Source organism: Paenibacillus sp. LC231 (assembly GCF_001860525.1).
Classification (GTDB): domain Bacteria; phylum Bacillota; class Bacilli; order Paenibacillales; family Paenibacillaceae; genus Paenibacillus_AQ.
Map to the genome: position 1 here is coordinate 1 of NZ_JFOM01000028.1, position 51,450 is coordinate 51,450.

The 51,450-nt window shown below is 47.2% G+C and carries 46 protein-coding genes and 1 pseudogene; 25 read left to right on the forward strand and 22 right to left on the reverse strand.

What is annotated here, in order from left to right:
* The first annotated feature begins 125 nt into the window (after positions 1 to 125).
* From AK95_RS34915 to AK95_RS19950, 4 genes are all read left to right on the forward strand, one after another.
* Positions 126 to 2,162, forward strand: a complete 2,037-nt coding sequence (locus AK95_RS34915; protein WP_235613171.1) for a cobaltochelatase CobT-related protein — start codon at positions 126 to 128, stop codon at positions 2,160 to 2,162.
* 241 nt (positions 2,163 to 2,403) lie between these two features.
* Positions 2,404 to 3,558, forward strand: a complete 1,155-nt coding sequence (locus AK95_RS19940; protein ID WP_071221663.1) for an AI-2E family transporter — start codon at positions 2,404 to 2,406, stop codon at positions 3,556 to 3,558.
* A 203-nt stretch (positions 3,559 to 3,761) separates the two neighbouring features.
* Positions 3,762 to 4,247 carry an RrF2 family transcriptional regulator gene (locus tag AK95_RS19945; RefSeq protein ID WP_071221702.1) on the forward strand — a complete coding sequence of 162 codons (486 nt, stop codon included), beginning with the start codon at positions 3,762 to 3,764 and terminating at the stop codon, positions 4,245 to 4,247.
* Positions 4,248 to 4,615: 368 nt separating this feature from the next.
* Entirely contained in the window at positions 4,616 to 5,371 is a 756-nt protein-coding gene (locus tag AK95_RS19950) for an alpha/beta fold hydrolase (protein WP_071221664.1), read from the forward strand.
* A 215-nt stretch (positions 5,372 to 5,586) separates the two neighbouring features.
* Here AK95_RS19950 and AK95_RS19955 read toward each other — a convergent pair whose 3' ends face one another.
* The 4 genes from AK95_RS19955 to AK95_RS19970 all read right to left on the reverse strand — a co-directional run bounded on the left by AK95_RS19955 (position 5,587) and on the right by AK95_RS19970 (position 8,446).
* Positions 5,587 to 6,300, reverse strand: a complete 714-nt coding sequence (locus AK95_RS19955) for a DJ-1/PfpI family protein (protein ID WP_235613172.1) — start codon at positions 6,298 to 6,300, stop codon at positions 5,587 to 5,589.
* 107 nt (positions 6,301 to 6,407) lie between these two features.
* The gene (locus AK95_RS19960) at positions 6,408 to 7,046 is read right to left on the reverse strand and encodes a DUF2306 domain-containing protein (protein WP_071221666.1); all 639 of its coding nucleotides are present in this window, start codon (positions 7,044 to 7,046) and stop codon (positions 6,408 to 6,410) included.
* Between the two features lie 121 nt (positions 7,047 to 7,167).
* Positions 7,168 to 8,208 carry a DJ-1/PfpI family protein gene (locus AK95_RS19965; RefSeq protein WP_071221667.1) on the reverse strand — a complete coding sequence of 347 codons (1,041 nt, stop codon included), beginning with the start codon at positions 8,206 to 8,208 and terminating at the stop codon, positions 7,168 to 7,170.
* A gap of 19 nt (positions 8,209 to 8,227) precedes the next feature.
* Positions 8,228 to 8,446, reverse strand: coding sequence for an SHOCT domain-containing protein (locus AK95_RS19970; RefSeq protein ID WP_071221668.1), 219 nt, complete (start codon positions 8,444 to 8,446; stop codon positions 8,228 to 8,230).
* A 205-nt stretch (positions 8,447 to 8,651) separates the two neighbouring features.
* On the opposite strand from AK95_RS19970, the gene AK95_RS19975 reads away from it, so the two are divergent.
* Both AK95_RS19975 and AK95_RS19980 read left to right on the forward strand, forming a co-directional pair.
* A complete protein-coding gene (locus AK95_RS19975; RefSeq protein WP_071221669.1) occupies positions 8,652 to 9,338 on the forward strand; it encodes a response regulator transcription factor in 687 nt (228 codons plus the stop codon).
* A gap of 1 nt (position 9,339) precedes the next feature.
* Positions 9,340 to 10,692: a sensor histidine kinase gene (locus AK95_RS19980; protein WP_071221670.1), complete on the forward strand. Its 1,353-nt coding sequence runs from the start codon at positions 9,340 to 9,342 to the stop codon at positions 10,690 to 10,692.
* A gap of 152 nt (positions 10,693 to 10,844) precedes the next feature.
* Here AK95_RS19980 and AK95_RS19985 read toward each other — a convergent pair whose 3' ends face one another.
* The 3 genes from AK95_RS19985 to AK95_RS19995 are packed head-to-tail and all read right to left on the reverse strand — an operon-like array spanning position 10,845 to position 14,821.
* Positions 10,845 to 11,936, reverse strand: a complete 1,092-nt coding sequence (locus AK95_RS19985) for a GerAB/ArcD/ProY family transporter (RefSeq protein WP_071221671.1) — start codon at positions 11,934 to 11,936, stop codon at positions 10,845 to 10,847.
* Positions 11,937 to 11,970: 34 nt separating this feature from the next.
* Positions 11,971 to 13,188, reverse strand: a complete 1,218-nt coding sequence (locus AK95_RS19990; RefSeq protein WP_071221672.1) for a Ger(x)C family spore germination protein — start codon at positions 13,186 to 13,188, stop codon at positions 11,971 to 11,973.
* Positions 13,189 to 13,222: 34 nt separating this feature from the next.
* Complete coding sequence (locus AK95_RS19995; RefSeq protein ID WP_071221673.1) at positions 13,223 to 14,821, reverse strand: spore germination protein; 1,599 nt, start codon at positions 14,819 to 14,821, stop codon at positions 13,223 to 13,225.
* 212 nt (positions 14,822 to 15,033) lie between these two features.
* Here AK95_RS19995 and AK95_RS20000 point away from each other — a divergent pair, with 212 nt between their 5' ends.
* Positions 15,034 to 15,585: a GNAT family N-acetyltransferase gene (locus tag AK95_RS20000; RefSeq protein ID WP_071221674.1), complete on the forward strand. Its 552-nt coding sequence runs from the start codon at positions 15,034 to 15,036 to the stop codon at positions 15,583 to 15,585.
* Positions 15,586 to 15,665: 80 nt separating this feature from the next.
* On the opposite strand, the gene AK95_RS34245 is transcribed toward AK95_RS20000, so the two are convergent.
* On the reverse strand, positions 15,666 to 16,109 hold the full coding sequence (locus AK95_RS34245) for a DUF5367 family protein (protein ID WP_071221675.1): 444 nt from the start codon (positions 16,107 to 16,109) through the stop codon (positions 15,666 to 15,668).
* On the reverse strand, positions 16,106 to 16,678 hold the full coding sequence (locus AK95_RS20010) for a TetR/AcrR family transcriptional regulator (RefSeq protein WP_071221676.1): 573 nt from the start codon (positions 16,676 to 16,678) through the stop codon (positions 16,106 to 16,108). Before AK95_RS20010 ends, AK95_RS34245 begins: the two co-directional genes overlap by 4 nt.
* A gap of 385 nt (positions 16,679 to 17,063) precedes the next feature.
* Between AK95_RS20010 and AK95_RS20015 the strand changes: the two genes are divergently transcribed.
* The gene (locus tag AK95_RS20015) at positions 17,064 to 18,119 is read left to right on the forward strand and encodes an AraC family transcriptional regulator (protein WP_071221677.1); all 1,056 of its coding nucleotides are present in this window, start codon (positions 17,064 to 17,066) and stop codon (positions 18,117 to 18,119) included.
* A 144-nt stretch (positions 18,120 to 18,263) separates the two neighbouring features.
* Positions 18,264 to 19,058, forward strand: a complete 795-nt coding sequence (locus tag AK95_RS20020; RefSeq protein ID WP_071221678.1) for an SDR family NAD(P)-dependent oxidoreductase — start codon at positions 18,264 to 18,266, stop codon at positions 19,056 to 19,058.
* A 100-nt stretch (positions 19,059 to 19,158) separates the two neighbouring features.
* Here AK95_RS20020 and tatC read toward each other — a convergent pair whose 3' ends face one another.
* Genes tatC through AK95_RS20035 form a run of 3 tightly spaced genes read right to left on the reverse strand, consistent with a single transcriptional unit; the run spans position 19,159 to position 20,779 of the window.
* Positions 19,159 to 19,896 carry a twin-arginine translocase subunit TatC gene (gene tatC, locus AK95_RS20025; RefSeq protein ID WP_071221679.1) on the reverse strand — a complete coding sequence of 246 codons (738 nt, stop codon included), beginning with the start codon at positions 19,894 to 19,896 and terminating at the stop codon, positions 19,159 to 19,161.
* Positions 19,893 to 20,078 carry a twin-arginine translocase TatA/TatE family subunit gene (tatA, locus tag AK95_RS20030; RefSeq protein WP_071221680.1) on the reverse strand — a complete coding sequence of 62 codons (186 nt, stop codon included), beginning with the start codon at positions 20,076 to 20,078 and terminating at the stop codon, positions 19,893 to 19,895. The genes tatC and tatA overlap by 4 nt, the downstream gene beginning before the upstream one ends.
* Positions 20,079 to 20,095: 17 nt before the next feature.
* The gene (locus AK95_RS20035; RefSeq protein ID WP_071221681.1) at positions 20,096 to 20,779 is read right to left on the reverse strand and encodes a hypothetical protein; all 684 of its coding nucleotides are present in this window, start codon (positions 20,777 to 20,779) and stop codon (positions 20,096 to 20,098) included.
* Between the two features lie 125 nt (positions 20,780 to 20,904).
* Here AK95_RS20035 and AK95_RS20040 point away from each other — a divergent pair, with 125 nt between their 5' ends.
* From AK95_RS20040 to AK95_RS20060, 5 genes are all read left to right on the forward strand, one after another.
* Complete coding sequence (locus AK95_RS20040) at positions 20,905 to 21,666, forward strand: gluconate 2-dehydrogenase subunit 3 family protein (RefSeq protein WP_071221682.1); 762 nt, start codon at positions 20,905 to 20,907, stop codon at positions 21,664 to 21,666.
* Between the two features lie 30 nt (positions 21,667 to 21,696).
* On the forward strand, positions 21,697 to 23,409 hold the full coding sequence (locus AK95_RS20045) for a GMC family oxidoreductase (protein WP_071221683.1): 1,713 nt from the start codon (positions 21,697 to 21,699) through the stop codon (positions 23,407 to 23,409).
* Between the two features lie 32 nt (positions 23,410 to 23,441).
* Positions 23,442 to 23,822, forward strand: coding sequence for a c-type cytochrome (locus AK95_RS20050; protein WP_071221684.1), 381 nt, complete (start codon positions 23,442 to 23,444; stop codon positions 23,820 to 23,822).
* 131 nt (positions 23,823 to 23,953) lie between these two features.
* Positions 23,954 to 24,664: a lipase family protein gene (locus tag AK95_RS20055; RefSeq protein WP_071221685.1), complete on the forward strand. Its 711-nt coding sequence runs from the start codon at positions 23,954 to 23,956 to the stop codon at positions 24,662 to 24,664.
* Positions 24,665 to 24,867: 203 nt separating this feature from the next.
* Positions 24,868 to 25,644 (forward strand): hypothetical protein, encoded by a 777-nt coding sequence (locus AK95_RS20060; protein ID WP_071221686.1) that lies wholly within the window; start codon positions 24,868 to 24,870, stop codon positions 25,642 to 25,644.
* An 87-nt stretch (positions 25,645 to 25,731) separates the two neighbouring features.
* On the opposite strand, the gene AK95_RS33885 is transcribed toward AK95_RS20060, so the two are convergent.
* Together AK95_RS33885 and AK95_RS35370 are read right to left on the reverse strand one after the other, a co-directional pair.
* Positions 25,732 to 26,307 carry a helix-turn-helix domain-containing protein gene (locus AK95_RS33885; RefSeq protein WP_162487614.1) on the reverse strand — a complete coding sequence of 192 codons (576 nt, stop codon included), beginning with the start codon at positions 26,305 to 26,307 and terminating at the stop codon, positions 25,732 to 25,734.
* 22 nt (positions 26,308 to 26,329) lie between these two features.
* Positions 26,330 to 26,578: pseudogene (locus AK95_RS35370) on the reverse strand (cupin domain-containing protein); the annotation flags it as partial.
* A gap of 226 nt (positions 26,579 to 26,804) precedes the next feature.
* Here AK95_RS35370 and AK95_RS20070 point away from each other — a divergent pair.
* The 7 genes from AK95_RS20070 (at position 26,805) to AK95_RS20100 (ending at position 41,002) form a co-directional block, all read left to right on the forward strand.
* Positions 26,805 to 31,259, forward strand: a complete 4,455-nt coding sequence (locus AK95_RS20070) for a glycosyl hydrolase family 8 (protein WP_071221687.1) — start codon at positions 26,805 to 26,807, stop codon at positions 31,257 to 31,259.
* A 277-nt stretch (positions 31,260 to 31,536) separates the two neighbouring features.
* Positions 31,537 to 32,889 (forward strand): amino acid permease, encoded by a 1,353-nt coding sequence (locus tag AK95_RS20075; RefSeq protein WP_071221688.1) that lies wholly within the window; start codon positions 31,537 to 31,539, stop codon positions 32,887 to 32,889.
* A 307-nt stretch (positions 32,890 to 33,196) separates the two neighbouring features.
* On the forward strand, positions 33,197 to 34,279 hold the full coding sequence (locus AK95_RS20080; RefSeq protein ID WP_235613173.1) for a peptidylprolyl isomerase: 1,083 nt from the start codon (positions 33,197 to 33,199) through the stop codon (positions 34,277 to 34,279).
* A gap of 159 nt (positions 34,280 to 34,438) precedes the next feature.
* Positions 34,439 to 37,543, forward strand: coding sequence for a discoidin domain-containing protein (locus AK95_RS20085; protein ID WP_235613174.1), 3,105 nt, complete (start codon positions 34,439 to 34,441; stop codon positions 37,541 to 37,543).
* 207 nt (positions 37,544 to 37,750) lie between these two features.
* Positions 37,751 to 38,425 carry a response regulator transcription factor gene (locus tag AK95_RS20090; protein WP_071221690.1) on the forward strand — a complete coding sequence of 225 codons (675 nt, stop codon included), beginning with the start codon at positions 37,751 to 37,753 and terminating at the stop codon, positions 38,423 to 38,425.
* Positions 38,422 to 39,789 carry a sensor histidine kinase gene (locus tag AK95_RS20095; protein WP_071221691.1) on the forward strand — a complete coding sequence of 456 codons (1,368 nt, stop codon included), beginning with the start codon at positions 38,422 to 38,424 and terminating at the stop codon, positions 39,787 to 39,789. The genes AK95_RS20090 and AK95_RS20095 overlap by 4 nt, the downstream gene beginning before the upstream one ends.
* A gap of 214 nt (positions 39,790 to 40,003) precedes the next feature.
* Positions 40,004 to 41,002, forward strand: coding sequence for an alpha/beta hydrolase (locus tag AK95_RS20100; RefSeq protein WP_071221692.1), 999 nt, complete (start codon positions 40,004 to 40,006; stop codon positions 41,000 to 41,002).
* Between the two features lie 85 nt (positions 41,003 to 41,087).
* Here the strand turns inward: AK95_RS20100 and AK95_RS20105 are convergent, their stop codons facing one another.
* The 7 genes from AK95_RS20105 to AK95_RS20135 all read right to left on the reverse strand — a co-directional run bounded on the left by AK95_RS20105 (position 41,088) and on the right by AK95_RS20135 (position 46,774).
* Entirely contained in the window at positions 41,088 to 42,143 is a 1,056-nt protein-coding gene (locus tag AK95_RS20105) for a hypothetical protein (protein WP_201259413.1), read from the reverse strand.
* On the reverse strand, positions 42,133 to 42,708 hold the full coding sequence (locus AK95_RS20110) for a sigma-70 family RNA polymerase sigma factor (protein ID WP_071221693.1): 576 nt from the start codon (positions 42,706 to 42,708) through the stop codon (positions 42,133 to 42,135). The genes AK95_RS20105 and AK95_RS20110 overlap by 11 nt, the downstream gene beginning before the upstream one ends.
* Positions 42,709 to 43,091: 383 nt before the next feature.
* On the reverse strand, positions 43,092 to 43,274 hold the full coding sequence (locus AK95_RS20115) for a DUF2524 domain-containing protein (protein WP_071221694.1): 183 nt from the start codon (positions 43,272 to 43,274) through the stop codon (positions 43,092 to 43,094).
* 77 nt (positions 43,275 to 43,351) lie between these two features.
* Positions 43,352 to 44,155, reverse strand: a complete 804-nt coding sequence (phnE, locus tag AK95_RS20120; protein ID WP_071221695.1) for a phosphonate ABC transporter, permease protein PhnE — start codon at positions 44,153 to 44,155, stop codon at positions 43,352 to 43,354.
* On the reverse strand, positions 44,152 to 44,976 hold the full coding sequence (phnE, locus tag AK95_RS20125; RefSeq protein WP_071221696.1) for a phosphonate ABC transporter, permease protein PhnE: 825 nt from the start codon (positions 44,974 to 44,976) through the stop codon (positions 44,152 to 44,154). Before phnE (AK95_RS20125) ends, phnE (AK95_RS20120) begins: the two co-directional genes overlap by 4 nt.
* Positions 44,973 to 45,746 carry a phosphonate ABC transporter ATP-binding protein gene (gene phnC / locus AK95_RS20130; RefSeq protein WP_071221697.1) on the reverse strand — a complete coding sequence of 258 codons (774 nt, stop codon included), beginning with the start codon at positions 45,744 to 45,746 and terminating at the stop codon, positions 44,973 to 44,975. The genes phnE (AK95_RS20125) and phnC overlap by 4 nt, the downstream gene beginning before the upstream one ends.
* A gap of 20 nt (positions 45,747 to 45,766) precedes the next feature.
* Complete coding sequence (locus AK95_RS20135) at positions 45,767 to 46,774, reverse strand: phosphate/phosphite/phosphonate ABC transporter substrate-binding protein (protein WP_071221698.1); 1,008 nt, start codon at positions 46,772 to 46,774, stop codon at positions 45,767 to 45,769.
* A 160-nt stretch (positions 46,775 to 46,934) separates the two neighbouring features.
* On the opposite strand from AK95_RS20135, the gene AK95_RS20140 reads away from it, so the two are divergent.
* From AK95_RS20140 to AK95_RS20155, 4 genes are all read left to right on the forward strand, one after another.
* Entirely contained in the window at positions 46,935 to 48,521 is a 1,587-nt protein-coding gene (locus tag AK95_RS20140; protein WP_071221699.1) for a bifunctional metallophosphatase/5'-nucleotidase, read from the forward strand.
* Between the two features lie 168 nt (positions 48,522 to 48,689).
* Entirely contained in the window at positions 48,690 to 49,517 is an 828-nt protein-coding gene (locus AK95_RS20145; RefSeq protein WP_071221700.1) for a MerR family transcriptional regulator, read from the forward strand.
* On the forward strand, positions 49,514 to 50,653 hold the full coding sequence (locus AK95_RS20150; protein ID WP_071221701.1) for an MFS transporter: 1,140 nt from the start codon (positions 49,514 to 49,516) through the stop codon (positions 50,651 to 50,653). The genes AK95_RS20145 and AK95_RS20150 overlap by 4 nt, the downstream gene beginning before the upstream one ends.
* A gap of 119 nt (positions 50,654 to 50,772) precedes the next feature.
* Positions 50,773 to 51,273, forward strand: a complete 501-nt coding sequence (locus AK95_RS20155; protein WP_071221704.1) for a DinB family protein — start codon at positions 50,773 to 50,775, stop codon at positions 51,271 to 51,273.
* Between the two features lie 88 nt (positions 51,274 to 51,361).
* Here AK95_RS20155 and AK95_RS33565 read toward each other — a convergent pair.
* Positions 51,362 to 51,450, reverse strand: an 89-nt coding sequence (locus AK95_RS33565) for an IS3 family transposase (RefSeq protein ID WP_162487591.1), incomplete at its 5' end; no start/stop codon positions are given.

The following is a 51,450-nucleotide window of genomic DNA, read 5'->3' on the forward strand; positions in this document are numbered from 1 at the left end:
AGGCCCCTTAAGGGGTAGCCGAAAAAGTAGTGCGGTTGGCGAACGATTCAATGCCCTTTAGGGCTGGCCAGTAACAAAGGCTTTCAGCCGCAGAGCAAACCACCCGTTCACACGGGTGGTTTTGATTGGAAGGGGATGCCGGTTCCGGAAAAACGCAGCTTGCCAAGGCGTTGTCCGCAAACTTCAGGTTACCCTATACCAAAGTAACTTGTTTTGCCGATATGGATAAATCGGATATCCTCGGAGCCATTTTACCGGTTATTTCATCTGATCAAATGAAGCAGTTGGAATCTGCGGACCAAGCGGCCTTAAAAGCATTATACGAAAGCGACGGCTTTCGAAGCTCGACGGAGATTTTGATGGAGGCGCTGGAGATTACACAAGAGATGGCTTCCGCAAAGATGAAGCAATTATTGAAGCTGGCCGCGAATATGACTCAGGATGGAGCTGTAGAATATCGATTTTACGCTTCCGAGATCGTCCGAGCTTTTCAGAAGGGCTATCTGCTGGAAATCCAGGAACCGAATGTGATTCGGGATGCCGGCGTATTAATGGCATTGAATTCCGCATTGGAGCCGGGCGGCAGTCTTAATCTCCCAACGGAGATCGTGCAGCGGCATCCGGATTTTATAGCGGTGATCACGGCAAATCGTAGTTACGCCGGATCCAGGCCGCTTAACGAGGCATTGCGTGACCGAGTGCAGCATACGGAGAAGATGGACCTCCCGACCAAAGAGATTATGATCGAGCGAGCGATGGCCAAAACCGGCTATCAAAATGATGAAATGCTGGATGTGCTGGCAAGGGTCATTATCCTATTGGATAAAACTGCCCGAGCTAATGCCATTAAAGGCGTGGCTGGCATGCGCTCTTATTTCTATTGGGTGGATGCCGTTGCGCAAGGTGCTTGTGCAACGGCATCCCTTTATCATAAGGTGATTTACAAGATAACAACCGATTCGGAAGAGATCACACTGCTGGAAGAAGCGCTGAAAGGCGAAGGTTTGTTGGATATGCTGGAGGAAGTCCCGGTTGAAATGAATAAAAAACGAAGCGCAGAGGCAGTGGAGATCGGGACATGGGAGAGCGATATAGACCTGGATTCCATTCCTGACGGGCAAGCTGAGGAAGAAGGGCTCCAGTTAAAAAAGTCCGCTGAAAGCGAAGACAGCACATCCATCCTCGCGAATGAATCAGCGGATATGGAAAGCACGGATTCGGGGGAGGACGGATCACCGCAATATCACCAAGCCAATCCTGAACCCATGACAGAGGAGGAGAAACAGAAGGAGCGGGACTTCCGCAAAAAGCTGAATCAAGTTTCCAGAACCATCGTATCCGACTCGATTCATCAGGCTGTTAAGCTTATCGTTCACCGTCCTGATGTTGACCCGATCCAGCAGGAGGAATATCGGAGTCTGCGTAAGGGCATTATGCCCATCGTGCGGGAAATCGCCAGACAGACGATGCCGCTGTTGGAGCACGAGATGACCACGGAATATGCCAAGAACCATTACTATGGTTCTAAGTTTCAGGCAGACAGCGTGGCTTACCGAGATTTCAGGTATTTTGCCAAGAAACGTCCTCCGACGGAATCCCCTGGTCTTGTCGTCGGTTTAAGGGTCGATGAATCCGCATCGATGGCTGCTTTCGGGAGGCTCGAGGCGGCTAAGCGGGCGGTCATCGCGGTCTATGAATTCTGCCAAATTTGCCATATACCTGTTTTAATTTATGGGGATACTGCAGATGTTTCCCGTTTGGAGCAGATGTCCATCTTCGCTTATGCCGATTACGATCAACCGGATGTCCGCGACCGGTTCAGGCTGATGGGAATTCGGGCCAGAAGCAACAATCGGGATGGTATGGCTTTAAGAATTATGGCGGAACGGTTAGCAAATTCATCGAAACAAACGAAGCTGTTGATTAGCATCAGCGACGGGCAGCCTAAAGCCATGGATGACTATACCGGTAGTTTGGCGATTCAAGACATGCGGCAGACACTATCCGAATACGAAAGAAAAGGGGTCAAATTTCTGGCGGCAGCCATTGGCCAAGACAAGGATGTCATTAGTCAGATCTATGGTGCCGAGAGGTTTTTGGATATAACCAACCTGAATGAGCTGCCAGCCAAGCTGGTGCGGATCATTTCTCGATACTTGTAACATCATACCGAGCAGCTACAGCCTGCGTGTCATAGTGACATGCGGGCTTGTTTGCTACTGATGTCTGTGAATACCTAAACATATCTCCCGGTTCGTTCTTGGTAAACTGGACATGTGCCCCGTTCAAACATTATAGTTAAAAGAATGAAGAGCGCGTCGTTTTGTCGGTTTTTTTCGGTGTCGTGAATCGATGCTCAGCTTTACAACTTGAATATGTATACATAAGTAAGGGAGGACATGTATGGAGCAACCCCGTATTTGGCCGGACCGGTTCAAGCGCTTTTTTCTGAACAATAAATTTGTGCTTCTTTTGCTTGTTCTGTTGCTGGTTGGACTCAATGTGTTGGTTTTAAGCAAAATTTCGTTTGTGCTGCATCCGCTCGCCGTGTTAATCAAGACGATCGTTTTGCCGATCATTTTATCAGGAATACTCTATTATTTGCTGAATCCTCTGGTGGATGTGATGGAGAAATGGAAAATCAAGCGTGGATGGTCCATCCTGATCCTCTATCTGGTTATAGCCGGTATTCTAACGATTGTGGTGCTCGCGGTCATTCCGGTGCTGCGCAACCAGATTATGGGGCTGATTGATAACTTTCCGACATATAGCGAAAAGGTTAGACAGCAGTTTGAAGATCTAACGGGCAGCGAGTTGTATAACCAGATTCAAGAAACCATGAACATTAACTCCCAGGAATGGTGGACCACCGTCACGCAGAAGGCAACGGAACTTCTAAACCACACGTGGAGCAGAGTTGGCGGGTTTCTGGGTGCATTCACAGAGGTTGTGTTGTCGATCGTGACGGTACCTTTTGTACTGTTTTATATGCTGAAAGACGGCAAGAAGCTCCCTCTGAAAATATTGTCTTTCCTGCCGACGAAGAGTCGTTCCGGAATTTTGCATGTGCTTCAGGATATCAATCATCAGATCAGCTCGTTTATCCGCGGGCAGATTATTGTGAGCTTCTGTATTGGTATTCTGCTGTATATCGGTTACATGATCATCGGTTTGGATTACGCGTTGATTCTGGCGATTATTGCATCGTTCACCAGCGTGGTGCCTTATCTGGGACCCGCCATTGCGATTACGCCTGCGCTCATCGTGGCTCTGGTTACTTCTCCGGTGATGCTGCTGAAGATGGTGGCGGTATGGACGATCGTGCAATTAATCGAAGGGAAGTTCATCTCACCGCAAATCATGGGTAAAACGCTCAAGATTCACCCCATTACCATTATCTTTGTTATACTCACGGCCGGCAATCTGTTCGGTGTGGTTGGCATTTTGTTAGCCGTTCCCGGCTATGCGGTCCTTAAGGTTTGTGTATCGCATATCTTCGAATGGTTCAAGGACACGTCGGGATTATATGATCCTCGGAATAGCAACACGCCGAAATAGTCTTTTGGCTTGTGTCAGTCCATATGATTTGCTCTTGAAGTCGCCATTTTGGCGGCTTTTTTTTAACAAAATTCCTCAATGAATCAGAAGGTAAGTTTAGCCATGCTCCTCCATGAAGCGTGGATTCATTGCAAAAACAAATCCGAATTACTATAATGGATATCATAGGTCTATATAATTCGAATTTAAGGGAGGTAACCACTATACAGTTTTCCAAAAGCGTTGATTACGCTCTGCACGCATTAATCCACTTGGCTCATTCGGAGCGTGATCAGAACATCGGAATCAAGGAGTTATCGGCGACGCTGGGCGTCTCGGAAAGCTACTTATCCAAAATCATGTCCAAGCTGAGACAGGATGGTATCGTGCGGGCTGTACCGGGAGTGAACGGAGGCTACGAGCTGGCCAAGCAGGCCGAGCAGATTACATTCCTTGAAGTGATACAGGTCATTGAAGGAAGACAGCAGTTGTTTGAATGTTCCAATCTCAATTCGCAGCAGCATCGCTTGCTAGCCGAAGAGAAGGCTGCCAAGCTGCACGAGGATAATCCTCGTGAGTGCGTATGTCTGGTCAAACAGGTGATGGATGGCGCCGAAAGGCAATTGTACCAATACTTGGAGGAGCAAACGATCCAGTCGGTATTGGATGCGGCATCGAAGCGTGGCAGCTGTGCTGAAAACAAGAAGTGATGAACTTCTTGTTTTTTTATATGAATAAGCCGAAAGTTTGGGAGGGATCGTAATCGATAAACTCTTTGAGAAATTAAGCGGGTTTGGAGAAAGAGAACATTGGCTTTTACTTCGTCAGCTGCTGAATACTGCAATACACGATTCGATTCAAGGGTCAACCGGGCTTTCCTCATCAATTCTTGCTAGGATTATCGCGTGTTTAAGAAGTCGCCATTGGCGGCTTTTTTGTTTTGATTTTGACTGTTCTTATCCCGTCCAAGAAAAGCAACTCGGATTTCATGCGATTTTATATTGACCGAATGTTCAGTCTTAAATTATATTAGAATCATAATCTGGATGAATCATCCATTGGAGAGAGGAGTTTTCATATGGATTTAGCTTATCAAACTCAAGGCAGTGGGACACCTGTTGTGTTGGTACACAGTCCAGGTGTCGATTCAAGAGAATGGAACTATATTGCCCCGCATTTAGCGCGGAGGCATCAAGTCATCACGTATGATGGTCGGGGAACGGGAAGATCCCCAGCGCCGCAAAAACCAACCAGCTTGGTTGAAGACCTTCGGGCATTGCTCGATCATCTGCAAATTGACAGCGCTTCGCTTGTCGGTCATTCCATGGGAGGGCAGGCCGTTACGGATTTTGCCTTGACTTACCCTTCCAGGGTTGACCATTTAGTATTAATCGCACCATCGCTAACCGGATTCGAGCACGCCCAGCCATTCATCGATTGGATGGCCCAAGTAAATGCATGCGCACCCGATGTTGACCGTCTGGTCGAACAATCGTTGAGCGGGCCTAATTATTGTGTGACGATGTCCAGCTCTGAACGGGACTTTTTGCGCGAGATGCACACGTTGTATATGACCAGAGTGTTTAGTGAGTGGAAGAGCTTCGAGGTGATATGGCCCATGCCGCCAGCGATCGAGCGGTTGGAGGAGCTTACTGCAGGGACTCTGTTTATTCAGGGAACGGTTGAATGGGAGGATATGCAACGAATTGCGGAACAGTTCAAGCGTGTTCAAGACATCCGTTTCGAGGTAATCGAGGGGGCTGACCATATGGCTACCCTGACGCATGCAGACGAACTTGCTGGTTTGATTGCTGCTTTTTTAGCGAGAGGATAATGGGACAATCGCGGCATGAATTACAAGGGAATCAATAAATTTTTTGCTTGATAGAGAGGCAATGCATACACGCAAAAAGCCGCAGAATTGCGGCTTTTTAATGATTTTATACAGTTAGAGTAGATGAAACGACATAAATTCATTGCGACTTGTTTTTCTCTAATAACGGTATGTGGGAGCGACACGGTTCCAAACTCCCCGATCGCCTCGATTCCTCACTTTTTGTCTTTGTTCCCCGGTGCAGACGGTTGCTCTTTTTTAGGCGTTTCCTTGCTCGTCTCAAAGTTAATCGGCGGTAAGCCGTTTGCTTGCCACACCGTTCCTCTACGCTCGTACTCGAATAACTTCTCTATGGCATTCGCAATCTGTGGTCCGACTTCACGCTCAACCAAATACAAGGCCACATCAAGTCCGGAAGTAACACCTCCGCCAGTTACCAAGCGAGGGCCATCTTCCACGATTCTTGCATCGACCGGAATTGCACCGAGAGCCCCTAATGCACCCATGCCAATCTGATTGGTGACAGCATATCTGTCTTTCAACAATCCATCCATAGCCAGCAGCAATGAACCTCCACACACGGTAGCCACCGTAACGTCCTTATTATTCATAGCTTGTTTCATCATCGTTGTTAACCCCGTATCCTTAGCCTGCCTCAATATGTTGGGAATAGCATCTGCGGTATTCCCCGCTGGCTTCCCCGAAGCGCCAGGAACTACAATAACCCCGGAACGATTAGGGTCTAACACATCTTGCGCTTCGAGGGCAGGTCCATTCAGCCCGCTCGGTACCGAACGCTTACCTTCTGCAGATACTAATTCTACAGTGACTTTTCCACCAGTGTACATTCCGGCAGCAGCAAATACTTCATATGGCGCTAATGCATCCAGCAGATCAAACCCATCGAATAATACGATTTGTACATGCACGCTTTTACCCTTGGATGGATCTGGGTTCTTGTTTCTTTCTGCGCTTGCTGCGGGGGCTAATAGACATAGAACGAGCGTTAACGACGTGAGTAAACTAAGTATTTTTTTCATCCTGATACCAATTCCTTTCGATTTGTTCTGATGATGATTTCAGGAATAACTAGCAGCAGCGCAATCGAGCCGTAAACGCCGATGGTGTAGCTAGTAGGGTAAACGTACCCGAATCCCTGATGAAAAAGGGAAGTAATGAGATGGATCAACATGTTTGTGAAGCAAAAGGCATAACTACGAATCATCCAGTTGCGATGTCGAACGATCCTTTTCCTCTTGATTTGCACGAGCGCCGTAATGGTGATAACCAGCCAGATCATATTCAGCAGATTGAATCCCATACTGCTTATTTTGCCGCCTGTCGCGTAGGGGGCCATATATCCGGAAGTTAGCACAACCAGAAGTACGGATACGATATATACATAGCCGTTTATGCGATGCAGCCTGCGGCTTCTTTCAAATATTCGATTCGAAAAGTTAATCAGTCCCGATGCCATGGCCACACATGCGAATGCAACATGAACGTACATGACATTAAGCCAGACCGGGAGATTGAGTTCGCGCTTCAGCCCGGACTTATGGCTTAAAAATCCCGAAGCATCTGGATCGATCCAATAGTTTTTCACCAAGGCGTGTAGTATAAATAGAATGCTGACACAGGCCAGCAATAGATATAACGATTTTCGTTTTTTCATCCGTTCGCAACTCCCGAAGCTCCATATTTGATACACACCATTTCTGAATACGGAAAAACACGATCGACATACATACCTGGAAGCCAGAGCGCGTGTATGCCGTGGATTTTCTTTCTTACGATTAGGTAACCCGATTTCCTGTTAACTTGGATGCAGGCAGTAAGCCAGCTTTGGCTATACCGACCATGTGATCTCCATCGGCGACAACTTCAAACTTGAGATTCAAGCGCATGGGTTTCGTGATTCGTAGTGACCAGGCCAGCTTGTTATCCTGAAGTACAGGGTTCATAAACTCAATGGTTTCATCCCCCTGCGTTGCCGTGCCATGGATCAAATCGTCCCTTGTCAATATAGAGAGCTTGACCTCCATCTTCCCGACGGGCGTAGCGAGGGTGGTCTCCCAATCCCCGTCGAAGACCGATGCCTGTATGATTTTGTTATGCTGGGAGCTGGGCGTGGGTATCATTGCTGTTTTGTTCAACGCGGCATTTGGTTCGTCGCTCGTCACTGATTTATTAACGTTAGGCTTTATCCCTGTATCCTTCCAAACCGTGCCTCTTCGTTCATATTCGAATAATTGCTCAACCGCGTGAGCGATACGAGGCCCAAGTTCACGTTCCACCAGATATAGCGCTACATCGAGTCCTGAAGTTACACCGCCACCGGTAACCAGATTGCCGTCGTCCACAACGCGAGCCGAGATGGGAACTGCTCCGGTTGCACCAAGTAAGTCCATGCCCAGATGGTTCGTTACCGCCGGCCGGCCTTCTAAGAGGCCTCCCATTGCAAGAATCAGGGCACCGCCACAGACCGTAGCGACTGTAATGTCTTTTTGCTGGAGAGCCTGCTTGATCATGCCAGTCAATTCGGTACTCATGGCCCGGCCCAGAATAGCCGGAACCGAATCGGGCCCATCTCCCTCGACGTCGCCGGACGCGCCAGGTACGAGAATGATGCCCGCTCGTTCAGGGTCCAGTCTGCCACTCGCTTCAATCCTCAACCCGTTGATGCCGCTGGGCACGGATCTTGGTCCCTCGGCGGTGACCAATTCTACGTTTAACGCATTTTCAGCATTCATGGCTGCAGCACAGAATACCTCGTAAGGCGCTATCGCATCCAGAAGGTCGAAGCCGTCAAACAACACAATTTGAACGTTAAGCATCCATAAATCCTCCAAGTCTCTATTTAGTCAAAAGATCTTTCAGCTTGCGATACTCCGTCTCATCAATTTCACCATTGGCCATTCGGTTCTTCAGAATCATAGCGATGTCATTCTTTTGATGACCGTTTTTGTAACGATAACGAATCGCGTATACTCGAACCGCCAGGAAAGAAAACAGCGTGAGACAAAACAAAGCGCCGAAAGGAAAGAACGAGAAGGCGTTATTTTCCAAACCCATATGTATACCTCCTTTATCAAGGTGTGCGGGACGATCACCCGAAGTTGGGGCTGGTCGTGTGCGCAAATAGAAGCATACCAAACGAATATCTCAAACAAAGATGAAAAAAGGTCACAAAAGTATAAACAAATCATCACAATACATCCGCTCGCATTAGTTCTTATTAAAAAAAATGATAAACTAGGAATGCAAAGGTGGGATAAACATGAGCGAATCAAAGACGATTCTGGTTGTAGACGACGACCAGGATATTGTTGAGCTATTAAGGGATTTTCTAGAGAATGACCACTTTCAAGTGAAAACCGCTTGCGACACCGCTCAAGCGTGGGACATATTTAAGGAAAGCTCTGTTGATTGTATTGTTCTTGACATTATGATGCCGGGACAAAATGGATTTGAGTTTTGCCGCCGGATTCGGGCGGAGAGCAATGTACCAATCCTGTTTTTGAGTGCTCGCAGCGATGATGTGGATAAGATTCGAGGCCTTACTCTCGGAGGCGATGATTACATCGTCAAAACCGCTTCGCCGGGTGAGATCGTTGCCAGAGTAAAAGCCGTATTGCGGCGCTCCGCTTCCCCACAACCATTGGATAACAGGGTCTTGGATTACGGCCGCATCAAGTTAAACCTGTCCACTAGAGAAGTACTAGTGGATGGAAACAACATCGTGCTCACACCCAGGGAATATGAGCTGCTGCGGTTATTTGCGGAACATCCGAGACATGTTTTCTCCTATGAACAATTACTTGCAAAGTTTTGGGATGGGGTGGGCGACAGGCATACAATTCGGGTCCATCTTAGTCGGCTTCGCGAGAAAATCGAAGCTGATCCGAATAAACCGCTATTCCTGGTCAACGTATGGGGAGTAGGGTATCGCTTTGAGGGAGGGTAATATGAGGTCACTCCGCATTCGTACGTTTACTATGCTTTGCTTCTTCTTTATCCTCTTATTGCCGTGGATATTCTTTGTTACTGCGCACTTTATGGAAACCAAGACACTTAGCTTCGAACAAGGTCGGCTGCAAAACGAGACCCTGCAACGAAATATATCGGAAATGACGCAGCGAATTGAATCGGACACAGACCAATGGACAGATCCAGTCTGGCAAAACCAATTGTATTCCGCGCTTCGTGAAGCGAAGATGGATGTGCTCATTCAATCCGCAGAAGATCGGGAAATTTATCGTTCCAACCCTGACCGACGAGGCACTAATTTATCAACCGAGCGGTTCTCCGTCATCGAGGACGGCCAGCTGCTGGGAAGGGTTATTCTGTACTTACCTAAGTCTAATCAATTTCAAGTGATGTCGGCTTTTGTCGGGCTGCTGCTTGCGATCTTTGTTGTCGGAATGGAAATGAGGCGATTCGTTCTCAAACCACTCGAGAAGATGGGAAATGCAGCAAGACAAATTGCAACAGGGGATTGGGATGTTCGGTTACCCATGTCCAGGGTCACCGAAATCGCTGAAGTCCGCGATGGATTCGATGTTATGGTCAAGGGACTTGAGCAGTCCTATCGAAAACAGGCTGAACTGGAAGAGGAACGCCGATTCGTCATTGCGGCTGTTGCGCATGATTTACGGACACCGTTGTTCGCTTTGCGAGGCTACTTGGATGGTCTGGAGCAAGGGATCGCTCAATCTCCGGAGAAAATAGTCCAATATGTTGCAGTCTGCAAGGACAAATCGGCCCAATTGGATCGTTTGGTAGAGGATCTTTTCACTTTTACAAAAATGGAGTATGTGGAGTCGCAACTGAATAATAAAACGGTGGATTTTAACCAGGTCGTCCGGAATTCGATGGATAGTCTGAGTCCGCTGGCTCGGCAAAAAGGAGTTTCCATCTCGTTCCATGTAACGAATCGGTGCATCATCCATGGAGATATGCATTTATTAGAGCGAGCCATGAACAATCTTCTGGATAATGCCGTAAGACACACATCTGCGGGTGGTGACATCGAAGTCCAGTGTAATAAAGTTGGTGATATGGTTAAGTTTACGATACGCGATACCGGGCCGGGCTTCTCTGGGGAAGAGCTTGAGCGTGTATTTGAACCTCTATATCGCGGGGAAGCATCCAGAAGTCGTTCAACCGGTGGCAGCGGATTAGGCTTAACCATTTCACAAAGAATTGTTAGGCAGCACGGAGGCGAACTCGCCGCAAGCAACCATCCGGAAGGAGGAGCACTGCTTGAAGGATGGCTACCTGCAGCAGCTTCAGGACAGTTGGAATCGAATGGTTTTTAGTCGTTCATATTATTCATTGCACGTTGAAAAAGCCGCGAAAATGCGGCTTTTTGGTTTTGAAGGAAACAAATGCGTATCCCTCCGGACATTTCCTCCTTTACAGAGGGGGGCATGAGTTCAATACAACTTCTTGCATTGTGTTGAGTTCCCAATCAGCCGGATTTGGATGAGCGAGGTCTTTTGATTAAAATAATCAACGCTAGAATCAAAGGGAGCCAGATCTGGAAGATAGGAAAATGGTATTTCAAATTTTGAGCAAACCCGATCCAGATATGATAAATAAAGTTCGGAGAGACGAACGAAATGGTAAAGATGAAAGCACCCACGATCACGGTTGTTTTTTTATGGCTGACATTGATCAGGCTGGAAAGACCGAGTACGGCGCCGAGGTAGAATGCGGTCATTTTAACGAATATGCCAATATAGATCAGCAGGATGATTAACGGGTCCAGACGCTCCAGAAAATCGGCGATTTCAATGAGACGAACCGACCGAAGCAGCGGAAAAGTCGATATGCTCGTTATGGTGGGATCCAGAATCGCAAGATTTAATATATTGAATATCAATAAGAAGATACCTACGAATATATAGGAGGACAAGGATGCCTTGGACAGCGTTTTCTTGTCTTCGAGATGACTCCAAAACATGAGAAATACTACGATCTGACCGAACGGAAAACTAATCACCTCCGGCAATGATGCTCGCAGCACGGGCAGGATTCCGTTTTCTAATATGGGCATAAGGCGCTCAAGATGAATGATATTCGAACCGATGAACATGAGAACGATCAGGATATACCCGATCAACGTGAAAGGAAGCAGGAATTCGGTGACGCGAAAGAATACCTCAATGCCTTTCCATACGGCATAACCGGACAGCAACACCATTAAGAGAATCAGGAAGTACAGCGGTGTGCTGGGGAGAAAGGAGATATTGATAATGTCCGCGAACTCGCGGGTATTCCTCATGGATTCATACGCAAAATAAACGATATAGGCTGCAGTAATGATGGAACCGATATATTTGCCGAAGTGCTGATTTAAAATTTGGGGAAGAGCATGCTCCGAATTTTGGTTCTGGATATATAAATAGATGAACAGCAGTAACATTCCCGTGATCATTGCAACCAGCACGACCAGCCACGCATCTTGTTTAGCTTCAATCCCCAGTTCATACAAAGGGGTGCTGCCGATCATAAACAAGATGGTCATGGCAATGATTTGGTATTTACCGATCTTCTCCATTTGGGACCTCCTTGTTATAGGTATCGATAGCGTTCTACTTATTGGGTTCGATCAAATTCGAGAACGGTTTATTGATCATATTCGTGTGTTCAACGGTGACTTTTACATTCAGTTTGAGTTCCAGTTTCTGGAGGGGTCTCTCCGAATTTGTAAGGTGTTTGCTGGCTGCAGGATACTTTCTGTGAATCATATCCATGAAACCAACTACGTCCACATTCAAATCCTTCATTCTCTTCCACGCAGCCAGCACTTCATCCTTGATCTGCTCGGCAATCGTATCCTCGAGTTTCGAAATAACGTCCGGGTTCGTCAAATCCATCGTACAGCTGGTTTCATCAAGCGCCCCCACTGTTTGAATATGGATCATCATGGTGACCGAACCGTTGACCATTTTGGGGTCCACTTGGGTCGAGGATTGGATGACTCGGTAACTCGACAACCGGGAAGCGTCTCGATCGCTGCATGGGGTAACAATGATAAGGTTTTTGACGCTGTTCGAGAGCCAAGCGACGCCTCTGCTTTCTTTACGCTTCATCCATCCTACCAGCTTGTCTCCTCGAAATACGCCCAAATCGCCAAGTTTGAGTACCGCTTGATTACGCGTTGACTTTAAGGCATCCAAGTTAGATTGTTCCTCTTGATTGCCGGATACCCTTAACTCTGGAGCCATGGCGCTTTTGTACGGATTGGCGACCATGGATGCAAAATCAATCAATTTAATATTTTTTACTTGGGACAGATTTTCTTGTCCTTGGGTAATGACCCGTTGAATCGCGTTTCCTGTTATTTTCTCTAATGGAATGAGCACTTCCAATAGATTGGAGGCTTTATCCTTGGTCAGGAGAACCGACATCGTTTCCCGACTTTCCACCGGACGGAGGAAAAAATCAAGGATTTGCCGTACGCCTTCATTCCGAACGACTTGTTCATTGATAATCAGTACGGAGTTATGGGCAAAAAACAGCGCGCGCGGCGCTTCCAAATTCGCGTTCTGCATGGCTTCGCGAATGGTCTTGCCCCTGGTGGAGAAGATGGTGATCGGAGATTGGCTTCCCCCGGCTCCGCCGCCGGTCTGGGTGGCGATGGACTGCGGAATGACGACTTGGAAGGAGATGACCCATTCATCCTCGCTGCGGTCTATGGACGTCGCCGATACAATACTAAGCGAGTTTAACTCTTGACTATCCCAGCAACCATTGAGCAGCAGTGAGGCAGCCAACATGAGAATCACGAGATTCAGCTTCCGGTTCATCTGTTCTTCACCTCCGAGTTATACCGGTTATATATTATTTCTTGCCATCGGAAGGCGATGGACGCTGGTTCATTTTTTGCCGTTTCGCGTTAGTACGGTTGATAAGGGTCGGTCTTGTCAGCATGGCCCACCATGGAACACGGACCAGAACGTCTTTTTGGTCTGATGGGATAAATGGAGCGAACGGAGTAAGATATGGCAAACCGAATGAACGCAAGCCGGATAGGTGGATCAGCATGGCGATTAATCCTGCCATAATTCCAAAGAGCCCTAAGGTTGCCGCCAATATCATAAAACCAAAACGGAGCAGTCTGGCGGAGTTGGCTATGCTCACAGAAGGCGCAACAAAGCTCGCGATGGCGGTAAATGCAACGATGATAACCATGGCAGCAGACACTAAGCCGGCTTGTACAGCAGCTTGACCCAGAACCAACGCGCCTACGATGGAGATCGCAGAGCCCATCGCTCTTGGCATTCGAACACCGGCTTCCCTTAATACTTCGAACGTAATTTCCATAGCCAAGGCTTCGACAACGGCGGGAAAAGGGATGCCTTCCCGCTGTGCTGCAAGGCTGATCAGCAAGGTCGTTGGCAGCATTTCTTGATGAAACGTGGAGATTGCAATATAAAGTGAAGGGAGAAGCATCGATACCATAAAGGAAATAATGCGCAACAGCCGCAAAAAGGTCGCGATATCGAACTTTTGGTAGTAATCCTCGCTCGATTGAAACAGTTTGAAGATGGTGATGGGGGCGATCAACGCAAATGGTGTCCCATCAACCAAAACGGCAACTTTCCCTTCCAGAATCGCACCAGCGATAGCATCGGGGCGCTCCGTATTAGTCATGGTAGGGAAGGGGGTGAACGTTGTATCTTGTATAAATTCTTCGATATACCCGCTCTCCAGGATGCTGTCGGTATCGATCTGGTCTAAGCGATTCAATATTTCTTGCACGATCTTATCATTGGCAATGCCATTCAAATACATAACGGCAACATCCGTTTGGGTGACGCGGCCAATCTTGCGGTCCACGATCCAGAGGTCTGGGCTTTTAATCTTACGACGGATTAAGGCCGTATTCGTACGGATATTCTCGGTGAATCCTTCTTTCGGGCCGCGAACAACGGTCTGAGATTGGGGCTCTTCTACACCGCGTTCTTCTCCACCGATAGAGCTGGCGATAATGCCTCGGGATGAACCGTCTATGAGAATGACAGTATTGCCTTCAAGCATAGCGGAGATCAAGGATTCCATATGCTCAAAATCGCTAATGCTGCCTATGGATAAGAAACGGTTTTTGATGATGGACAAGATTTCTGCAGGGTTAGAGGCATGCAGCTTTTCATTGTAATCCTTTGAGGTTAGGGATTCCATAATCGAGTGATTGATGGTGAGCGTATCAACCAGTCCATCGATATAAATGACGGCCAGGGTGCAATCGCTTCCGAACATATGACTTAGGGTGCGAATGATGATATCCCGACTGTGGCCGGTTTGTTCTCTGATTCTATGTAAATTCTGATCCAAGCGGTCGGAGAGACGAGAGGATTCGGCGGGTTGCTCCGTTTGCTCATTATGATGAAGCAGTGCCGTTTTCGAATGGGTTCGCTTTGTTCGTTTAAAAAAGGGCATGGGATCAGCTCGCTTTGACAAGATTCATACGATCTAAAGTTCCCTATTTCGGGTTTAATATTCTTTGCAAGGTGAGGACTTCATCCATATTTGGAGGCAGGTTAGTTTATCTATAAATGTTTTGTAGACTGACAGATCGACGAATCGGTGGTACCTTATCATTAGGATATATCTCGCTAATAAAAGGATGAATGACTTGGAGGCTTAGGGCAGTGAAAAATAAGCTTGAAACACGGATCGAAGGGGATCGCATTGTGCTTCGCCCCGTAAGGGAAGATGAATTAGATGCCTATTTCGGATTATTGCAGGATGACGAGTCTAACCGGTTAACGGGAACGCAGCAGGCGTTTACCAAGGATTCGATTGCGGCCTGGATTCATAAAATCGGATATGCTCATGAGGATCGACTGGATATGATGATTGCGGAGAAGGAAACGGACGGTTTAATTGGTGAAGTGGTCCTGAACGAAATCAACCTCAACAACCGCAGCTGCAATATTCGCATATCGATCTCCGGTCAGCACAGCAATAAAGGATACGGCACGGAGGCCATGAAGCTCATGCTGCGTCATGGTTTCGAAAGTTTACGTCTACACCGTATAGAGTTAGGTGTATATGCGTTTAATCCTCGGGCCATACATGTCTATGAAAAGCTTGGTTTTAAAAGGGAGGGCACTCTACGGGACTCGATATGTTGGGACGGAAGATTCCATGATATGATTTTGATGTCGATATTGGAGGAAGAATATCGGCAATTGCCATAGTTATTCGTATATGCTTTATATCAACAGAACAAAATCAAACAGGTACAAGAAGTCGCCAGTATCGGCGACTTCTTTTTTTGCTATTTAAAAAGGAGTTTCTTTTTCTTAATGAAATGTGATGAGAAACGAAACTTCATGGGGCTCAGCCCAACCAGCAGAATCAAGCTGTATGCCCAGAACAGCCAGGCTGCCAATAGGGGGAGGCTCTGCTCTGAGATTAAAGGGAAAGCGACATCATGGAAAAGAATCGAAAAAATGTCCATGAACATGCCAGGCAGAGCAATCTGGACGGAACGGCGGATACGATCTGAATACGGAACCTTAAGAAATGAGAACAACGGTGCGATGCATCCATAAATTAAAGGGATGGCGGCAGCAAAACTCAAGGCGGTTCTAAACGGGTGCCTGATATCAATCAGCAGGTTCCCCCCATAATGAAAGATGATTGTCGCGATCAGCCAAAGGACGAATCCCCACAATAAGAAAAGACCAGCATGCCGGCTTTTGATCCGTTGTGCGTTCATCGCTTCACCTCATTGGTCATGAAATCAAAAAGCACCTGCAAAGCGGTAAAAACATCCTCCTTCGCAAACTCCTCGTTCAACAAAACCTGCACGGCCAGCCCGTCTATTATAGCATTCATTAAAATTCCCCACTGATCCATGGATATGTTCTTTATGGGCGATTCCCCCCACCGGGCTGTAAGAATATCAGTCAGATGTTTGTTTTCTTCTTGAATCATGGAACCCATTCGGCTGCGGTTCTCTTTGATCTGAAGGCTAGCAGCTAATGACGAGAAAAACAATCGATGGTAAACAGAATGATAATCGCATCTTTCCTTGGCTTCTTGTATGGCTTCTTCAATTGATCGATTGTTTTGCTCCAGTGAAACCCATGAAGCATTACATAGGCTCTCAACGAGTTCAATTATTAATTGCTCTTTGGTTCGAAAATGGTAATAGACCGTTCCCTGGCTGACATTTGCTTGATCGGCCACTGCTTTCAAAGTTAATTTATCCATACCTTTTTCTGCAACACACTTTTGGGCAGCTTCGAGCAGTTCTTGTTTGCTGATGACGTTCGGTTTCGCCATGACCGTTTCACCTTCCTTGTATGTAAGTTATTCAAACAACTAACTCTAATGTATAAAAACTAAGCTTGATTTGTCAAATGGAGGATTGGAATAAAAGCGTAGAACCTCGGTTCTGCGCTTCGTTTAATTGATGTTATTTCATTCTCCACTTGATCTTGATGTCGCTCTTTTACACTCGTCTAGTGAGGGAGGAGAAAACGGATGAAAAAGGGTAAAACGATCATAGCACTTATATGTCTGCAATAGTCATGATTTTGCGGTATAATAACGTTTCGAATGCTGGCTCAGCAAGCTATCGTATGAAGGGAGTCAAGCATGAGGATTTCATTCTATTAAAAGATACGTTCTAAAATCATCATAAACCGTAGTCAAAGGAGCATTATATATGAAGCCATATACTTCTGACCGAATTAAAATCCCGCCAGGATTATGGGAAGGAATACAACAATTAGGGATTTCCGCCCATGCCGTGGCACGCAAAGCGGAATTGCCGCTCACCGTCATTACTGAGCAGGAAGTCACCACCGCCCAATATTTCGCGATCTGGCAGGCCTATTCCGATCTCATGGGGGACACTGCCCAAGGCATCATCCAGCTTGCGACCGCTTTTGAAACGGCGAAATACCCGCCGACCGTCTTAGCTCCTTACCACGCTCGTGACTACCGGGATGCTATAAACCGAATGGCTCGGTATAAGCAGCTATGTCCACCCGAAGGCTTGCTAATCTCCGAGGAGGGCGAACGATGTACCATCGAGCTGGAATGGCTGAACCTAAGCGATCAACCTGGTCCGGCGCTGCTTGTTGGTATTACACTGGCATGTCTTCTGGAGCTTGGACGACGGGGCACAGGTCAACCGCTGACCGCGCAATTGGTTGAATTTTCGCAGCCTATGGGCGATGTACAAGCTCTTGAAGCTTATTTTGGCTGTCGCATCCGGACGGGCGCAAACCATAATCGATTAACGCTCTATCGAAGAGATCTGGACCGACCTTTTATCTCGTATAACGAAGAATTGCTGGAGATTCTGACTCCCGCTCTGGATCGTTCGCTTGATGAACTACAGAGCCACCGCTCCATTACTGACCTGGTCAAATGGATCATGAAACGCAGTCTCACAGGAGGGCGCCCTGACATTCAGTCCGTGGCGAAGGAGCTCAATATGAGTGATCGTACGTTACAGCGCAGGCTGACGGATGCAAATGCAAGCTTCAAGCAATTGTTGACACAAGCAAGACATGAGCAGGCCATCGAGTACTTGGCAGACCCCTCGCTCGATATCAAAGAAGTTGCCTTTTTGATTGGATATGAAGATCAGAACTCGTTCTACCGAGCATTCCGTCTTTGGGAAGGAGATACTCCATCCCATTGGCGCACTGAACATTTTAATAGTCTTTCGCTATCCGAACACCGACAGGATATGCTGACCATGGGTTCATAGCGTTTGGACATCCTAACACAGGTTTCTTTATCAATTACCATTGGCGTGTTATACAAGTACTTTGGCGCGATATGCTAGTTACCCAGCTATCTATACAATGTAATATGAACACTATCCAGAGCACAAAGGAGATATGTTTATATTATGGATATGGGATTAAACAATAAAACAGCGTTGGTTACAGGATCTACGAAAGGGATAGGCAAGGCTATTGCCATTGAACTTGCCAGAGAAGGTGTCCATGTTCTTATCAACGGACGAAATGATGAAGAGGTACAACGAACCGTTAATGAAATCGAGTCGGATTTCCCGAATACAAGTCCTCAGAATGCGACCGCCGATTTGGTGGATATCGGGCAAAGAGAGGCTATATTTGATAAATACCCTCACGTGGATATTCTGGTTAACAATATGGGGATATACGAAATCATGCAGTACGAGGATGTTAACGATGAAGTTTGGGATACCTACTTCCGGACGAATGTGCTTGCAGCCAACGGATTAACCCAATTTTATTTGCCCGGCATGCTAAAAAACGATTTTGGACGTATTATCTTCATGGCGAGTGAAGAAGCCATGATGCCTTCTGGACAAATGCCGCAGTATGCCATGACCAAATCCATGCTGTTATCCTTGGCAAAAAGCTTGTCCAAACTAACGAAAGGTACCGAAGTAACAGTCAATACGATTTTGCCCGGCCCGACTCTCTCCGAGAACGTGCAGCATATTATCGAGGGAATATATGCCAATGAAGATATGAGCTTTGCGGAAAAAGAGAAAGCTTTCATGAGTACAAACCTGCCTCAATCCGAAATTCAACGATTTATTAGGCCGTTCGAAATCGGAAGACTGGCTGCATTCCTGTGCAGTCCTTATGCATCCGCGTTTAAAGGTTCACCAATCCGTATGGATGGGGGAATGGTGCCTACGATTTTCTAACTTATATACATCGGCTATATTAAAAGCTTGGGATCTAAAAGAGATCTCCAAGCTTTTTTAGTATATTCATACGCAGCGTCCCTGATCCGAAGCTGGTTTTTTACTCACCTATTAATTCCAGCCTGGTCATTCTTTTCTGATATACAATTCGAGACAATCCAACGCTGATCTCATATAGAAGGAACAGGGGCACAATGACGAGGATGTCCGACACGATATCCGGCGGTGTAATGGTTACGGCTGCAATCGTCAGCAGCAAATAGGAGATTTTCCGCATTTTAGCTAAGCGGAGCGGATTCAGGATGCCAATCGAGGTCAAGAACATGATAACGACGGGCATTTCGAACAGCACACCAAACGGTACGGTCATATGCACCATAAAACGGAAGTATCTCTCGGCGGTATATGCTGTTATGAACTGGTGCGACAGCGAATCCAGGAAGGACAGGACCATGGGGTATATGACAAAGTAGCCAAAGGCCAAACCCAATAGAAAAAGGGCTCCGATCGCAGGAATGTAAGCCAGGGATGCACGCCGCTCAACAGTACTCAATCCGGGTACGACGAACCGCCATACCTGAAATCCGGCAACAGGCATCGTCACCGCAAGAGCTATAACGCCTGCAATCATGAAGTATACCCAAATCACGTCCGTTGGTCCCAGTATCTGAAGCTGACCCTCCACGTCGCGAGTCAGCATTTCATACAGCGGTTCGACATATAGAAAAGCGGCACAAAGGGCTACCAAAAAGGTGCCCAATGTGATGAGAATCCGCTTGCGGAGCTCTGTTAAGTGCTCTATTATATGCTGCTCCTGTTCTTGCTCGTGCTGGGTCATTTCAATTTATCTCCATCATGGATATCTTCGCTCGAAACCAGTTCACGCGTTGAGTTTTTGAACTCGCTCAGTGTCCGTCCGAAGGCACGGCCCAGTTCAGGCAGCTTCGAAGGACCAAAAATAATCAAGGCGATCAACAGAATGAGGATCAGCCCTGTCACTCCGATGTTTCCCAGAGGCATATGATCAACTCCTTTACTTATTTTTTATCCGATGCCATATGCAGCAGCTCCGAAATATCTCTGGCGATCGACTCGTCGCGCGGCGCATCATGCAGCTTCGAGGCAATTCGGTCGATCAGCGCAGGAGCTTGAGGATTCGTTACCGTTAGAATTTGCACTTCTTCATTAAACATGTTCTTCACTTGCTCTTTGGCTTGCGACATATTATCGTTGTCCACGTTCTTTGCTCCGCTTACTCCTTCATCCGGCTCGCCTTTGCCTGACATTCCTTCCGTCTGACTTAACACCTTTTGCTGCATGTTGTCATAGTGGTTAGAAGAAACGCGTGATTCTGCACGTGCCAGAATAATCGTGTCATTGAGGACAAAAGCTTTCACTCCATCAATGCCCAGACCTGCAAGTCTTGACTGGACATGGGAAGAGACGCCGCCTTCATGCAGGCTGGATGAGCCGATCATGCTGTACACGGACATGCCCATCCCGCTTGTGGTATTGCCATGGACATTGGTTGTTTCGGTTTTCGGTCCATGATAGCTAGGGATCACGTCGGTGCTGTGCAAGTGAACGGCATCGGCATTATTCTGCTCCACGGATTGCGCGTTTTGTTGAATGTCGTCGGTTTGATTTAAGCAGGCTGTTAAAGAAAGAAGCAGTGCCGAGCCCATAATCGGGCCTTTCCACCTGCTCCACAATTGATTCATGAGCATTCGCCTCCATATCGGTTAGTAATTTTATCATGCCCGGATGGAGAATAATGTATGAATGAAATTTTGATGGGGACAATACCCATTATTCAAAAATGAAGAAGAGTAGGGGTGCTGAGAGTTTGAGCGAACAAGACGAACAACAAACCAAACCATCGAAGCCTGACGGCTCGCAGACGATGACACGGCGGAAGTTTCTGAGAAACTCCGGTTATGCCGTGGGAGGTGTCGTGCTGGGCGGTGTACTCGGATATCTTTTGCCGAAGCGTGAAACCCCGCCTGCAGCACCGGCACCTGAACAGAATGATAACAACTACAACCAAGCATTAATGTTCTTTAACCAGGAGCAATACAGGATCACGGAAGCAGCCGTAGAGCGTATTTTTCCTGCGGATGAGAACGGTCCGGGCGCTAAAGAGCTCGGCGCAGCATTCTTCATCGACCACCAGCTGGCCGGTGACTGGGGGTTCAATGCAAGAGATTATATGCAGCCCCCATTCTATGTTGGAGAGAAAACGCAAGGTTATCAGGGCCGATTAAGACGACGGGAGATATTCTACATTGGTCTGCGCGAGATTCAGAACTACAGCCAAAAGAAGTATCAGAAAGATTTCCCCAGCCTGTCACCAGAGGAACAGGATGCCGTGTTAACTGCCTTCCAGAACGATGAGGTCAAATTGACAACGATCTCGGCCAGCGGGTTCTTTAACCTGCTCCGCAGCAGCACATTGGAAGGGGTCTACAGTGATCCGTTGTATGGCGGGAACAAAAACATGCAGGGCTGGACGATGCGTCAATATCCGGGTAACCAAATGGCGTACACGAATATTATCGAGAAGAATTTCACCGTCATCCCGCCGAAGAGTTTAAAGGATCACCTATAACAGCTCATCTATAGCGAAAGGAGTACGCATATGGCCAAAAAATTACCGAAAACGGATGTTGTCATTATCGGCGTCGGCTGGGCTGGCGGGATTATCGCCTCGGAATTGACCAAGAAGGGTTTATCTGTCGTCGGTTTGGAAAGAGGTAAAGAAAGGGTAACGGAAGACTACTACATGGCTCACGATGAGCTCCGTTACGCGCTTCGGTACGATTTGATGCAGGACCTTTCCAAAGAAACGATTACATTCCGGAGCACCGAAAAAATACGTGCACTACCGATGAGGCAGTATGGATCGTTTCTGTTAGGGGAGGGACTTGGGGGAGCCGGCGTGCACTGGAACGGGCAAACGTTCCGTTTCCTTCCCTACGATTTTAAAATCCGGAGCATGACGGAAGAACGATATGGGAAAGATAAAATACCGCCGGAAATGACGATCCAGGACTGGGGCATTACCTACGATCAGCTCGAGCCGTTTTTTGATAAGTTCGAGAAGACGACCGGCATCTCCGGCGAGGAAAATCCCTTGGCAGGAAAACGTTCGAATCCTTACCCGACACCGCCTATGCTGCACACGCCATCCATGAAGATGTTTGCGGATGCTGCGAAAAACCTGAAACTCAATCCGTATACGGTTCCTTCAGCCAATCTGTCGGAAAGCTATACGAACCCGGATGGCATTTCTCGAGCGGCTTGCCAGTATTGTGGATACTGCGAGCGGTTTGGCTGCGAATATGGCGCGAAAGCGGACCCTGTCGTTACCGTGATACCTGTTGCGAAAAAAACCGGAAAGTTCGAAATCCGCACCCATTCCTATGTTCGTAGAATTTTGCATAAGGGCGGTAAGGCAACGGGCGTCATGTACACGGACCTAACGACCGGTGAGGAAATCGAACAGCCGGCCGATATCGTCGTCTCGACGGGATATGTATTTAACAATACCCGTTTGATGCTTCTCTCGAAAATCGGCAAACCATACGACTCGTCCAGCGGGACGGGCGTGATTGGCAAAAACTATGCCTATCAGGTCATCAAGGGGAATGCCGCCGGATTTTTTGAGGACAAATTCAATCTGTTTGCCGGTGCAGGTAGCCTAGGGATGAGCGTGGACGATTTTAACGGCGACAATTTCGATCACTCGGACCTGAAGTTCATTCATGGAGGGAATATTGCCCATACGGTAACCGGCCAACGACCTATTCAAAACAATCCGGTTCCGGAGGAATCACCGCGTTGGGGCAAAGAATTTAAGGCGAATTCCTTGAAGTATGCCAACAGTGTACTGACCGTAGGGTCTCAAGGTTCCTCGATGCCTTATCGGCATCATTACCTGGATTTGGATCCCACCTATAAGGACGCATTCGGAGACCCGTTGATTCGAATCACGTTTGATTTCGAAGAGCAGGATCGCCAGTTGGCCAGGTATCTTTCCGATCGCTGCGCGGAGATTGTGCAGGAGATGGGAGGCCAGAATATCATGAAATTGAAGGAACTGGGACCTTACGAAATTACGACATACCAATCGACTCATAATACCGGCGGGGGGATTATGGGAGAGAACCCTGGCAATTCGGCCGTCAACAACTACATGCAAATGTGGGATATGGAAAACTTGTTTGTGGTAGGCGCATCCGCTTTCCCGCATAATAGCGGCTATAATCCGACCGGCACGGTCGGGGCTCTTGCTTATCGCACAGTGGATGGAATTATGGAATACAGCAAAAAGGGCGGACTGTTAGTATAGCTTGCATTTTACAAAAGGAGGCAGTTTCAACCATGTTCAGAAAAGGATTACTGTTAGTATTGCTATTGACTTTTGCTCTTGCTGTGGTGGCATGTGGTGGTAATGATGCAGCAGATCCGGCTCCGGCTCCTGCAGAAAACGGCGGACAAGCACCAGAGGAAGGAGCAACCGGCGGGGATGCCAACAACGATGCAGCTATGACGCTGTACAATGCCAACTGCATGGCTTGCCATGCTACCGACTTAGGCGGGGGCGGAAATTTCCCCAGCCTTCAAAATGTAGGCTCCAAGCACGATGCCAGCGAAATTGCAGGTATCATTTCGAATGGGCGGAATGGAATGCCGGCATTCCAAGGCAGGCTGACGGAAGACGAAATTAATGTGCTGTCCCAATGGTTGGCTGCCAAAAAATAAGGCGAACAGGATATGAAAGTGTGAGGACCCTCATGCTACAATGCAGATATAAATCGCGTTGTAGTCATGGGGGTTTTCTCACATGGTTACAGCGTAAGAATGGAACACTTTTGGAGGTGGACTGTGAAGTCATGACAGAGATGTTCGTATCCTCCTATAGCACATGCTCGATAAAGTGCCGGACGGTGGTGTGCTTTTTTGCCGGTGTCCTGACCTATCGAAATAATTTTGAAGATGCTGCAAGCGAGGTTGCCCGAAGATACCCGAATGCCAAAATCTTGATGATCTTTCCTTACGGGAAGGCAATCGGCATATCGGGTTCCTCGTTAGTCCGTCTACTGGCCCGGCAGCTTACGCAAGTCGGCTATGATTTGGTTCGAGAGCAGTCTCAGCGGGTTATGGAAGCAGGACAAATCATCCATGAGCATGCAGCTGGTGCGAAGCAGCTGATCCTGATCGGGCACAGCGCTGGAGGCGTGATCGCTTATAAGGCAGGGCTTTATTTGGAGGAGAAGTTTAATTATCGGGGAATCCATGTGTTTGCTGTAGGATGTCCAAGGTTTTATTTGAAGGATATTCCTTACAATGACCGGTTTACATATATCACGGGTCAGAATCCGGACAGGATCACTAGAATTGGCAGTTGGCGCAAGCCGGGTTCCAGGGTGTACCGTGGAAGGCCGGGGCGTGAGATTCAACTGGATTTTAATCCGGATCATCAAGGATGGCGGTTTCATGCCTCTTATTTTCTGAAATCGGCCTGGACGGATTCAAACGAAGCATTCCATACCAATTCAGTCGATCTTATATCCAAAATCCATGAATTGCACCCTAAAAAGTAAACATTACGTAATAAATATTATGTAAACAATATAGATTGCGATTGTTAGGGAATTCTAATTGATGATTCAATAGGATTGGTAAGATAGATATTGTGTTACTAAAATCTTTTTGGTTTATATTCTCTAAGACGGTTGATATTGGAATAGTTCGATGCTACTATAGAACTATATTTTTATAAGTCTTAAGGGGGATAAACGTAGAAGTGGAGAAAAAAAAGTCGAAATTCAAAAAAATACTGTTAATTATTGTGGGGGTTCTTGTCGTTTTATTCGTCATTGGCACACTATCCGACAATTCCTCATCCAATTCGGGTAACAGCACAACAGCGAAGAGTGCAAGTACTAGCGATACTAGTGATCATGAAGCAATATTTGCCGAAGCACAGGATTTATTCAAAAAAGGAAACTATATTCAAGCCAATGCAGCTGTCGACGAAGCTATCAAAGCTGAGAAAAAGGATGAATATACGAAACTGAAAACCGATATAGAGTCTAAGATCAAGAATCGGAAAACGGAACTGGAGGCAAAATTTGAAATTGAAGAAGATAAAGTCGAAAATATTACCTTTATCTCGCCATCCACGGGTGTGACCAAAGGATTGAACTTCTATCCTTATATCGGCGTAAAGGATTCCAAAAAATACATAATCTTACGAGTTGGGTATCAGGAGGACGCTTCGAAAGCCTTGTTTGTGTTTACCAAAGTGAAGGTCCGTGCAGGAGACAAACTGCAGGAGCTCGACTTCAATCCGATGGATAAAGTAAATGATGTGGATCTTTTTGGTTCTGGAATGACCGAACTAGTGGATATCAATGTAGATAAAAAAATTGAAGACCTACTTGGTAACGTGATTCCAGCAAATGATGAAATCATTGTACGATTTGAGGATATATCCAATAAATCGACGGACTACACTTTAACCAAGAATCAGAAGCAAACGATAGCGGATATTATCGAATATTACAATTATTTGGATTAGTCCACACTGCCAACCGTTGTCTGTGTACTCATATCATACGTTCCAAAGAGCCGAATTCCCTAGAAGGAATTCAGGCTCTTTGTTGCTTTACAGCTGTATATTCGTCTGATGATTTTTACGGAATTTCAGGGGAGAGAGACCGATTATGGTTTTAAACGTGCGCCCGAAATGGGTTGAATTCTCGAAGCCGACGCTTTCGGCGATATCCGAAACTTGCATATTGGATTCTTTCAACAAATGACACGCTTGCTTGATCCGTACGTGATTCACATACTCGATCAGGGTAAACCCCGTCGATTCCTTGAAGGTTCGGCTAAGATGGGAGGGACTTACATGGAACCGGCTGGTGAGTTCCTCTAAAGTGAGGGGCTGGTCGTAGTGGTGATTGATAAAGTGAGCTATATGGGAGATACGCTGATGAACCTGGTTGGTAGAGATAGTTATGTATTGGCGGCCGCTGTTCAGAATACGGTGGATGAACACCAAAAGCTCGGATAACAGGATTTTGAGATAGAAATTCGACTCTTGGGATTCGTTAGCCGATTCGGCGGCCATCTTCGCAAAGAGCCCTTCGACATACCCCTGTTCCTGACCCTTTAACCGGATGGAACCGGAACCTGCTTGGAAAGGGGAGAGGGGATGAAAAGACGGATCCTCGGTCAACAACCCGCCTAAAAAACTCTTCTTGAAAGAGCAGGGTTACTCTTTCGAATGGGGCACCGTTAGGATTGATCAGACGGTGTCCGTCGTTCTTGCGAATGAGCAGCATAGAACCGCCCACGAGCTGAAACGGCTGGCTTCCAATACAATAATGCAGCTCGCCTGAGACAATGTACAGAATTTCATAAGCGTCGTGATAGTGGAATGAAGGAATACTCGATCGGGATTTGCTCTCTCGACTGATATAAAAGGGATCGGAACAAAAAAAGTTGATGTCAAATCACCTCTCACGAAATCCGGCTAGGTCATGATGTCCTCATTGTACCCGAAGCCTGTTGAATTGTTAATCAAAATAACAGCAGGATATGTTGAAAATGGCCATTTTTAAATAAGATTCCGCGAGAATCCCAAGAAAACATAGGATATATTCAAAAAGGCGGGGTTCATATCGAATCCCCAAGCCAAACCGTTCATATTGAACGGGAAAGGGGTTGCAAAGCATGCGAATCAAGAAGAAAAGAGGACGGAATGCAAAGCGAATGTTCTTATTGTTTTTAGCATTATTGTTGATCCCCTGGACATTGCCGGCAAATTCTCATGCCGACTCCGTGACGTCCAAGCCCGAGCTAGCCTCTGATGGACCGGGGAAAGCGGCAGAAGCCATAATCGCCGAATGGGTCTTCAAGAACAAGGGAGAAGGAGGCATCCATCCTGCAACCGGAGGACTCAACAAGTCTTCCTCCATCCTCCAACAGGTCGGAGGATATTTTGAATACTACGACAGTAAAGCCCAAGACATCAGCTATCAGGGCTGGGACAATGGCCAGGGCAAGAAATATTGGTTGGCCATGGTTCCTACGTCAGCCTACAAGAATGTCAAACTATCCTCGGAGCAAAGCTCTTCGGGTTCTGCGCCTAACGATTTCAAAGTACAGGTAAGCACCGACCGAACGGTATGGACTGATGTTCCGGGAGGCACTGTACAGATGAATATCGTTTCGAGTTACAATTGTCCGAATCAATCCTGCTTACTCCGCAACCTCCCCCTGCCGAATGCAGACGATAAGCAAATGCTGTATATCCGCTGGGTGGTTAACTCCAATAAGCCAACCAACCCCAAAGATAATCCGAATGGCATTGGATCGGGAGGTTCCAGTAAAATTCGGAACATTCGCGTAACCGGGGAACCGATATCCGGAACAACGCCTGAACAGCCTACCATCGACGTATCCTATGTGCCGGAACAAGGTGCCGAAAAGGTAGCTGTGACAACGCCGATTGAGGTTAAGTTTAACAAACCGATCACGGTAACGGCCAAACAGGACATCACGGTACGGGATGGCCAGAATCAGCCTGTTTCAAGCATTGCCGCCGAAGTCATAAACCAAACGACCTTACGCATTGGGCATGGCGGATTAGGTCAAGGGAAGAGCTACAGGGTAACAATACTCCAAACCGCGGTCCAAGGAAAAGACGGCTCCCCTCTGCTTCGAAATATCGAGTGGAGCTTTACGACTGTAGGAGCCGTCTCTCAGCCGAAACTTATTAACATGACCTTGAACGGAGATCCAAAAACGAGCATGGCTTTCGCCTGGTACACGGATACGTCGGCCGCAACGAAAGTCCAGGTTGCCGAATCAACGGGAACCGGAAACTTGTTTCCGAAAGAGGGATTTCTTGAATTCACCGGCTCCTCGGAGGAAATTTCGACGTATATGACCAAGAGCGACAGAACGACCGGAAAGAAGAAAAAGTTTTTCAGCCATAAAGCAAGCGCGAATGGATTAAATCCGGGAACGGATTATGTATTTCGGGTAGGCGATGGTTCAATATGGAGCTCCGTTGGATCGTTCACAACCGATACGACAACACCGCAGCCATATCGGTTCATCGTGGGAGCCGACTCTCAAGCCTCAAGCAAATCAGGCTTTGAACCATGGGCGGATACCTTCAAGAAAGCCTACGAACATATGGGCAACCCCAAATTTCTGATCAATGCCGGCGATCTGGTCGATAATGGCGACTTGGAGGAGCAGTGGCAGTGGATGCTCGGACTCGCGCAGGAGCATCTGATGAAAGTGCCATTTGTACCCGTACTGGGCGGACACGAAGTATCGGATTGGGACGGGGATGCCACGACGCCGAATAATAACTTTTACAACCATTTCAATCTGCCGCGGAAAGTGATGGATGCGACTCATGACGGGTCGGTTTATTCTTTTGAATACGGCGACGCGCTTTACATGGTGTACAACTCGCAGTTTGACGGCAAGCTGAATGAAGACGGCTCCGTCGATTGGGACGACGATCAGCATGAACAATTTTGGAACCAGATTGATTGGATGAGGAACACGGTAGCGAAGACCGACAAGAAGTGGAAGTTCGTCACGCTTCACAAAGCGCCTTATGCAGCCGGCGATAATTCCGCGCAATGGGAAGGGGATCGTGTTGAATTTTACAGAAAAAATCTGATTCCTGTTTTTGACGAGCTTGGCATCGATATGGTGTTCGAGGCTCACGATCATATGTACATGCGTTCCTTCCAAATGTATGGGGACAAGGTCATCGATCCGAAAAAACTGGAAAAAGACGAAGCAGGCAACGTCGTCAATCCTCAAGGAACGGTGTATTTGATGTCCAACGCGTTCGGAAACAAATTCTATTACAAGAACGAGCCGTATGACGACTACTTCGCAGCGATTAACAACCAGCCGAAGAAAAAAATGTTTACGGATGTGTCGGTTTCAGATCAAATTCTGAAATTCGATGCCTATACGGCTGCTATTGAAGATGAAGGAAAGAGCGGATACGGGAAAAATGGGCTCAAGGTATACGATCATTATGGTATCAAACGAACAGACACCAAACCGAATCCGGTAGAGGGAGCACAGGTTAAGCTCCAAGGTACCAAGGCTACGTTGACCTGGAAGACACCATCTTCCAGCAATGAGCAGGTAAGAGGATTCCGTATTTACGAACAGGATGACAAGATCAGCAAACATTGGAGCCTTTATGTGCCAGTGAAGTCGGGAACGTCGCAGTACAGCGTCGTTATCGACAAATTGAATCCGGATATCCAATATAATCTGGTGATCAAGTCTGTTGGCAGAAGAGATAATTCCAGTCCAGTCACGGTAAGCACTTCGGATCACACCGAGGGGAATGAGCCTCCATCTGCTGTGGATGGTTTGGCGGGCAAAGGTGTTTCTCCTTTCCAAATCGATCTGACCTGGAGAGCGTCTTCCGGCAATGCGCCGGATCGGTATCATATTTATCGCAACGACCGTCACGTTGGAACAACCAAGGAAATAACATATGCCGATACCGGGCTGACGCCCGACACGGAATATCGGTACAAGGTGACTGCCGTCACTAGGGGAGGCGTCGAATCACTGCCGTCTGCAGAAATTCGCTTGAAAACGATGACATCTTCGCAAGGCACCGGGCCTTACAAACCGTTCCCGCAGCATACAGCCTACAGCTCCGGCTCGATCAAGCCGAATCATGTGCAACAAGCGCAGCTGGATGCGACCGTTGCCCGGCTGTATGATGAATGGAAGCAGAAATATTTGAAAAAGAAGCCGTATCTCCAATCCTCGGAGCCGGATCAGTACTACGTCTGGCATGCCGACGGGGACTGGTTTCAAGAGGAGTATGACGAGGAGCTGAAAGTCAATTATCAACCCATGACCGTTTCGGAAGCGCACGGATACGGGATGCTGATCACCGCACACATGGCGGGTCATGATCCTAAGGCAAAAGCTTATTTTGACGGACTATATCGATATTTCAGAGCACATCCGAGCAAGATCAACCCGGAGCTAATGGCTTGGAAGCAGGGTGACACAGGTCAGGCCGTCGTAAATGTCGGCGGTGTTGATTCGGCCACAGATGGCGATATGGATATCGCATACGCTTTGCTCCTTGCGGATCGCCAGTGGGGAAGCGACGGTGAGATCAATTACCTGTCCGAAGCCAAAAAAGTAATCGATGCGATCATGAAGAGCGATGTCAATCACGCCGAGTGGACGTTGAAGCTTGCTGATTGGGTGAGCGACGACGATGCTAAGTATGGCAGCGCTACGCGTCCTTCCGATTTTATGCTTCAGCATTTGAAGGACTTCAAAAATGCGAGCGGAGACGCCAATTGGGACCGGGTCATCGACAAGACCTATTCCATTAGCGAAGGAGTATACAAAAAGTACAGTCCGAATGCGGGGCTGCTGCCCGACTTTGTGGAGAAGAAAAGCGGCAGCTATGCACCGGCAGATCCGGAATTCCTGGAGTCTGAAACAGACGGGGATTTCAGTTATAACTCTTCGCGCATTCCTTGGCGGCTCGGTACGGACGCTCTTATGACCGGGGAAACCCGTGCGAAAGAGCAGCTAAATAATATGACGTCATGGATTCGCCAAGTGACGGGGGATGATCCGGGTAAAATATATGGCGGCTACAAGCTGGACGGGTCAAAAGCACTCGTGGATTATACAGATACCTCATTTTCTGCGCCGATGATGGTCAGCGCCATGATTAATCCGGCGAATCAGCAGTGGCTCAACCGATTATGGGACCACAACGCCTCCATTTCTACGAACGATGACGTTTATTTTGGAAATACGCTGCGTCTCCTAAGCATGATTGTTGTTTCGGGTAACTGGTGGTCACCGACCATCGCGGATACCGAAGCGCCGATCCAGCCAACCATCGAAGAAGCGGTAGTCGTATCCGATTCATCCGTGGAACTCAAGTGGACGCCTTCATTCGATAATGCGGGAATTGCAGAGTATAAGGTTTATCGGAATAATACCGTCATTGGAACGTCGAATACGACGGATTATAAGGATAGCGGCTTGACGCCGAATACAACGTATCAATATTTTATCGTTGCTTACGATACCTCAGGTAACATGTCCAAAATAAGCAATGTTAGAATCGTCTCGACGGGGAAACCATGAATGTAATGCGATGATGGCCATCCCAAGAGCACTGTACTCGTATTAATCGTAAAAGCTGGCGGCAATCACATCGAGATGAATAAAGAGCCTGGGGCCACCACCCGGGCTCTTTATTGTCCACTCTCGAAAACAATCTGTTAACCGTTGTTAAGGAATAAAAAGTATTACAACGATCATGCTTCCTTCTTAACTTTGCGAATTTCTTAAGTTGTTTCCTTAGCAGAAAAGGTTATACTTATCAATAGGTTAATTTGAAAGTCATCAGGAGGATATGTTAATGGCAAAACAAGATGAAGTTTCATTACAGAAGAAATTGAGGCCAAGGCATATCAGCTTTATGGCGATGGGCGGTGTAATCGGCACCGGAATATTTAAAGGAAGTTCCGAGACGATCAGTCTCGCCGGTCCGGGCGTTATATTCTCTTATATCTTTGCAGGACTGCTGCTTCTGGTGGTTATGGGAGCAATGACGGAAATGGCTACGGTGTATCCGGGCCGGAATATGAAAGATTTTGTACGGGAAGCCTTTGGAAAACGGGTTTCATTTGTCATGGGCTGGATGTATTGTTTCATGTGGCTGTCGGTATGCGTGATTGAAGTGATCGCGGCAGGCAGCTTTCTGCAATACTGGTTTCCGGAGGTTCCACTCTGGCTGCTCAGCCTAGCAAGTGCTGCGCTCATTATTTTAATTAATATGATGAGTGTTGGGAGCTTTGGCGAAGTGGAATTTTGGCTTGCCGGGATCAAAATCGCCATGATTATTAGTTTTATAGTGCTGGGAAGTTTTCTGATGTTTGGCATTATTCCGAGTTCAGACACGCCATACCTTCAAAATTTTACCTCTCACGGCGGTTTCTTACCCAACGGATGGTTCGCCATATTCTCGGCTCTGCTTGTCGTTACCTTTTCGTATGGCGGCTCCGAGCTGATCGGTCTCACATTAACCGAGACTGAGAATGCGGAGAAAATCCTGCCGAAAGTCGTGCGCAATTTTATATTGCGGGTGATTTTGTTCTTTACGCTGCCGATTCTGATCATATGCGGATTGATTCCGTGGAATCAGCTCGGGGGAGAGGCAAGTCCCTTCGTTCAAGTGTTGTCCGCTACGGGATTGCAGGGAACAGCCCACATTATGAATTTTATTTTGGTAACGGCTGTGTTGTCGGCAGCCAACTCCGGTATCTATGGTGCGACGCGCATGATCTATTCCATGGCAGCTGCCGGGGAGGCGCCACGGAGCCTGGCCAAGACCACGAGCAAAGGCATTCCGCTTAATACGCTGAAACTCTGCGCGATCATACTATTAGCGGGTTCCTTGCTTGGATTGATTGCGCAAGACCAGCTGTTTCGGGTTCTGATGGCGGTGCCGGGGTTTGTCGTTGTGCTCGTGTGGATCTGCATTTGCTTCTCGCAGCTGAAGCTGCGCAAAGCTTATCCGATGCAGCCCAGCTTTAAGGTATGGGGGTTTCCCTATATAACCGGAGTAACTGCGCTCTGCCTGTCGGTGATCGCGGTCCTGTTTCTGATAGACGGCCAGAACCGGGTCAGCATCAGCGTATGTCTGTCCGTCCTGCTGCTATTGGTTATCTGGTCCATCATGAAATTCAAAAAAGGGAACAGAAGTGGATAACGGAGCATGTCGGACTTCAACTTCATCACGGTAATCGGACAAGCATGAAACGATGTCATGATTCGGTTGCAAGCGGTATTGCAGCAATCAAGAAAACGGAATATACAAAGAGAAGGCGGCAGAGGAATCGATCCTCTGTCGTCTTTTTATATGTGTGAGAACAAGTAAAGAAAGTGAAAGGAATGTAAAAAAGGAACAATTGATAGCGCTTTCTTCTGGAAATTATAATGAATTATACATAAATTGGAGTCGCTTAGGTAGGGAGCGTGTTCATTAAATAAAGCTAATGATGAGGGTGCTGATGGGTATGATGGTACAGAAATATTGCAGTCTGAAATGGCTGTACATAGCCGGAATCTTAATTTTGATCATCGTGACTGTCTTTTTAATCGCAAAGCCTGAATTTTCACAAACACATCCAGAGGACACTTATATCGCGACAGTTGACGGAGAAGAGATTCATGTGAGCGAATTTCAAAGAGCTATTCGTGCCAATCGAGCTGAAATGATCAAGTATTTCCATGATAAATATGATGCAGCGCAGTCGACCGAATTTTGGTCCACGCCATACGGAGATGAAACTCCGCTTGAGTTGATCAAAAAGAAGGCGCTCGAAGACAGCATCCATCTTAAAATTCGACAGATCCTTTCCAAAGAGCAGGGCGTGCTCTCCGATATCAGTTACGACGGTTTTGTACAAAACTTCTTGCTTGAAAACGAGAGAAGGCGGCAAGCAATCAAGAACAATCAGGTTGTTTTCGGACCCGCTCAATATACGGAGGAAACCTATTTAGAATATGTGATGGGAACCACGGCATTAGCGGTCAAAAACCACCTGATGGAGCGTGACTGGAAGCCGAATGAACAACAGCTAATCACGTTTTACGAGGCGAATAAGAGACGGTTGTACCATGCGCCACCAACCGTGAAGGTGCGACAATTATCATTATCTTTTCTTGATGCCAATCGGAATGTCGATACCCTTCTCAAAACTCGGGTGATAAGAAAATTAGAGACTGCTAGGCAGAAAATAACATCCGGTATTTCATTTGAGCAAGCAGCAAAGGACATCCATCAAAATAGCCAGATTACGGAGCAGTTATATAATTTGGATAGCCACAGGCACAACGCCAGAAGTCCGGTAGCTCAAGCTTCTGCCGACCTTCAACCAGGAGAGGTTAGCGAAATAATTGAAGAGAACGGCCGCTTCTATCTCATCCAATGCGTGGAGAAAGATCAGAGGGGAACCAAGTTTCTGGCATTTGACGGAATAAGAGAACAAGTGTTAAAGGACTACATCGATAACAAATATGAAGAGTACATACGTGAGCGAATAACCGATGCGCACGTTGTATTGAATGAGGAGTTGTACAGTAAATTTCAAATGTAACTGCCCATTTGGCATTACATAAATAAAAATGAAAGGAATGAAGATGATTGAGGCAATCGTTTATCAAAAAGTTGATCTGTATGGTTTCTATCTTTTCCTTGGTTTGCCATTGGGTTACCGCTTCACCGTCGGACGCTTTAGCTGCCGGAACCACTTATTATGTGGACAGTACAGGGGGGGGATGACAGGAATAACGGCACAAGCCAAGACTCTGCGTGGAGATCGTTAGACAAAGTTAACGCGACTACCTTTGCCCCAGGCGACAAAATCTTGTTCAAAGCTGGGGAAAGCTGGAATGGCAGGCTGTGGCCTAAAGGTTCCGGTTCAAGCGGAAATCCGATCATTATCGATATGTACGGTTCCGGAAGCAAACCATTAATCGCCGGGATTACGTCCGAACTGGAAGCCGTCTTTTTGAAAAACCAGGAGTATTGGGAAATCAACAATCTGGAGGTGACAAACAGCTCGCCGCTGCCTTTTGATCGAGATTGGGAGAATCCGCGTGGCCAAAGGCGGGGTGTCTATATCTTGAATGAGGAAGCTGGTCTATTGAATCACATCTATATCCAAAACATGAACATCCATGATGTCGATGGATCATATACCACACGCTCCGGAGGCATTATTTTCGATTCGGTCGGGTCGACTACACCCAGCGCATTTAACGACATTCTCATTGACGGTAATATACTGACGGATGTGGATGCCTATGGCATTTACATTGGCTCCAATTGTATCTTGCGCTACGGAATGGGCGATTTATGGCCATGGGTACCTAAACCATACGGGCCATGGACGCCGTCCACCCAAGTGAAAATATCCAATAATACCGTCATCAGAGCCGCAACCGGCGGGATCGCGTGGAATGTCACCGATGGAGCGGTGGTCGAGCGCAACACCGTCCAACAAGCCACCTATCTGGCAACCAATGCTTCCATTTGGTGGGCGTATGCGGACAATAATCTCGTTCAATTCAACGAATCGTTTGCCAGTGTGAACGGCGCGGAAGACGGGCATGGCTTCGATGTGGATGCAGGAAACATCAATTCGTTGGTTCAGTACAATTACAGTCATGATAACGCTGGCGGCTTCATGCTGTTCGTAAACGACACTTACAACACCATCAATACCATCGTCAGGTACAACATCAGCCAAAACGATAGAAAAAGCATATTCCGATACAGCGGATCCATTGATAACGTCTACAACTACAATAATACGATTTACGTAGGAAAATCATCAGGCAACCCGGTGATGAGCGATTACTTCACCAAGGCTTCGGGAGCCCCGCGCAACATTTATAATTATAATAATGTGTACTACAGCGTCGGCGATAAGGGATGGGATTTGACGGGTCAGACATTTGACTACAACGCATATTACGGAGGAAACACATTGGTGCAGGCTGATGCCCATAAGATAACGGACGATCCGAAATTTGTTGATCCCGGAAGCGGCGGCAACGGCATGGATACAGTGAATGGGTACCAATTGCAAGCGACTTCACCACTAATAGGCGCAGGCATACGCATAAACGATAACGGAGGAAGGGATTATTTTGGCAACCCGTTATATAATGGCGCTCCCGATATCGGTGCCCACGAATACGAGGGCAGTGTTCCTCCAGCCGGGAACATGCCTGATCCGATCGTCATCGTTCCGAAACGGCCTGCCAGCACACCTGTTGACAATCTAGCTACGCAGGCAGCTGCAAGTACGACATTTCAAACGCCATCTTCAGGACCGATTGAACATATTATTGATAATGATTACGACACGGCATGGGAAACCGTTACTTCGCCTTCATTTCCGAACGATATCACGCTAGATTTTGGCGAGCAAACGCTTATGGCCAATCAATTGAAGCTTAATACTAGATACGGAAAGGATTTGGGTATTACGAACTTTGATCTTGAATACCGTAATGGTTCTGCATGGATTCCCCTACGCACCAATATCAATCTGACTTGGGATTTGAACACGGGCGCAAATGAGATCAAATCCGTGGAATTTCCACTTACTCGATTCTCCCAAATCAGATTGAAGGTCCATGACGGTGTCAACCCATCGGGGCGAATCGCACTGAACGAGCTTGAATTGTATAACAATCCTGAACTATCCAAAGATATGGTCACCACGACCTTTGCGACGGGGGCAGGCACCATTACTAACATCATCGACAACAACTTGAACTCTGCTTGGGGAAGTACCGGAGATGTAACCTTTCCCGGTTATATTACCCTTGACTACGGCAATCATAGGGTACCGGTCAACAAGGTTACGTTAGTCACGTTTTTTGGGATCGGTCAGGGTATTACAAATTTTGATGTGGAGTATTTTGACGGTAGCCGTTGGGTGACGGCATTATCTGGCGCATCGGTGGAATGGAAGCTGAACGACAGCACCAAAGAACGCCAAAGCGTTTCTTTCCCAACGGTAAACGCCTATAAACTTCGGTTAAAGGTGAATGACGGGAATCGGATATGGGGGAACATCGCGTTAAACGAACTCATCGTTGAGCATACCGCTGATAACGTACTCGTTACTGGAATAATAATGGATACACCGGACCTTGTGATTAATTCCGCTTCCGGCCGGAGTAGAGAGCTCCACGCAACGGTTATGCCGGATCATGCAACCAATAAGAATAAGAAATGGAGCACGAATCAAGAGCAGGTGGCAACGGTAGACGATCATGGCATCGTGACTGCCGTAGAGGAAGGAAGGGCTGTTATCACGGCAACGACGGAAGACGGCAATTTTCAGGCCTCCAGCCATATTACGGTGGACTGGACAGCTCCTAAGATCACGATAAATCAAGTTGTAACATCAGAATATAACACGGGTGTGTTTCAACCCAAATTTGAAGTGGCAGACCTTCTGTCAGGTGTCGACCAAGCAAAAACCGAAGTCATATTGGATGGAAACGTATTAACGGATTTAACTGAAATTCCATTATACAAACTTGAGCAGGGTACACATACGTTTACGATAAAAGCAAATGATTTAGCAGGGAATTCATCTATACAATCAGTAGACTTTCAAGTGAAAACGAGTTATGCCGCTCTTGAGGAACTGGTTCAACGTTTCGCAGACGAGGGAACCATTGATAGCAAAGGGATTGCTAACAGTCTGCTGAAAAAATTGCAAAAACAAAATCTGCGCAGTTTCATTTCAGAAGTCCATGCACAAAAAGGGAATCATATCACCGCCGAGGTTGCGGAATATTTGTTACGCGATGCATCGAAGCTCCTTAACCCATAGCAGATCGTTTATAAGTTGGAACGAAATGAAATCAGCGCCTGTTTCTACGGAAACAGGCGCTGATTTCGTGTACGGAAGAAAGGAGATGAGGGTGCATTTCATTGAAAATCCCGGGAAAGGTGATTAGGTAGTATGGGAGTATTTCATTATACTTATAGTATAATGGTTACTTGAATATGAGATGGATAACTGGAAAAGAGGGAACGGATGCCTATAATACTGGTTGCTGACGACGATGCGAACATTCGCGAACTCGTCTGTTTATTTTTAAGAAACGAAGGTTTTACAACGGTCGAAGCCGCGGACGGCAAGGAAGCACTAACCGTGTACGCCGAAACCCATATTGATCTTGTCGTGCTTGATATTATGATGCCGATTATGGATGGCTGGACATTGTGCACGGAGCTGCGAAGAGCCAATCCTGATCTTCCGTTACTTATGCTGACAGCAAGAGCCGAAACATGGGAGAAGGTGAAGGGGTTCGAACTGGGGACGGATGATTATTTGACGAAACCATTCGATCCGTTGGAGTTGACGGTTCGCGTTAAGGCATTATTGAAACGATATCGAATCGGCTCCACGCAGATGATTCAGTTCGGAAACGTCATTCTTGACAGGCAGACCTATAAGGTGATGAGAGGGACGGAGTCGCTCACGCTGCCGCTCAAGGAGTTCGAATTGCTGTATAAGCTCGCCGGAACACCCGGGCAAGTCTATACTCGCGAGCAGTTGATTGATCAGATATGGGGGATCGATTACCCAGGAGATGACCGAACGGTAGATGTACATATAAAGCGCCTGCGTGAACGGTTTGCGACTACACCCGATTTTCGGATCGAAACGGTTCGCGGGCTTGGGTATCGGCTTGAGGTTTATGAATGATCAGATCCTTATATATTCGTGTGGTCCTGACATTTCTGGTCTCCGTCATCGCAGGAACGATCATTGCTTTTTTTATGTCCTCTTGGATATTCAAAGAAAAATTGAACGAGTACGCTCAAATCAACTTACGTAACTTTGGCGAAGACATCGTCCGGATATACAAGACCATTCCGTTACGTGAAGCGGACTTGTTCGTAAGTGAAATGAAGCAGCTCGAACTCTATCATATTCGAATTTATGAAGCAACGGGTCAATTCCAGTCTTACGGAAAGCTTAACGGACACAAACCTGCTACTGTGAGGATGGAGCAAGTAAAAAAAGTATTAAATGGAAGCGTTGTTCAAGACACTTCAAATGGTATTGCCTCAATTTTCTTAGGTTTGCCGTTAAAAACGGAAGTGGGAACGAAGGCGATGTTTTTGGAAATGCTCGCCCCTCCTTCCGCCTCATTTGTCATTAACTGGGCATTGATATTTGCAACCTATTTGTTGATTGCAGGAAGCTTATTGATTCTGGTTGCTTCAGTATTTCTGGTAAGACCGATCAAAAAGCTGACAAAAGCAACCAAACGTATAGCGACTGGAGATTTCAACGTCAAGCTGAATATTAAGCAAACGAGTGAGCTGGGGACGTTGGCTCGCAGCTTCGAAGAAATGACGCATGATCTGCAGCAGCTGGAGCAGATGCGCAGGGAATTTGTAACGAACGTGTCGCACGAGGTTCAGTCCCCGCTCACCTCAATATCCGGTTATGCTCAAGCGCTCAAGCAAGTGGACCTCTCAGATCAAGAACGAAGCCGGTATCTTGATATTATCATCGCTGAAGCGAAGCGGATGTCCAAAATGAGTGATAGCCTGCTCAAGCTGAGTATGCTTGAGTCGCAGTCACAGCAATTGCGGTTTGTCACACTCAGCCTTGATGAACAGATCCGGCGAGTCATCGTGGCGCTGCAGCCGCAGTGGTCTGCTCACAACATTCATTTTGAGCTTGATCTGCAGACCGTTAAAGTAACGGCTGATCATGATCAGTTAAATCAGGTATGGACGAACATCCTTGGCAATAGCATCAAATTTTCCAAGGACGGCGGCGTGATTAGCGTCAGCATCAAACAAGATATCAAATACGTCTCTGTTCGAATATCCGATACTGGCATTGGTATCTCTCTCAAAGACCAGAAGCGAATATTCGAACGTTTTTTCAAGGCCGATCGTTCCCACAGTCGCAAGTATGACGGCAGCGGTATGGGACTTGCCATCGTTAAACAGATCGTATCCCTGCATCAAGGTGACGTCCGAGTGGAAAGTGAATCGGGTCAAGGAGCTACCTTCATTGTTACCTTGCCAATCACTCCCCCACCAGATTAGTTAGATTCCTGGAGTATCCATCCATTGGATCGACTAGCCCTCGTTCTTCCGCTGCTCACATGTAAACTTCCTTGTATGTGAGCCGGAGCTTTTTTTGTCTGTTCATACTCCGTTCATATTGCCGTCATGAGGAGTACATCTTGGTTGGTTACACTTTCATTAGTCGCCGATTTAATGCAGCCTAATAAACAGATCAGGACAGGAGAAGATGAGAGTGACACAAATAGTGGAAAAGAAAACGGGGAATAGCACAAAAACAAAGAAAGTGCGAGACCTAGTACTAAAAATCATGGGAGCAATCGTGATAGCCATGGTTCTTTTTCTAGGTATTGTTTATATCACGAATGTGATCAGTAGTAATTCGGAGGCGAAACGAATAGAGCCATACGGCCAGCACGTATCTGTAGACGGGAAAAATATGAATGTGTTCATTCAGGGAGAAGGCGAAGAAACAGTCGTGCTCCTGCCTGGTTATGGAACAGCAGCACCAGCTCTTGATTTTAAGCTGCTCATCGATGAATTATCTCCATTTTACAAAGTTGTCGCCGTTGAGCCTTTCGGTTATGGATTAAGTGATGCAATTGAAAAAGAGCGAACCACGGCGAATATCGTAAGTGAAGTTCATGAAGCTCTACAGCAGCTTAATATCGATCAATACACACTCATGGGCCACTCGATTGCAGGCATTTACGGTATTGATTATGTGAACAGATATCCGGACGAGGTGTCTGCATTTGTCGGAATCGATAGCAGTGTTCCAACGCAACCCGGTATGGATGCCAAATTACCTATAAATACGTTTGCATTCCTCAAAAAATCAGGTCTTTTAAGATTGGGAATGAAAATAAGTGCTAACCCCTATACAGGACTCGCATTTGAAAATCAAACGGTAGAGCAAATGAAAATGATTTCGAATAAAAACATGTATACTCCCACGACTTTGAACGAGATGGAACATATTTCTTCTAATTTTAAAGGGGCTCAAGATTTAACCTTTCCTAAAGACCTTCCACTTCTTCTCTTTGTACAAGCGAATAATGCAGGTGTAGAAGGATGGATATCTCTGCATGAAGGGCAGATCAAAGATTCGGTACATGGAAAAGTAATAACCATGGATGGATCACATTATTTACACCATACCCACTTCAAAGAAATCGCTGAAAACTTTAGAACGTTTATGAAAGAAGTAGACGGAGTACCACCAACAAATTAACGAAAATATACGATTAGAACTGATTAATAGTGAAAAAGCCGGGGTTTCCTACTTTAAGGAATCCGGCTTTTGTTTGATTAATGAGTTATTTTTTCGCTGGCGTGTCCGTTTTGTATTCAATAACTTGTAATACTTTTGGTTCAATAGCTTTTAACATTTGCTCATTTGAATGGTTGCTATTAGGAACATCGCAATTAGCTTCACCTTGCATTTGTAAATCAACCTGTGTTTTTGCAATGACATCTATTACTTGCTCCCTCGAGACATGTTTAGCTGCTGCAATCTCCACTACAGATTTACCTTTTGCTAATTCTTGTTTTAATTCGGTTGCGCTCATGTTAAGTAAAGCAAACAGTTTGTCATCATTTAAATAGGCATCTGCAAAATAATCAGGCTTACCATTGGTAGAGAAGAAACCTTCCACTGTATTGTTTGAAGATGAAGTCACACCTTTAATCAAAGAAACACTGATTGAATTACCCTGAACGAATACCTGATATAAGGGTGTTTCTGATCCCTTTTGGGTGTAATTCAACATCAACGTTTTCTGATCCGGATTCTCCATTTTCTCCATAGCAAACTCATGCTCTTCCATGCTGCCATACATTTTATTCAGAAGATCATCAACCTTCGACTTGATGTCCTGATCGGTTAAAGCAGTGAGTGGCTTCTCCTTAGGCTCCCAATTCTCTTGAATCACATGTTCAATCTCACCTGTCATACTGTTTGTATGCAGTGTAATCTTTTTGCCGGTTCCCCCTTTTTCCTGGAGGATGATGCTGGTTTGGACACCTTGAACGTTGCTTGCCTCGATAATCTCATACGATTTTGTTTCAGGAAATGCGCGATACAGCTTCTCAAGTGTTGCTTTGCCAACCTCATCCGTTTTGACTTGTTCAATCGTCATCGGTGTTCTAGTTAGCATTTCAATGAGCGGAGGGGCAGCAAATGCTGCGGTTGGAATCAAAATCGCAGTCGTCACTATTCCAGCTATTAATCGTTTTTTCATAGGTTTCTCGCTCCTTTTTTGTTGCACATATTGTGAATAGGATCGTGCTATTCGGTTGGAAATTGCCGGAGGGCAATCCATCGTTTCTGCTTCCTTGCGCAAGTGTTCACGGATAATGCGTTCAATAGTCATTGATCTTTTCCATCCTTTCCGGAGGGAGATTCCATATGTTTTTTCGAAGCGCCTGGATGCCTGCATGATATCTGGACTTGACTGTACCCAGCGGGATGTCGATTATGGTCGCGATTTCCTCCAGCGTATAGTCGTGAAAAAAGCGGAGGATAATGACAGCTCGCTGTTTATCCGTCAGTTTTTGGATAGCCTGCGATATCATTTGGTTCGTGCCGTCCATCAACACAGAAGGTTGATCCCAATGCGGCTCTTCCCGAGAGAAGGAACGGATGCGTTCAAAAATTCGGAATCTCCGCCAGCGCTTGACCCGAAATCTCTGCACTTGACGGATGACCAAGCCGTGCAGCCAGAAATGGAAAGGCCGATTCGTATCGTAATTGGCAAGTGACGTCCACATTTGCATATAAATCTCATTCATGACATCTTCCCGGTCCTGCGGATGATCCACCAGAAAGGAAACGGTCCGGTAGACGTCCTGATAGGTGGCATCGTACATCGTACGAAACGCCTGTTGATCACCGTCTTTCATTTGTTTGAGTAATTGAAACATGTATTCACTTTGCATTCAGAGGGCCCTCCTGGGTAAGCGGCTTACACCCTATATTGTCTCTCTATTTAAAAAAGGTTCGGTTTTTCACTTATTTTATTTGAGAACGAGAAGGACGACCCGGCTACTTAACTATTATACAGTCCGTCTGTGTATGTCTTACATTCGACCGTTCAGCTAATTCAATGTCACAAAAGCCTTGTTTAGTTAGGAATTCATATTTAAGAATCAAGCAGATTGACGAATAATAGCGAAACTAAAAAAAACTCGTATCCTTTCACGGATACGGGTTTTTTAATCATGGAGAGTTTTCGAGGTGTCAGATACCTTTCAAAATCAATTACGTCATGCAGGTAATGGCGAGATCATTGCAGATCTCGAAGAAGTGTGTAGATTAAACGTTAATGGTTAATATCGCATTTGTTCATAATGAAGGAGATTTGATTCTCCAATCGGTTGAGTTGTTCCTGTGTTTCTTGGCCTTCCGTACCCTGTTCCCGCAAAGCGGCAAGCTCTTGCTTGAGCCGATGGAGATCGTCGCCAGCATTCGCGCAGTTGTAGTCGCTTTCCAAATTGTCGAGCATCATGGTTCCTCCTTGGTTGTAAGATGTTGTTCATCACTAGTATGGAGGATACTTCCAAAGTTATTCATGGCCCTCCGTTAAACGAGCTTTTTTCGAATCGCGCCCGAAATCAAGTCGATCAAGGTGATCATGACAATAATTCCGAGCAAAATAATGCCGACGCGGTCCCAATTTCGTGAGCTCAGCGCGAAAATAAGCGGTGTCCCGATGCCGCCTGCGCCGATCACGCCCAGGATGGTGGCGGAGCGGAGATTGATTTCGAAGCGGTAGAGGATATACGACAGAAAACCGGGCAGTACCTGTGGCAAAACGGCGAACCGGACGATTTGCAACCGTGTCGCGCCAGCAGCGATCAATGCTTCGGTCGGGCCCGTATCGATCTGTTCCACCTCTTCGGAGAACAGTTTGCCAAGCATGCCTACTGAATGCAAACCGAGTGCCAGCACACCTGCAAAAGAGCCGGGGCCCACTGCCTTGATGAACAACAGTGCCATTACGATTTCAGGAAAGACGCGGATCAGACTGAGCAGCACTTTGCCTGATCCGGAGGCGAATATGGACCCGGTCATGTTGGCCGCGGCCCAGAAAGCGAACGGGATACAGATGACCGCCGAGATGATCGTCCCCAGAATGGATATAGCCAGCGTATCCAGCAAGCCTTGCAGCAAATCCTCTCCGTCTGGTAAATAGACAAAATCCCAATCGGGCGAAAGCAAACCTGAGAATATAGCCGTTGTCACCTGACCAGCCGTCTCCTTAATGCCAGAGTACGGAATACCGGAGAAGGCCCAGACATAAACGACGGCCAGCATAACGTAGATAAGCCAGCGAAGCCGGTTTTTTTTCGGTTGGGGAACGATGTCGTTCCATGATTGGCTCATAACAATTTCTCCCGCAATTTCGCACTAAGATAGTCGATCAAGAGGACAACAATCAGGGTGAAGATGATGATCATGCATGTCTTGTCGTACTCAAAAAAACCGAGTGTCACTTCATAATAATGACCGATCCCGCCAGCTCCCACCAGACCGAGCACGGCAGCGGCACGGACATTGATTTCGAACGTGTACAGCGTATAAGAAGCGAAATGCGCCCGAACCTGCGGGACTGCACCGTACACGATCAACTGCGGCAGATTTGCTCCGGCAGCGGTCATCGCTTCCAGCGGTCCAGGATCTATCGCTTCCAGCGCTTCATAGGTGAGTTTAGCTATCAGACCCAGTGAAAAGACGGATAAGGCAAAAATCCCCGGTAACGGACCGAGTCCTGCTATGGCAACAAATAAGGCGGCGAGCAGAAGGTCGGGAATCGCGCGGATCAAGTTTAGCAGAAAGCGAACCGGATAGGTGATCCACCGATTTTTGACCATGTTATCTGCACAGAGCAGCGCCACCGGAACGGCCAGGACGGCGCCCAGCGTGGTTCCGATCAGCGCCATGCGTATCGTTTCCAGCATGGCTTCCAAAATGTTGTCGAGATAGCTCCATTTCGGCGGGAACATTTCCCGCAGCAGGTCGAGCATATTCGGCAGACCTTCCACAAGCTCCATGAAGGAAGCGTCCGTCTGCAGCGCACTGCCCCAGACGAGAAGGAGCAGGAAAGCTGTAGTCATGTAATACTTCAGTTTTCCAGGTGGTTTCGGGCGAAGAAGGGGAGATTGAGCTGATGGTTTGAACGGCGCCGTTTCCAGTTCCATCTTCATACAGCCGTATCCTCCAATACCTCATTCTTGCCGAATGGTTGTCCGTATATTTCCGTAAACCGCTCGTCCGTCGCTTCCGATACAGGTCCGTCAAATACAACTTCCCCGGCGCGTAATCCGATAATCCGCGTAGCATACTGCCGGGCCAGATCGATCGAATGCAGATTCACGATCGTCGTAATTTCGGATTCCGCGTTAATTCGTTTTAAATCATCCATGACCTGCTTCGTGGTCAAAGGATCGAGGGAAGCAACCGGCTCGTCCGCCAGTATGATCTTGGCTTCCTGCGCGAGCACTCGGGCAATCGCGACTCGCTGCTGCTGCCCGCCAGATAGCTCGTCGGCCCGGGCATAGGCTTTCTGGACGATGCCTACCCGGTCGAGTGCCTGAAAAGCGAGATCTACATCGGCCTTTGGAAATCGGCCGAGCATGGTAAGCAGGGTGGAGTGGTATCCGACGCGTCCGGCGAGCACATTGCGGAGCACGGAGGAGCGCTTCACAAGGTTAAAGCTTTGAAAGATCATGCCGATATCTCTACGGATGCGGCGCAGCTCTTTGCCCTTGGCCGCTGTGATCGATTTACCGTCGATCACGATTTTGCCTTCGGTAATGTCGTGAAGCCGGTTCATCGACCGCAGCAGGGTTGACTTACCGGCGCCGGACAGCCCGACAATCGCCACGAATTCGCCGCGGCCGATCGTCAGATTGATATGGTTCAGTCCTTTGGTTCCATTGGCGTATGTTTTCGAAACGTTGCGAATTTCAATCATGGCACCCAGTCCCTTATCGTTTACTCGGTCTTAACCTTGTTGCCATATTCACGGACAATCTCGAAATGACTGTCATCGGATTTGACATAACCTTCATGCGTGTAAATTTCCGAGATAATCTTGTGGCCTTCTTCGTCCTGGCCGATCTCGATAAACGCGGTTTGCAGCTTCTCAATCCATTCCGGGCTCATATCGGATCGCACGGTGATCGTATCGTTCGGGATTTCCTCCGTATAAGTCAGTACGCGTGTATCTTCAAATACGGTCGGGTAATCGTTCTTGACGACATTACGGGCATCCTGGAAAATGGCAGCTGCATCGACATCGCCGTTCAATACGGCAAGGACAGCTTGGTCATGGCCTTTTACCGTAATCGGCTCGACGTCTTTCAGCGGGTCGATCCCGTTATCCATCAACACTGCGGCTGGCCACACATAACCGGCAGAGGAAGAAACGTTTTGGTAGGCGATTTTTTTGCCTTTCAGGTCGGCTACGGATTGGATGGCGGAATCCTTTTTCACGATCATCATCGCCTTGTAGAAATCCACAAGCTCATCCGTAGGCTCGCCGGTTTCATCCTTGACGCCATAACGTTGGGCCTGCAGAATAACCTCAGCAGCGCCTCTCTCTTTTGCAAGGACATACGCGGTTGGCGGCAGGAAACCGACGTCCACCTTTTTGGAAGCCATCGCTTCTACAATCGTGTTATAGTCAGTCGATACGCTGACCGCAACGGGGATCCCGATTTTGTCGGACAGCAGCTTTTCGAGCGGCTTGGCTTTGGCTTCAAGCGTGTCGGCATTCTGGGAAGGAACGAATTGGACCGTCAGTTTATCAGGGACATACCCGGTAGATTCTGTGGTCGCGCTGCTGTCTGTATTTGCGCCTTGCGAGTTCTCCTGCCCGGCGTTCGCCGCGGCTTTGCCGCCGGTGTCGGTATTTCCGCCGCCGCATCCGCTGATGACAGCGACGCACAATAACAGGGGCATGGTGAATTTCATCCATTTTTTCAAAACAATGACCTCCATTTATAAGTTAGTGACAAGTCTTACCTGCTCCACTATACGGAGGGAGTGTTAATAGTCTGTCAATGAAATGATAACTCTTTGTAAAGTTTTGGAATTTTAATATAAAACTGCATTTCAGTTGATAGAATGGCTTGAATAAGTTGTGAACAGGAGAGATGGTATGAACCCGACGAATAAAATGACGATTACCGTGCTGGCCACCAGTGACTTACACGGACATCTGTACCCTACGGATTACCGGACACGGGAAGAAAGGGATATAGGACTCGGCAAGCTGGCGACCCTGATCCGTGAAGAGCGGCTTATCCATCCGGATCTGCTGTTGATCGATAACGGAGATTTGATTCAAGGCTCTCCGCTGGCTTCCTATGCAGTTAAAAGCAGTACGGATATCCATCCGTTGATTGGTGCGCTGAATGAGCTGGGCTACGATGCAGCTGTTCCGGGTAACCATGAATTCAATTATGGTATGGAGACGCTTGAAAAAGCAGTGCAGTTTTCCCGGTTCCCTTGGTTGTCAGCCGGAATCCGGTTGCAGGATAGCAAGGAGCCCGCCTTTGGTAAGCCTTATCTAATCAAGCACATCGGTGGCATCCGGGTGGCGGTTCTGGGTGTGACGACACACTACATTCCGAGCTGGGAGAATCCGTCCCACATTCAGGGTCTCGAATTCCAAGATGCATTGGAAACCGTGAAGGAATGGGTGCCGCGCATCCGTCTGGAGGAGCAGCCCGATGTGATGATCGTTGCGTACCACGGTGGATTTGAGTGCGATTTGGAAAGCGGGGAGCCGGCGGAAAGCATCACCGGGGAGAACCAGGCTTATGCCATGTGTGTCGAGGCGAAGGGCATCGATGTGCTCATCACCGGGCATCAGCATCGGCTGCTGGCCACGCAGGTGCACGGAGTGACAGTTGTCCAACCCGGCTTCAATGGTCAGGCCATCGGCAAGATCCGTGTGGATCTGGTTAAGGAACAGGAGCGCTGGAGGGTTGTGGAGAAACGGGCCGAGTTACTGCGAGCGGACACAGGGACGACGATTGATACAGTGGTGTTAGCTTCCAGCCGGCAAATGGAAGAACGGACCCAGGCATGGCTCGACGAGCCGATCGGACGAGTCGAGGGTGACATGGGCATATACGATCCTACAGCCTGTCGGCTGGCGGAGCATCCGTTTATCGAGTTTATCCATCGCGTGCAGATGGAATATGCGGGTGTCAACGTTTCATGTACGTCATTACTCAGTGAAGATTCCAAGGGGTTCGGAGACGTTATCACAAGACGGGATATCCTTACGAATTTCATATATCCGAATACGTTGGTCGTACTTCGTCTGACCGGACGCGACATCCGGGACGCGCTGGAACAGACAGCCTGTTATTTTACGGTCGGCCCAGTCGGGACTCCTGCCGTGAACCCGGCATATATGAAGCCGAAACCGCAGCACTATAATTACGACATGTGGGAAGGCATTGAATATACATTAAACATTGCATGCGCGCCGGGATCAAGGGTCAGCAGATTGAAATATAACGGCGCAGACTTGCCGGGCGGGATGGAGCTGGATGTTGTCCTGAACAGCTACCGGGCCAGAGGAGGAGGAGATTACAGCATGTTCCAAGGGAAGAGAGTGATACGGGAGATACTGATCGACACCGCGGAGTTAGTGGAACAGTATATCTCGGAGCGCGGAAGCATCCCAGCTGCTTGTAATCACAATTGGAAAATTGTCATAGAGAGGCAATAGCTTGCTGGTGATTGTTAACTTAACGAGAGGCTTTAAATCGATCAACATGTGTCACGGAACAGTCCCTACCATCGCGGCTTGCGTACAAATTTAATTAGCCCTCTTGACTTTATACCTAACTAGAGAGTTTATACTCTAACCAATAAATCAAGATAGAGGGTGAAAGCATTGTTTAAAATCAGCGAGTTTTCCAGGCTGAGCCGAATTCCGTTACAAACTCTGCGCTATTATGATCAGCTCGGAATCCTGAAGCCAGCCATGACCGATGAATCGACGGGATATCGGTATTATTACGCCGAACAACTACTGGAGATCAACCGTATCGTCATATATAAGGAATTGGGATTTACATTACAGCAGATCGCGCAGCTCCTTCATGAAGATATTTCAACAGAACAGATTCGGGGCATGCTGAGGCTCAAGGAGAGTGAAATCGCGCGGCAGCTTGATATGGAGCGCTCTAGGCTTGTCCGGGTAAAAGAAAGAATGCAGCTCCTGGAACGGGAAGGAAAAGTAAATAATAAACAAGAGGTTGTCTTGAAGCGCGTTGAAGCCATGCACATGATCACTTATGCTTCCCATGGTACCGTTGAGGTTATCCCAAGCCTTTTCGAAATGTTCGATGGGCTGCATGATGGCCGAGCCAAGTCTCTATTATACGGTCCGCAGACGCTGTTGTGGAACGTATCCGGCAGCAAGGAGCATGTGTTTGAGTTCGAAGCCGGTTATGCCGTGAAATCGGACACCTTCAAGCTGCCGGAGCATCTCCAGTATCGATTCCTGCCTTCTGAGACCATGGCCACACTGTTATTTCGCTCGGATTCGGTGTACTCCGAATCGGCCTGCCTGGATCTTGCCGAATGGATTGAGCAGCATGGTTATCTCGTTCGAAGCGACCAGCCCGGAAGAGAAACCTATGTGCCCTTATCAGGTGAGCCGGGGGTTTGTCTCATCGAAATTCAATTGCCAATTGAATACGAAGAGGAACGAGCATGAGTAATAAATGGATCGTTTATTTGCTTGCCCTGGCCGTGTTTCTCATTGGAACGATCGAGTACATCATAAGCGGAATTCTTCCCATCGTAGCGGAGGATCTAGGCATTGCGACGTCCACCGCTGGATCATTCGTAACGACATTCGCACTTTCTGCAGCAATAGGCGCACCCGTATTGGTCGCCGCAACCATCCGGGTGGACCGAAAAAAAATGCTGCTTGTCATGCTCGGCATATTTATTTTCAGCAGCTGTCTCGTCTATGTTAGTGACTCATTTGAAATGATGCTGATGACTCGAATGATCCAGGGACTCAGCGGTGGAACAGCCACGGTCATTGCAATGGCCGTAGCCACGCGTATGGTTGAAGAACGGAATCGGGGCCGTGCGATCGGCACCATATTGATGGGACTTAGCAGCTCTCTGGTGCTCGGCGTGCCGATCGGCACGTTCTTGAGCGAAACCATGGGGTGGAGAACCTTATTCGTCATTGCTGGCTTGCTGATGGTGATTCCGTTCTTGGCGGTCGTTTCCAAGGTTCCGTCCATTACGGAGCAAAAAGCCATTACACTTAGAATGCAGCTGTCGATATTAAAAGATAAAAAAATGGTGCTGGCTGTAGTCATTACGCTGTTTTATATCGGAGGATACTCATCGCTATTTACGTTTATATCCCCCTATCTTCAGCAGAATAGTGAGTTATCCGCAACGGCGCTTTCCGGTATTCTATTGATCTCGGGGATATGCAGCTTTGCTGGCTCCAAATTCGGAGGGGGGTTAGCGGATACGAAGGGATCCAGATTCACGATCTACGTCGGACTGTCCATCCAAGCGGGAACGTTGCTGCTGTTGTCTTGGTTCAACGGCTCGATCTACGCTGTTGTTCCATTAATCATGTTATGGATAGCCGCCACATGGGCGACATCTCCAGCACAGCAGTTGTATTTAGTTACCCTGGTCCCGCAATCGCCGGATATTGCCTTAAGCGTCAACACTTCGTTTATCCAATTTGGCTTCGCCCTCGGCTCAGGAATCGGCGGATTGGTGATCAGCAGCTCCTCCATTGACAATCTGGGTTGGTCCGGGTTTGTCATGGTTTTGGTGGCGCTCTTGCTTGCAGTTCGGTTGTTCGCTAAATGATAAAAATAACTATGACAACCCTTGTCACTATTAGCAGATATGATGAACTTAAGGATGATCATCTTACATCCTATCCATCAAATATTGAACTTAGTTTCTTAGAAAGGGATGAATCAATCATGTATACAACCGTTTCTGATTTTATTACAGAATGGAAGAGGGAAGCAGAATTAACACAAAAGGTGTTAGACAGTTTGACGGATGAATCTTTACAACAGCAAGTATATCCTGAAGGCAGGACGCTGGGGAGAATTGCTTGGCATTTCGTAACGAACACCCCTGAATATTTGACTGAATTCGGGCTTGTTCTCGATCAGGTGCAAGATTCTGATGATGTACCCTCCGCGAAACAAATCGCCGAGACCTTTAGAACTATAAGTTCAGAGGTAGCGACGGCTCTGGAAGCACAATGGACGGATGAGAGTTTAAAACAAATTCAAAATGCTTTTGGACGTCAGGAATCAAATGCTACCATCTTTATGGGATTGATTAAACACATTGCTCATCATAGAGGGCAGGTTACCGTTCTTATGCGTCAGGCGGGATTGAATATCCCTGCGGTATATGGTCCTTCAAAGGAAGGTTGGATACAAATGGGAGTAGCCAACCCGCCGCTTTGAACATGAATGAACTCGAATAACAAGAACATACACGCAATAAAGTCGCGAACAATGAAGTGACCCCCAAAAGTTAGACACGGTTATTTCATTAGGCAGCTTTCTCAAAATGAGTTCGGTACTGTACCGGACTCATTTTTAATTTTGCCTTTAACCGTTTGGTATTGTAGTATTCAATAT

What these genes read in the sequence shown, in the direction of transcription:
- AK95_RS19985 (WP_071221671.1), bottom strand. Translation starts at nt 11,936, where the DNA reads ATGGAGAAGATCGGTAAATACCAAATCATTGCCATGACCATCTTGTTT.
- AK95_RS20020 (WP_071221678.1), top strand. Translation starts at nt 18,264, where the DNA reads ATGGATATGGGATTAAACAATAAAACAGCGTTGGTTACAGGATCTACG.
- AK95_RS19970 (WP_071221668.1), bottom strand. Translation starts at nt 8,446, where the DNA reads ATGGGTTTGGAAAATAACGCCTTCTCGTTCTTTCCTTTCGGCGCTTTG.
- AK95_RS20095 (WP_071221691.1), top strand. Translation starts at nt 38,422, where the DNA reads ATGATCAGATCCTTATATATTCGTGTGGTCCTGACATTTCTGGTCTCC.
- AK95_RS20015 (WP_071221677.1), top strand. Translation starts at nt 17,064, where the DNA reads ATGAAGCCATATACTTCTGACCGAATTAAAATCCCGCCAGGATTATGG.
- AK95_RS19950 (WP_071221664.1), top strand. Translation starts at nt 4,616, where the DNA reads ATGGATTTAGCTTATCAAACTCAAGGCAGTGGGACACCTGTTGTGTTG.
- phnE (WP_071221696.1), bottom strand. Translation starts at nt 44,976, where the DNA reads ATGAAGATGGAACTGGAAACGGCGCCGTTCAAACCATCAGCTCAATCT.
- AK95_RS19965 (WP_071221667.1), bottom strand. Translation starts at nt 8,208, where the DNA reads ATGCTTAACGTTCAAATTGTGTTGTTTGACGGCTTCGACCTTCTGGAT.
- AK95_RS19975 (WP_071221669.1), top strand. Translation starts at nt 8,652, where the DNA reads ATGAGCGAATCAAAGACGATTCTGGTTGTAGACGACGACCAGGATATT.
- AK95_RS19960 (WP_071221666.1), bottom strand. Translation starts at nt 7,046, where the DNA reads ATGAAAAAACGAAAATCGTTATATCTATTGCTGGCCTGTGTCAGCATT.
- AK95_RS20150 (WP_071221701.1), top strand. Translation starts at nt 49,514, where the DNA reads ATGAGTAATAAATGGATCGTTTATTTGCTTGCCCTGGCCGTGTTTCTC.
- AK95_RS20085 (WP_235613174.1), top strand. Translation starts at nt 34,439, where the DNA reads ATGTGGACAGTACAGGGGGGGGATGACAGGAATAACGGCACAAGCCAA.
- AK95_RS20090 (WP_071221690.1), top strand. Translation starts at nt 37,751, where the DNA reads ATGCCTATAATACTGGTTGCTGACGACGATGCGAACATTCGCGAACTC.
- AK95_RS20035 (WP_071221681.1), bottom strand. Translation starts at nt 20,779, where the DNA reads ATGAATCAATTGTGGAGCAGGTGGAAAGGCCCGATTATGGGCTCGGCA.
- AK95_RS19980 (WP_071221670.1), top strand. Translation starts at nt 9,340, where the DNA reads ATGAGGTCACTCCGCATTCGTACGTTTACTATGCTTTGCTTCTTCTTT.
- AK95_RS20045 (WP_071221683.1), top strand. Translation starts at nt 21,697, where the DNA reads ATGGCCAAAAAATTACCGAAAACGGATGTTGTCATTATCGGCGTCGGC.
- phnE (WP_071221695.1), bottom strand. Translation starts at nt 44,155, where the DNA reads ATGAGCCAATCATGGAACGACATCGTTCCCCAACCGAAAAAAAACCGG.
- AK95_RS20050 (WP_071221684.1), top strand. Translation starts at nt 23,442, where the DNA reads ATGTTCAGAAAAGGATTACTGTTAGTATTGCTATTGACTTTTGCTCTT.
- AK95_RS20010 (WP_071221676.1), bottom strand. Translation starts at nt 16,678, where the DNA reads ATGGCGAAACCGAACGTCATCAGCAAACAAGAACTGCTCGAAGCTGCC.
- tatA (WP_071221680.1), bottom strand. Translation starts at nt 20,078, where the DNA reads ATGCCTCTGGGAAACATCGGAGTGACAGGGCTGATCCTCATTCTGTTG.
- phnC (WP_071221697.1), bottom strand. Translation starts at nt 45,746, where the DNA reads ATGATTGAAATTCGCAACGTTTCGAAAACATACGCCAATGGAACCAAA.
- AK95_RS20135 (WP_071221698.1), bottom strand. Translation starts at nt 46,774, where the DNA reads ATGGAGGTCATTGTTTTGAAAAAATGGATGAAATTCACCATGCCCCTG.
- AK95_RS19995 (WP_071221673.1), bottom strand. Translation starts at nt 14,821, where the DNA reads ATGCCCTTTTTTAAACGAACAAAGCGAACCCATTCGAAAACGGCACTG.
- AK95_RS19940 (WP_071221663.1), top strand. Translation starts at nt 2,404, where the DNA reads ATGGAGCAACCCCGTATTTGGCCGGACCGGTTCAAGCGCTTTTTTCTG.
- AK95_RS20080 (WP_235613173.1), top strand. Translation starts at nt 33,197, where the DNA reads ATGATGGTACAGAAATATTGCAGTCTGAAATGGCTGTACATAGCCGGA.
- AK95_RS20115 (WP_071221694.1), bottom strand. Translation starts at nt 43,274, where the DNA reads ATGCTCGACAATTTGGAAAGCGACTACAACTGCGCGAATGCTGGCGAC.
- AK95_RS19990 (WP_071221672.1), bottom strand. Translation starts at nt 13,188, where the DNA reads ATGAACCGGAAGCTGAATCTCGTGATTCTCATGTTGGCTGCCTCACTG.
- AK95_RS20075 (WP_071221688.1), top strand. Translation starts at nt 31,537, where the DNA reads ATGGCAAAACAAGATGAAGTTTCATTACAGAAGAAATTGAGGCCAAGG.
- AK95_RS20110 (WP_071221693.1), bottom strand. Translation starts at nt 42,708, where the DNA reads ATGCAAAGTGAATACATGTTTCAATTACTCAAACAAATGAAAGACGGT.
- AK95_RS20140 (WP_071221699.1), top strand. Translation starts at nt 46,935, where the DNA reads ATGAACCCGACGAATAAAATGACGATTACCGTGCTGGCCACCAGTGAC.
- AK95_RS20055 (WP_071221685.1), top strand. Translation starts at nt 23,954, where the DNA reads ATGACAGAGATGTTCGTATCCTCCTATAGCACATGCTCGATAAAGTGC.
- AK95_RS34245 (WP_071221675.1), bottom strand. Translation starts at nt 16,109, where the DNA reads ATGAACGCACAACGGATCAAAAGCCGGCATGCTGGTCTTTTCTTATTG.
- AK95_RS20070 (WP_071221687.1), top strand. Translation starts at nt 26,805, where the DNA reads ATGCGAATCAAGAAGAAAAGAGGACGGAATGCAAAGCGAATGTTCTTA.
- AK95_RS20105 (WP_201259413.1), bottom strand. Translation starts at nt 42,143, where the DNA reads ATGACTATTGAACGCATTATCCGTGAACACTTGCGCAAGGAAGCAGAA.
- tatC (WP_071221679.1), bottom strand. Translation starts at nt 19,896, where the DNA reads ATGACCCAGCACGAGCAAGAACAGGAGCAGCATATAATAGAGCACTTA.
- AK95_RS20155 (WP_071221704.1), top strand. Translation starts at nt 50,773, where the DNA reads ATGTATACAACCGTTTCTGATTTTATTACAGAATGGAAGAGGGAAGCA.